The sequence below is a fragment of the Halomonas flagellata genome (assembly GCF_022487945.1).
GTDB lineage: Bacteria > Pseudomonadota > Gammaproteobacteria > Pseudomonadales > Halomonadaceae > Halomonas > Halomonas flagellata.
Window position 1 is genome coordinate 1 of record NZ_JAKVPY010000028.1, and the last position, 56,305, is coordinate 56,305.

The window sequence follows — 56,305 nt, forward strand, 5'->3', positions numbered from 1 at the left end:
GGTCGTTAGGGTTTCACCCATGGCGGTTGGTCCTCCTGAATCAGGTTCTGCCAGGAACTCTCTGATTTATCAGTAGGATACCAACCGCCATCTTCATTTCCAGGGCTGCCCGGTGAATATCAGGGGAGAAGGAGTGCCAGATCGTGGAGGGCCACCTGATGCGTGACCATGTCCATATGTGCATCAGCATTCCACCAAAGCATTCTGTGTCACACGTTGTTGGCTATATCAAAGGGAAAAGCGCAATTTCGATAGCCAGGAACTTTATGGGTAGGGCGAAAAACTTCACAGGCGAGAGCTTCTGGGCAAGAGGTTACTTTGTTTCGACAGTCGGGCTTGATGAAGATATGGTCCGTGCCTACATCCGTAACCAAGAAAAGTCCGATGAGGATTATGATCAGCTCAAGTTCGGCATGTGAAAATAGCCGCCTTCAGGCGGCTCAGGTTCTTGCCCCTTTGAGGGGCTAACAATATAAAGCCCCCGGCTTTGCCGGGGGATACTTACTTTGCTACTTCATGACATTAAAATCCGGCCTCCTGGACAGCTTTCTCTAGAATCTTTTTCTTTGTATCAGCCGAACCAGTAGGTATAACTACATAACGGTCTATTATCGACTTTATATCAACAAATCCATTAAAATCTGTAAATCTATGTGCACACTCAACGGCATTTTGGTCAACCCACCACTGGGCAGGCCCGGATACCAAAACTCCTGAAAGAAAATTAACCACTATCTCCAAGAAGTAGAAAGAATCTCTTTTGGGCATAAAAACAGAAAAACCAGCAGTAATATACTCCCACGGCATTACTAATTTTTTATTAAGCAACCTAAGACCAGCGGCACTGCCAGCCAGACCACTAATCAACCCTTCTAACCCATGCGACTTAAATGCACAATCAAAATCACTAACCACCACTGGAACATGATATTTATCTAACAGCTGATAAGCACTCAAGAACCTAAGAGCGGAGGATATTGGGCCAACATTTTCGCCCAGGCCCTCCATGCCAAGCTCCTTGATATAAAACCTATCATCATCCACTTCTGGGCACCACCCCAAAGAATCAGTCACTACAACCCGGCAATAAAAGTTATCTCCTGTGGACCTTAAGCTTGTATAAAAATAATCCCAATAAATATCGAAATATTTACTATCGCAAGAAACCGTAATGCAGTAACTAACATCTTTATCCTCTAAATCACAAACAGATTCATCTAAGCGGCTCAATATCCCGTTGAATACACGACGCGGTCTCTCATCACCTAAATACACAGTGGAGCAAGGTATTGAGACATAGGGATTGAAATCCTTCTCCTTAGCTTCAAGAAAGCCTTTTATCCCATCACGGTAAGATTGGAAGTCACTTTTCCTCCATGACAAAGTCGCAAGATATATCTCAACAATAAGCTTGTTATTATCATCAGAAAGAATATGCGAAAGCTCCCTTAGCTTTTCCATCGCATATGCTTCCTCCTTATTGGAAATCAAAGAACTACAATAATAAACAACAGCATCCGCCTGCTCTTTATTCTCTAGCGCCTCAAATGAATATTTAACAATGTCAGGATGATTTCTTTTATACCTCCTCTTATACAACGAACATATCTTATAGATATATGAATTGATTTTTGTTATTTTGAACTGGAAATAAAAATAAGCTACCACCAAGTCGAAGACGATAACTTCCTCATCGCTGGTGAAGCCGACATTCTTAAAATACGCCTCAAAACTATTTTTTAAACAATCACTCGACAAGATGTCATATAGTGGCTCTTCAATTCTTTTATGAGTCATGCCGCCCCCTTGCAAAACCAAACAAACCAACCTCTTTAGAAATTATCAAATCCATCCCCCTACCTTCTTTAACATATGAACTTGACGTTAATGAAAGATCACTGTACACACTCGGATTTTCCATTAATAGTTTAATAGAATCCCTCAACCCCAAGTAGCTCTCAGGCTCAGCTAAATCCAAACCAATACCATCCACAAACTCTGCCACAGCCCCAACATCGTTAGTAACTGGAACCAAACCTGAGCTCATCGCCTCATCCCTAGAAACCCCTTGAGTATCCATTCTTGATGGACACAGAAATACTCCATATTGCTTGTGTAAATCAGCAATTCCTTGCTGGCTCAAAAACTTCTTTTCAATGATGACATTATCGAAATCACGCAATGGATCGACAGTTTCATCAAATAACTTTCCATCACCAATGATTCTGAATTCGAGCTCATCAAAAAAGGGTTCTTTTGAAAGCTCAAGAATGCATTTTACCGCAAGATCATTAGCATATACACGTGATGAATAAGGCCGGATAGAGAGGATTTTCTTGCGCAGCTCTGGATCTTTTCCTTTATACTTAAAGAGGTCTGTGTTGATTGGATTATGAATAATATGGTACTGATTTTCAGGCAGCGTGAACCCAAGATCCTCCATTACCTCTTCAGAAAAATAGTTGGAAACAAACACCAAATGAAGATTCTTGTGCATAGGCGAGAGAATGCTCCGCCAAAATGCCATCCGCTCTTCGCTGCGCCCCTTGGCCACTCTCTCCTGCTCAGGGGTTTCGATATTGAATTTGCGGCGATACCACGGCTGAATATCAGCCCCATGCACCCATACAGTCATTTTAATATCATTAATAAACTCACCCAACACCCCCCACATGTCTGCATCAAGGAAGTGAACAAGTACATGTCGATACTTCCCAGTCTCCAGCATGCGGCGCAGTGCGAGAGGTGAGCCAGTAATCACGTCTACATCCTGAAACTCATGCCAACTGACTGCCTGATCCTTACGGAAACGAAAAATATCGACTTCAACACCGCGCTCTTTGTACGCCTTCACTCGACTATGCACGAACCCATTGCGATACAGGTCGTCATAACTTGGGTAGTGATTGGTTACCAGCAGTACATCGGAGCGGCCCATGACATTTTCTGGCGAGAGATCCTTCTCACCTACCAACAAGCGCTTCACTACACACTCGCCACCCTGATACACACGGAAGCCTAATCGAACAATGTCTGCTCCCTCTGGAACATCCAGCAGATTGTTCTTGTTGGCCTGAACAATGTAGTGATGGAGCCGCTTACCCTTGGCATCGAAGAAGATGATCACAAAGGTAAGATTTAGCCCTGGCGTCATCTCAAGGTGCAGCGGCAGCTTGCCATCCTTGATGTTGCCTTTCCCCAACTGCTCCAGTGTTAGATTATTGCCTTCCTTGACGTAGATATATTCATGCTTGCCGTCTCCCAGCATCGAGGTCACCTCCAGCCCCTCTTCGGTCAGCGCCATCTTGCTGCTGGCCGTTCCCGGGTTGGAAAAGATCTCTTTCAGTTCAGCGGGGGAAAAGCTTGGAATCTTCTCGGCACTATTGGTGGCTGGCCCGGTGTTTTCTGCCTGCTGTTCGAGCTCTGCCAGCGGAATGCCGGTATCAAACTTGGCATCGTCTACCCTGGCCTGCAGCGCCTCCTGTGCCTCCTGTGCCTCCTGTGCCTCCTGTGCCTCCTGTGCCTCCTGTGCCTCCTGTGCCTCCTGTGCCTCCTGTGCCTCCTGTGCCTCCTGTGCCTCCTGTGCCTCCTGTGCCTCCTGTGCCTCGCTACAGTTTCCGGCCTGCCCCCTCAGACAGTCACGGCAGTAGTTGAAGGCATCGATCGCCTGCTGGTTGGCTCCAGTATAGGTCGCCGATTCAATTCCCTTGACCCAGGCGCTGGCCTGGCCAAGCTGCATGCTGGATGCCAGCACAGCGGCCCGCAACGGCAGTTCGCTACCGGCTCGGTAGGCCTGATCCGCGTGCTGTTGCTGAATGCCCTGAGTGCCGGTCTGGTAATAGGCCGCCTTGCCAATCATCGGCGCCTCGGTAAAGCGTGTCGCCAGGGCCATATCCACTAGGTAGTTGGGCCCGTAGTAGTCATTCGGGCTGAATGCCGCCAGCCAGGTACCGGGCTTGGCGAGGCGCTTCAGCGCCCAGCCTTCCAAGCTTGCCAAGGGTAGGCACTCCATGCCGATGCCCTCCGGCAGCTGGCCGAGTTGCGCCTCGGCGTCGGCCGTAGTGATTCCCGCCCCCGTGACGACTACCAGCTTGGCCGGGAGGTGACGCTGACGTGACACGTTGTCCAGGATGTTGCTTAGCTCCTGAACGCTATTGACCAGGCTGACCACGGTATATTCGGGCAGCGGGTGCTCATGGCGCTTGCCGGTCACCTTGCTGAGGATGTAATCGAAACGGGCCTGATAGGTGTGCTCGCTGAGGATCTTGCGCAGTCCAGCCAGGCGGAACTTGTCAGCATGTTCGGCGCTGCTTTCCAGGTCCTGCAGCCGGCGAACGATCTCGCCGCCACTGTCCGAAGTCAACACCAGCTCACCGAACAGCAGGCGAACTCCCCGTGAGAAGTTGCTGACGGTAATGGTATTGCTGCCCAGCAGCTCGTACACCCGGCGTGCAAACATGGTCTGCGACTGCTTGATGGAGTTCAGGTTGATCGCGTAACGGTAGCCCTTGTAGGCCTTGTCGATCTCGCTGAACGGCAGGGTGCCTACGATATAGGGCTGGTAGTTCTCCGGGAACTGGTAGTTGGGGTCGTCCTTGCCGTAGTTGCGGTCGTAGATTTCCAGCGGCTTGAACTTGGGGAACTCCTCGACGAAGGTTTCGAGGTCCTTGGTGCGATCCGGGTAGCGCACGTAGTAGGCGCCGGCGAAGCAGAAGGCCTCCTTGCGCAAGTAGGTTTCCACTGGGTTGGTGAGGGCCGGCTGGCAGGCGAAGGGCAGGAAGTAGACGTTGTCGTGTCCCAGCGCCGCCTTGTAGCGGTGGATACAGTCCAGATCGGTAGTGAACACGAAGTCGAACAGCTTGGCCGTGTTCAGGAAGGTCTCGAAGTGAATCGGATCTTCCTTGTTCCAGAACACCGTGGGGATGCCGTGCTGATTGCACCAGGCCACAATGCCCTGCACTTCCTGGCTCTTGTGGCCTACCTTGCTGCCCCACAGTTCGTCCTTGCCGCGCCATGCGGATTCGATGAACAGCAGCTCCGGCTTGAACTCCTCCAGCTCCTGCTGCCAGTGTTCCGGCGTCAGCTGGAAGAAGTTGGCCTCTGGGCTGTAGGAGCTGTAGGTGAAGTTATCCATGATGCAGGCCACTCTGGGGCCCTTGGTTGCCAGGGGCTCGCCCTTCAGCCCCTTCACCATCGGCCGGACCCCCTGGTGCCATAGGTAGTGGCGCTTGATGGCTTCGCGACCCTTGCGCACCTTTACCTGGCGCGCCTCGGGGGAGGCGTTGCGAACTGCCTGGATGGTGTTTGCCAGGGCATCAGCATTCCCCTTGGCAAAAAGCCAGCCCAGTTCCCCATGCTCCAGCAGCTCGGCCTGCGGGGCGACATCGGAGGCGATGACCGGCTTGCCCCAGGCCAGGTACTCCAGCGGCTTGATGGCGCTGACCAGCTCACATACCGGTAGCGGTCTGCGAGGAATCACCGTGGCATCGATCAGCCCGAAATAGTCGCCCAGCGCCTCATGCGGAACCCGGCCGGTAAAGGTAACGCGCTCGGCCACGCCGAGGCGTTTGGCGAGTGAGGCGAGCTGCTCGATGATAGGCTCACTCCTGCTCTGGCCAGGCTGGCTAACAGGGCTGTAGCCGCCGACAATCAGCGCATGGACGGACTGGCACTGACGCTTTGCCAGCGCCTCCAGCATCAACTCCAGGCCCTCGTACTCGGCCAAGGCACCGATATAGCCCACCACGAAAGCATCTTCAGGAATCCCCAGTGACGCTTTCAGCTGCTGATTTGCTGCCGACTGGGGTGTCGGTAGCTCAGTCACGCTGTTGGGCACCAGCATGATTCGCTGTGCCGCGACACCTCGCCTCACCAGCTCTTCGCACATGAATCGGTTGAGGGTATAGAGCCTGTCGGCGTGGTTGCATACCCAGCTTTCATGGTTGTGGTGGCGCATGAAGTCAGGCGTGTCGTGCCAGTCCGGATCTCGCGAGGTACGCGATATTTCCCAGAACCCCCGCACTTCATAGTGGAACGGAAGCCCCAGCCTGCGCGCTGCGATCAGCGCCGGTAGCGCAATCTCATGGTTGGAGGCGGCCAGCACCACCTGGGGGCGGTAGACACGAAACAGCTCGATAAAGCGCTCCGCCATGGCAACGATGCGTTCGCGCACCCCCTGGGGGGCGTTGCCGCGCGGCCATGGGCTGTGAATATAGCGCACGCCCTTCACCACGCTCTCCGGCCCTACGCTGCCGGGGGCCACGCCCAGCTCCCAGGGGCGGCCGGGGCGCACGAAGCACAGGGTTTCCAGGCCGTGCTGGTTGAGCGCCTGGGCGATGCCCTGGGTACGCACGGCGTAGCCGTTGCTGGCGTAGCTCTGGCCGTGGCTGACCACATACGCAACACGCCCCTGAATCGGGGCGATCAGGGGCGTGGAGGGTTGGTTGGCTAACTGAGTAGCGAGATGGAGAAGGTCGTCCATGGGGTTCCGATGTGCTGTGCTGGTGGAGGCTGGGGGGAAGCCGCTGATCGCCGATAAATCGGGCTCCCACCATAGTCGGGATCATGCAGGAAAGCGCCAGGCGATCTACCCGAGAAGGCCGACGGCGTCGATAACGGTTTCCTTGGCGCGAACGGCGTCGGCTTCCTTGATAAAGGGCTTATGCTTGACAAGTACGCAGATCACGTCGGCCTGGGCGAGGGCTTCGTCGAGGGTGGCGAGTTCGACGTTGGGTCCGCGGAGCGCTTCCGGCAGGGCTTCGACGTTGGGCTCTACCACCTGCAGGCGGCAGCCGAGTTCGGCGACCTGCTGGGCGATGCCGAGGGCGGGGCTTTCACGCAGGTCGTCGATGTCCGGCTTGAAGGCGATGCCCAGGCAGGCCACGGTGAGGTCGCTACGACGGGCCTGGGGGTGGGCCTGGTGATAGTAGGCCAGGGAGTCGTTGACCCGCTGCAACACCCACTGGGGCTTGGCGTCGTTCACCTCACGGGCGGCGCGGATGATCTTGGCCTGTTGTGGGCAGGCATCGACGATGAACCAGGGGTCCACGGCGATGCAGTGGCCACCCACGCCGGCACCGGGGGTGAGGATATTGACCCGCGGGTGGCGGTTGGCCAGGGCGATCAACTCCCACACGTTGATATCCAGCTCGTGGCAGATGGTGGAGAGCTCGTTGGCGAAGGCGATGTTCACATCACGGAAGCTGTTCTCGGTGAGCTTGGCCATTTCGGCGGTGCGCGCGGTGGTGGCCACGCACTCCCCTTCCACCACGATCTCATAGAGCTTGCAGGCCACCTCGGCGCAGCGCGGGGTCATGCCGCCGATCACCCGGTCGTTCTCCACCAGCTCGCGGATAACGTGGCCAGGCAGTACTCGCTCGGGGCAGTGGGCGATGCGGATATCCGAGGCCTCGCCGTGGGTCTGCGGAAAGGTGAGGTCCGGGCGCGCCTCGGCCAGCCAGGCGGCCATCTGCTCGGTGGCGCCCACCGGGCTGGTGGATTCCAGCACCACCAGGTTGCCGGGCTGAAGCACCGGGGCGATGGAGCGCGCCGCGGCCTGGATGTAGCTGAGGTCGGCCTTGTGGTTCTGGCTGTTCTCGTCGGTATGGAAGGGGGTCGGCACGGCCACCATGAAGGCATCGGCGGGCTCGGGCGTGGTGGTGGCCCGCAGGTAGCCCTCCTTCACCGCGGCGTGGACGACCATATCGAGCTCGGGCTCGACAATATGGATCTCGCCGCGGTTGATGGTGTCGACGGCCTTCGGGTTGATGTCCACGCCGATGACCTTCTTGCGGCGGGAGGCGAAAACGGCGGCGGTGGGCAGGCCGATGTAGCCTAGGCCGATCATGGAGATGGTGTTGAATTGCATGGATTCTTCCGTGAGGTGTAAGGGGTGCGGCTGCGCCGGTGAGGCGCGAGGCGTGAGGTGTTAGCGCGCTTCGCGCTTGTGATGAGTAGGCCCGGCTTCGCCAGGTGAGGAGTTAACCCTCACCCCTCACTCCTCACACCTTCCCCTCACTCAAGACATCGCGGATGCGCTGACAGGCCTTGCCGTCGCCGTAGGGGTTGTGGGCGTAGCTCATGACGTCGTAGGCGGCCTGGTCGGTGAGCAGGCGGGTGAGCTCGCCGGTGATGGTGCTCACGTCGGTGCCGACCAGCTTGACAGTGCCAGCGGCCACGGCTTCGGGGCGTTCGGTGGTGTCGCGCATTACCAGCACCGGCTTGCCGAGCGACGGGGCCTCTTCCTGGATGCCGCCGGAGTCGGTGAGGATGATGTGGGCGCGTTTCATCAGGTAGACAAAGGGCAGGTAGTCCTGGGGTGCAATCAGGTGCACGTTGTCGATGCCGGCGAGCAGGCGGTTGACCGGTCCGCGCACGTTGGGGTTGAGGTGCACCGGGTATAGGATCTGGGTCTCGGGGTGGGCCTGGGCGGTGTCCGCCAGGGCCTGGCAGATGCGCTCGAAGCCGCCGCCGAAGCTTTCGCGGCGGTGGCCGGTCACCAGCACCAAGTGCTTGTCGTCCTCCAGCATGGGAAAGCGGGCGGCCTGCTCGGCGGCGAGCTCATGATTGCTCTCGAGCTTGCTGGCCACCTCGAGCAGGGCATCGATCACGGTGTTGCCGGTAACGTGAACCGTGGCGGGGTCGACCCCCTCTTCCAGCAGGTTGCCGCGGGAGGTAGCGGTGGGGGCGAAGTGCACGGCGGCGAGCGCCCCGGTGAGCTTGCGGTTGCCCTCCTCCGGCCACGGCGAGTAGAGGTTGCCGGTGCGCAGGCCGGCCTCCACGTGGCCCACCGGGATCTGCTGGTAGTAGCAGACCAGGGTGGTGGCGAAGGTGGTGGCGGTGTCGCCATGAACCAGCACGATATCGGGCTGGAACTCGCCCAGCACGCCCTTCATGCCCTGCAGGATGCCGGTGGTGACATCGTTGAGGTCCTGGCCCGGCTTCATCAGGTTGAGGTCGTACTCGGGGACGAGTTCAAACAGGCCGAGCACCTGGTCGAGCATCTCGCGGTGCTGGGCGGTAACACAGACGCGGGCGTCGAAGCGCTCGTCGGCGGCGAGCTGCAGGGCGAGCGGCGCCATCTTGATGGCTTCGGGGCGGGTACCGAAAACGGTGAGGACTTTCATGATCTTCCCTGGGGTGGTCAAGCGTTGCGATGAGGGTTCGGGTCACAGGCCCTGCAGGCGGAATTCCAGTTCTCGGCTGCGGTTGTAATAGTGTTCAAGCAGCTGCTGAGTGTGAGCGAGTTGACGCTCGGTGCGCTGGGCTGGGTCGGCGGGCACGGCATCGGCCGGGGGTTCAGGGGGCGTATCCGCGGGCAATGATGCCAGCGGTGCCGCGACTGCCGCGCCGGGCTCGCTTACCGGCTGGGCCTGTCGGCCTTCCTCCTCCCCCTGCTCGATGAAGTGCAGTAGCGGATTGACACGCGCCTTGCGGATATCCGGATACTTGTCCAGATAAGCCGGCACGGAAAACTGCGGCCCCGGGTTGCGCCCCAGCCACCAGCCATATTTCAGGAAATGCTGTTCAGGCGTGAGATCCAGCGCCTGAACGTCGGGGTAGCGTTCCTGGTACCACTGTGGGTCAAACAGCGGCGAGAATTGCAGAAGCTCTACGTCAGTCATGGGCCTGTGTATGAAGTGAGGGGTGAACGGTAGGAGTCATGGAAGTGCGCTCTCAATCCCGATGGTCGCGGATGATGAGCACCAGCATACTGAGGATGAATGCCAGAAAGATGACCACGATGGCGAATACCGTGGCGTTGTAGAGCCGATCCGGCTTGGTGGCGTATTCCGGGAACAGCGGGCTCTGCAGTACGCTGACCTGCTTGAGCTTGCGGGCGGCTTCCAGGCGGGTGTTCTCCAGGGCGGCCAGGGCGCTGGAGTAGGTTTCCTGGGCGAACTGGGCCTTGAGCTCGAGGGTTTCGTACTGGGATGAGATGCGGTTGAGTGACTCTCCCGTGGCCTGGGCCAGGCGATCGCGCTGCATCTCGATCTGCTCGCGCAGGGCTTCGATCTCGGACTGCACCCGGCGCATATCGGCGGATTGCGCACTCTGGTAGCTGGAGAGCGCCTTGCGCTGGGCCTGAATACGGGCCAGTTCGCCTTCCAGGGTGGCCACCACCTGGTTAATGCTCTCCACGGTGCTGGTGGGCGAGACCAGCCCCTCCTTGTTCTGGAAAGCCAGCAGTGCGGCACGGGCTTCGTCCAGGCGGCCTTCCAGGCGGCGCAGCTGCTGCTCCAGAAAGGCCACCTGCTCTTCGGCGAGACGCTTCCCCATATCATTCATGTGGGCCTCACCCGCTTCCAGCAGCAACTGCACCATGCGGTGGGCGAATTCAGGGGTATAGGCCTGCACGGCGATCTTGAGCACCCCGGCGTACTCATCCATTTCCACCGTGACGCGGCGCAGGTAGTACTGGTGCAAGTCCTCGATGGGGCCCTCGGTGTCGCGCAGACGGGCGAAGATGTCGCCGTGCTCACTGTAGTGGCCACGGAAGTCGAGTTCCTCCTGAACGCGCTTGAGCATGTCCACCGAGAGCAGGTGCTCGCGCAGCAGCAGCAGGTCCTTGTCGCCGGTCGCGCCGGTCAGGATCGAGGAGAAGCTCACCTCCGGCTGGGCGATCTGCGGACTCTCCAGCACCACGGTGGCGCGGGAGAGATAACGATCCTCGGCCCAGAGGAACCAGTAGAGGCTGACTAGCACAATAGCCAGAAGGGCCAGAGCCCAGTGTGGCTGGGACTTGATGAATCCTTTCATGGGAAAAGGGCTCGGATTGGTGAATAGGCGGGTGAATGGAAAAGCGAGGGCTACGAGCTGAGCTCAATCATCATCCGGCGTGGGTTGCAGCAGCTGAACTTGGCGACGGGCGGTATACAGATGTTCGCGCGCAACGCGCACGGCCTCTTCCCGGCTACTGATCTCCTGAGCGGGCGCATCAGTGCCCCGGGATTGCTCCAGTTCCGCCTTGGCGGTGTCGAACTTCGCCTTGCACTGGCGTAGCTGCGCCAGTCCCTCGGGGAGAGTCGGCTCGCTGCTCGGCTTGTCAGCGGCTTTCGCCGCGTTGGGCGCAGGGCTGGGCTTGGCTGGCCCCCCGGTTTCCTCGTGATAGGCGGCGATGGCATCGTTGATATCGTCGTACCAGGTGGCTTGGCCATTCTTGAGATACACCCCCGCCTGGCAGAGGTCCTTGAGGATGCCTTCGCTGTGGCTGACCATGATCAGGCTGGCCTGCCCTACCCTCTCTTTGAAGGCCTTGGTCGCTTTCTGCTTGAACCCGCGATCCCCCGTCGAGGTAGCCTCGTCGGAGAGATAGACGTCGAAGTCGAACGCCAGCGAAAGGCCGAAGTTGAGACGTGAACGCATACCGCTGGAGTAGGTGCGAACGGGACGATCGAAGGCCTTGCCGATCTCGGCAAACTCCTGCACGCGCCGAATGATCCCCTCTTCGTTCTGTCGCCCACCGTGAACCCGTGCCACGAACTTGACGTTCTGGCGGCCGGTCATGGAGCCCTGCAAGCCCCCCGAGAGGCCAATCGGCCAGGACACCCGGCACCGGCGCTGAATTTCTCCCCGGTTCGGGGCATCCATCCCGGCGATCAGGCGCAGCAGGGTCGACTTGCCGGCACCGTTGCGCCCCAGCAGGCCCACGCTGACCCCTCTGGGAATGGTCAGGTTGATGTCCTTGAGCACCCAGGCACTGGCACGATGATTGAGGTAGCGCTTGTAGAGACCCCGTATCTCGATCATTTCGCCTTCAGCCTTTCCTTGAAGCGCACATGCATCAGCAGCCCTATCGCGAGCGAGGCTAAGGTGAACATCCAGAAGTAGGTGGCGCTGGTGCCATTCACCACCTGATAGCCCTCGAAGAAGCTCGCCCGCAGCAGCTCCAGCCCGTGGACGATAGGGTTGACCATCAGGTACTCGAGCAGCCAGTGCGGCAGGTTGTTGAGCGGGAAGACCACCCCAGAAATAATCAGCAAAGGCATAGTAATCATGCGCAATACCGTGCCGACCTCCGGCACCAGGGTGCCGGCCACCGAGGTAATCAGCCCCACCCCCAGGCCCAGCCCCCACAGGCTAAGCCACCAGAACATGGCGCGAATACCGTTGTCGGGCACCATATCGGTGCCCAGCATCAGCGCGCCGACGATAAACAGCAGGAAGATGAAGGTACGCAGCAGGCCTTCCAGCACGTTGCGCACCAGCACGGGGTCGACCGGCTGCACCTGGCGGTAGGCAAACAGGGCACTGTTGGCATTCACCGCCCCCAGGGCGCGCATCATGCCCTCGCGGATCAGGAAGAAGCCCATCAGGCCGGTGATCATCCAGGGAATGAATTCGGCGTTGACAACGAGCCGATCTCCACTGAGAAATGAGCGGATACCCACCATCAACAGGGTGAACGCCATGGGCTCGGCGATCATCCAGAACCAGCCCATGCGGTCGGCCATGGTGCGCGAGATGGCCTCACGCATGAACATGGCGTACCACACGCTGCGGGTGACCTGCCAGGGAGTGCGGGAAGCGGAGGTACCGGGGTTTGTTGGCTGAGTCATTACGGCACGCGGTGAGGGGTGAAGAGTGAGTAGTGAATGGTGAGTGGTGAGTGGTGAGTGGTGAGTGGTGAGTGGTGAGTGGTGAGTGGTGAGTGGTGAGTGGTGAGTGGTTAGCGGGTCTGGAGGTGTCGGATGAGGCCACCTAATTGAGCAGATACTCGGTGGATAAGGTCTGTTAGTGGTGCGCTTTCGATGAGGTAGCCGAGACGTTGGGCGATAAGAAGCTGGGTTTCCAATTCGCTCAAGGAGCCGCGGGCGATCATCAAGAAGCGGATGAAGTAATTGGTGCTGCCCCCCTGCCAGCACCTTCTGCAATGTTACTTGGCACCCAGACAGCAGCTCTACGCATCTAGCTAGTCAGACCATAGCGCTCGTCGTCAGGGAAAGCTCTGGTTTCGCGATATACCTGCTCGACCAGATCCATCGCCTGTTTCCAGGCTCTGAGTTCCTGATGCTTCCGCATCACCGCTTCCCCTCTTATCACTCACTATTTACTACTCACCAACGCGCGGCGCGCTGGCCAGCCAAGCGCTCACCCCTTACAAGTCAACGGCGACCTTGGTGGCCACGGCGATCTGGTAGAGGATCTGCGTGAGGCTGGTGGCCAGTTGCAGGTTCTTGGTGGGCACTTCGGGCATCACCAGGATCTCGTCGCCGGGACGCAGGGCCACGTCGTCGGCATTGCGCACGGCGCCGTTCTGGCGCACCACCAGAATATGGTCGTCATCGCCGCGCTGGGTGACGCCGCCGGCGCCTTCGATGTAATCCATGGCGGACATGCCGGGGCGGTAGACCACGGCCTGGGGCACCACCACCTCGCCGCTGATCAAGATGGAGTCGCTGACCTCGGGGATGGTGATGACGTCGCCGTCCTGCAGGCGGATGTCGCTCACCGGGCCGTCATGGGCCACCACCAGGCGGCCGCTGGGCTCCAGGTCGCGGGCGCGCTCCACGAACTGCTGGATCATCTCGGCTTCGCGGACGCGGATCTGGGCTTCCTCGTTGGTGGCCGAGGAGGCGCCGAGGTAGGTGGTCTCCAGGCGGCGTAGGCTCTCCTGCAGCGACTGGCGTTGCTGCTTGGCCACGCTTTCGCGCTTGAGCGAGATGCTTTCCACGGCCGTCATCTCCTTCGGCACAGCGATGGCATCGAGCAGCTCGCCCAGGCGCGCGTCGCGCGGCAGGGCATAGCGGGAGGGGCCGTAGTAGCTGCCTTCCAGCTCGACGACGATGGTCTCGTCGCGCTGGTCGACGCTGAACAGCACCTCGTCACCGCTGCGCACCGTCTGGCCGCTGAAGGCGTTGAGCGGGAAGTAACGCGCGATGGGGCCCTCGTCGCGGGAGCCGCGCAGCAGCACGTGGGAAACACCGCTTTGCAGGCGCGCCAGGCGGATCACTTCGCCACCGGTAAGCTTGTCGCCCCGCAGTTCATAGCGGTATTCACGCTGCACGTCGCCCACCACGGCGATCGCCGGGCCGCGTTCTTCCACCACGATGGTGTCGCCGTCGCGGAACTGCGGCCGGGGCAGCTGGCCGTCGAGCAGAAAATCGTAGAGGTCCAGAGTGTCGAGGGTGCGGCCGTCACGCACCACCCGGATCCGGCGGTAGCTGCCCAGCGCCTGGTCGATGCCGCCGGCCTGGTCGAGGAAGTAGAGCGCCGAGTCGCTGGGGGTACCGGCATAGCGGCCGGGGTTCTCCACGTAGCCGGTTACGAACACGCCCACCGGCTGCACGCCCTGCAGGTTGGTGTAGACCTCTACATCCTCGGGGTAGACCTGCTTGATGGCCTGACGCACCTTGGCATCAAGCTGCTGGCTGGTGCTGCCCTGCACACGCAGTGGGCCGATGGCGGGAATGAAGATGTTGCCCTGGGCGTCCACCGGCATCACGCGGTCGATCTCCGCGGCGCCCCAGGCGCGCAGGGTGACCTCGTCGCCGGGCTTGATGGTGTAGCCGGGATTGAGGCCATCGGCACGGGTGCCGCGGAAGCCGCCCTCGAAGAGGTTGGCGCCGAACGGCGGCAGGGCCTCGGTGGCAGAATCCAGCTGCTGTTGGGGCACCGGGCCATAGTTGGCACTGCGCCAGTCCGCGCGGGGCCCCTCCTGCACCTGGTCCGGGGTGCCCTGGCTCTGCTGCTCGTCGGGCAGGATATTGCCGGGCAAGCTGATCGACTGGGCGCTGGCCAGCGTGGGTAGGCCCAGCAGGATCAGCGCCATGGTCAGGCGGGAGAGGGTTCGAGGCATGGCGATCATCATCGAGCGCCTCCTTGGGTCAGTGCCTGGGTCACCTGCCGACGCACGACCCAGGCGCCGGTGGCGGTCTCGCAGGCGATGGCGCCCTGCTCGGCCTGGCGGCCCGCGTGGCGAACGGTGAGCTCACGGCAGGGGCGTCCACTGGCCGCGAAATAGCTCGTATCGGCCACCACTTCGACATCCCGCCCCCAGGGGCTTTCGGCCAGCTGAATGGCCGCCCCGCCGCTGGACTGCGCAAGAAAGTCGCTGAGGTTGGCACCCAGCCGTTTGCCACGCTCACCGCCGGCCACGACCGAGCCGGCATCCTTGGACTGCGGGGCGGGCTGCAGGGCGCAACCGCCCAGCACGGCAACTAGAGCGAGCGTTACCGCCAGGCGCGCGCCATCCCGCACTTTCTTATGAGCGTCTTGGGTCCTCATGGATAGCCTCTCAGGTGTTGGAGCTGATGCGGCACCGGCCCGCCAGAAAAAAGGATGAGACAGCCGCAAGGCACAGGAAACGGCCAGACACGCTACCGCCCAGGGATTGTCGCCGGGCTTTTCCCTTGCCCTTAAAAAACAATAGCTTGCCCCGCCACACCCTGTAGCGAGGAATTTCATCCGACGGAAACGGGGGACCATTCTATGCGCTGAGCCTGCTAGCGACCACCCGCGATTCCGGGGTCAGCCCCCTCAGCAGATTTTGGAGTCAGACACCAACGTAAATCTCGGAAAGTAACTTAGGGCGATGTCGTACACATGTACGCCTTCTCTTACATGAACCATGCAGTATTAGCGCAGCCATACTTTAGGGATGGCAGAAGTAAACAGCGTTTCTCATACCGTGCTTGCTGATGGATTGCCCACATCCTCGGCCTGATATACCGGGCCGGGCTCCCAGGAGGACTCTCATGCGCAAGCTGACACTCCTTACCGCCGTTGCCGTCGCCGGCGTGACCTTCACCGGCCAGGCGATGGCTTACCAGGCGGGCGATCTCTATGTTCGCGGCAGCTTCGAAAAAGCTGATGTCACCACCGACAACATCTCCGACGAGAGCGGCTTCTCCTTGGCAGGCGGCTACCTGTTCCACGACAAGGTGGGGATGGAGTAGGGCCTCGGTGAGCCCGTGGATCACGGCTTCGGCCTGGCCGGCAACGACCTGGGCAGCGTCGACCGCATGCCCGTCAACCTGCTGGTGAACTACTACCCGCTGGGCGGCATCGAGGAAGCTCGCGTGCATCCGTTCGTTGGCCTGGGCGTGAACTACTCCAGCATCGACGAGGTTGACCCGTACAACATCGATATCGATGACGACTACGGCGTCGTGGGCCAGGCAGGCGTTGACCTGACCCTGACCGATAACCTCAGCGCCACCGGCTACGCCCGCTGGGCCGACGTGGACGCCGAGGTGGAGAACAACGGTGAGAGCATCGGCACCACCAAGCTCGACCCCGTTATCATCGGTGCCGGCCTGACCTACTGGTTCTATTAACGGGGACATCCCCTCCCCGTCGACTAGCTTCTGCCTCATTGATTGCCGGGCCCTTCAGGGGCCCGGCATTTTAGGGTTGAGCCTAACGCCTTGCTGACAGCGAGTGACGACACGCTGAGACTCCGAGCAGCGGACAGGCAGAGAGAGGCTCCCCTAACGGGGCGACCATGGGGAACTGACTAGGCGGGAGTGGGCGGCCATCACGACACACGACATCACCAGCACATAGCGCGCGGGATCGCCACTCAGCGATGCCTTTTCCTCATTGACCACATACAACCTCTCCTCCCTTGGCGCTTTTGCGTTTCACCCGATTCATGCACCCCCGGGCCTGTTGAGGTTCGTCCGTTCTTCATTTTCGATTAGCGCTTTGCTCGTGACTGATGAGCCTGGGCTTCCTCGCCAAGTGCGATGAAGCAAAAAAATGAGAGACCAGCTACGCCGGTGCTGCCCCACAGGGGCAGCACCGGCGTTATGTCGTAACATGAACTCACAGGTAGCCCAGCTCAGCGAATGATTTACATCCTTCGCTCCCGACCACGATGTGATCGATGACGCGGATGTCGAACAGGCCGAGCGCTTCTTTCAGGCGCTGGGTAATGCGTCGGTCGGCATCGCTGGGCTCGGGGTCACCGCTTGGGTGGTTGTGCACCAGTATGACAGCAGCGCTGTTACAGGCTAACGCCTGCTTCACGACCTCGCGGGGGTAGACGCTGGCCGAGTCGATGGTGCCGCGGAACAGTTCCTCGAAGCGGATTACCCGGTGCTGGCTGTCGAGGAACACGGCACTGAATACCTCGTGCTCGACCTCCTGCAGCAGCACCTGCAAGTACTCGAAGACGAGTGCCGGCTGGGTGAGCTTGCGGCCTCGGGCCAGTCGGCGCCTGGCAAGCCGCTGGGCGATCTGCAGCAGCTCTGCTTCTGTCACCTCATCAATGACGTGATAGGTGCCGGCGACCTCGCCGGCCACCAGCTTGCGATGGGTCATGGTTGTTCTCCTCAGGCCGCCATCACCAGCGCCATGCGGCGCTCCAGTTCCGCGTAGAAGGCCTCGACCCGCTCGGCGATGGTGCGGATCATCGCCTCGTCCCGGTAGGCCCGCTTCACGAACAGCGGCATCCCCGGCCAGTAGCTGACGAAGTCGATCCACTCCCGTTCGCTGACCCACAGGCCGCCCTGGCACTGGGCGATATGCTCCTGGGGTAGCGCTCCCTCGAGCAGCAGCTCGATCTGGTACTTGGGCAGCTTGGTCTTGATCTCCACCAGGCCGTTGCTGTCCACCAGACAGTCGGGCGAGTAGCCCACCCCATGGTTGAGGATGATGCCGACCTGTTCCAGGCGGGGCAGCCCGGTGGCCTCCTGGTAGAGCTCACGGGCCACGGGCTCCAGTTCGTGGCCGCGCTGGGTGTGGACATTGCCCGGGAAGGCATCGGAGGGCTCGCCGGTGATGCGCTCGCCGATCAGCTGATGCATATAGCTCAACGCACCGGCACCGAAGCCGGCCGGCCCCTTGCCCTTGACCAGCAGGGTCTTCAGCTCGGACATGGTGATGATGCCGAGGCGGGCGGCATGCCACTCGGGCGTGCCCTGTTCCAGTGTCAGGATCTGCATGACGATCTCCTTTTCGATGACGCGGCATAGGCGGCGAGGGGCTGCCCCCTCGCTGGCCGGTCAGTGACGTTGGCGGTTGGGCTGGGCCCGCTTCTGCAGGGAGGCGCGCAGCTTGTCGAAGTCGTTGCGCGGTACCCGCTCGGCCTCGCCGTACTTGCCGACGAACCATTCCTGGGTGGCGGGAGGACAGATGGCGATCAGCTGCCGGAGCTGGCCCGCCTGGAAGGGCGTGACCAGCTTCACCGGGGCGGCGGCATGGCCGTTGTCGTCCTGGCCGCGGGTGGTGATGTTGAGCAGGGCGCACAGCACGTAGCGCTTGCCGTAGCTGGTCGAGGAGCCGAAGGCCTGCACGGCGTTCTTGCTGCCGCTGGTATCGGCTGGCAGCAGCATGCTGGTTTCCTCGCGGTGACCGTCCTGGTGCATCAGCACCCCGGTGACCTGAATGCCGCGCTCCTGGGTCTGGATCCGGAAACTCACCGCGAAGCCGTGCTTCTGCATGATCGGGCGCACGGTGTCGACGATGTCCTCCAGGGTGGCGTAGGCGCCGTTGTTGCCCTGGCCGCGCTCGGCGATGCTCGGCAGCTCCGTCTGCATGGCCGCCATGGCGGCGCTGTAGGCCATCAGTGCCTGCCGATCGAGCACGCGCTCCTGCATCTGCAGCAGGCGCTCCATCTTGTCGATGTCGACCTCGGGGTTGAGGGCGGCCCGCTCGATCACCTGGATGATCGCGGTGCTCTCCTGAAGGGGCTGGGTGACGGGTGCCTTGGTGTTGGCATCGGGGTGGATGGGAGTGGCCATGGGGATCTCCTTACTGGTAGCGGTTGATGACGTCCTGGAGCTGGTCGGCGGGGACCGGCTCCAGCGACACGACGACGCGATAGACCTGGCCCTTGGCCAGCACGTGGGTCTGGGCTTGGTGCTCCTTGGCCTCGAGCAGTTGACGCGTCAGCTGGGTCAGGGCGCGGCAGATCTCGAATGTCATGGGCGGTTGCATCGGAACCTCCAGAAATAGAAACGCCCGGCCGCGGTGGGCCGGGCGCTATGCCGTGGTGTGGGAACGTGGATTAAGACGGTGAGAAAGGGAGCGAGTCGTGACGAAAGGCTCCCTGAGGATCAGCCGACCAACGCCATGGCAGACGTCAGCGCCTTGTCCTTGAGGCTCGCCCCCTGGCCGAACCAGGCGGAATCCATGCGGTAGTCGTTGCTGCGTGCGCGCTTGTCGTGGTCGACGTACTCGGTGATGGCGTTGAGCAGGCCCCAGGCAGTGCCCTGCGCGGTGCACAGCCGGGCGCCACGTCCTTCGCCATGGAACAGCTTCTGCACGCGGTTGAGCGCCCGCACGTTGGGCAGCCTGGAGGGATCGTCCAGCGGCTCTTCGGCGTTGCAGATCACCGACTGGAAGTAGGTCTTTATCTCTTCCTGGCTCACCTTGCGCTCGGCCAGGGTCTTCATGCGGTACATGAAGTCGTCCCACTGCGCGACCGAGATGCCCAGCTGCTGCTTGACGAGCTGCGGGTTGAACTCGGTGCTGTGCGGCACCTTCACCCCCTGGGTCATGCCGTCCACGGCGATGGTCAGGGTGTTGTTGCACACCACCCGTACCGAGGTCGGGGTCGCCACGGTCGCCAGCGACCCATCACAGGACGTGGCCAGCAGCAGGTAGGCGTTGACCTGATCCTGACCCTTCAGGGCGGTGCCAAGGCCGCTCCGTGCCAGTGCCCAGAACTTGCGCCCGCCCTTGAGCACCCCGGCGGTCTCCAACTCATAGCCGGCGTACTCGGTCAGATCCCGGTAGAACTCCAGCACCTCCTCCGGCTGCACCACCTTGTAGCGCTGGGAGACCACCGACAGCGGGGCCCGGGTATCCGAGCGGTAGAGCACCTTCTGTTCCGGGAAGGAGTGGATGCTGCCCAGGTGACCGGCCCCATCGGCGATAAAGCGCACCGGTGACTCCTCGATGTGCCAGTCCATGCCGGCCTGCTGCCGCCACACCTCCAGCGGTTGATGACGCGACAGCTGCTGCCCCAGGCCATGCCAGGGGATATCGCCGACGTAAGCCATGTGTTCGATCTGATGTGCCATGAGAAACCTCCAAGACGAAAAAAAGCCGGCAGGTCGCCGGCAGTGAGGGAGAAAGTGCGGTGATGGGATCAGTCCAGCACCCGGAAGGCATGGCCGCAGCCCAGGCAGAGCCAGGGTGCGCCTTCTCCGGGCGGAAACAGGTGCTGGACCATCTGATGGCCGGCGGCTGCCCCGGCGATACCGCTCGATGCGGCGGCCATCACGGCGACAGCGAGTCGGCTGAGGGGAAAGTGAGCAGAGGAAGCCGGTATCCGGCCGGGAGCGTAGAGCGCTGCATAGGCGCCCTTGAGGGAGCCAACCAACGCACCGGTAGCCGTCCCAAATTTGCGGGCGGTCTCGAGGTTGATCACGCGCTGCGAGACACAGCGCGAGCAGGGTGGGGGCATGTCATGTCTCCTGTGCCGGTGAAACAAGCCCGTCGTAGGCTCAGCTCACAGGAGTGATATAGATCTGAAAAAAAGTACAAACGTGGCATATGTTGTGAGCGTATGCCGAGCCTTCTAGGTTCGTCGTTTTCTCATTGATAAAAATGGAATTATTTTCTAGCGACCAGGACAAATGGGAAATGGGGCTCTGAACGAAACAATGCCTCATGGTGAGCGGAATGCTTCTGAGATTTTCCATCGGTCAGTCCGCAGAGTGACTGACGGTACTTAGTAGTATGCATACGCAGAACACCACAGGAGTAACACTATGGAGGAGGCCTACAGAGCCGACGTCCGCTCCCTGTAGAACCACAGGAGATACCCCGTAGGGGAAAGCAACAGTCACCCCTAGGAGGTCGCTAGGATAAGCGACCCTCTCAGAGACATATCCCGACTGTGACACCAGTAACGGACCATTCCAGAGAACCAGGAGAGCAGACCCCGTCAGTGACGCTGACTTCACTATCACAGCTTTAAAATAGCTGAGTGACTGACATGTGGCGTGGGGCCGAAGGCCATGACCACGCGCGTGTCATACCCCGCCAGAGTTTATCCCCTTCCTGCACTGGACGATGACGGCGCGTTGTAACGCGCCATCGCCTTGGTGTGGGCTAATCCTTCACCCCTTCCACGATGACACCACCTCGTTGGGCACGGCCTCAGTGCCGTGGGCATCCGCTTGGCTGTGTACCAGGAGATAGATGACCATGGATTTTATGCCAACCGTCGGACAGCGCTTCCGTAAACGCCACCCGGACAATCCCCACCTACGCCTGTGGTTCGATCTGTACTACCACGGGATGCAGGTCCAGACCTCACGGGGACCCTTGATCGATAATTACCTGTATACCCTTCTCCGGGTGATGAACCAGGCACGCCATGCCAATAGCCGAACCTATGCGATCCGCATAGATCTGCGCTTCCCCGAGGCCATGCCGGTCAGTTCCCTGTTGGCCAGTAATGCCGCGATCAGCCAATTCTTTAAGAACCTGTGTTGGGAACTCGATCTGATCAATCTCAAGTACCCACATGACATGCGCTACGTGTGGGCTCGGGAGCAGGACATCAGCGACAAGCCCCATTACCACGTTTTGCTGCTGTTCAACGGCAATGCCCTGCAAAGCCTCGGGCCATTAAGCGCCTACGCCGAGAAGAGCGCTACAGACGCGTATGCAGGGGACATTCTCTACCACCGTATTGTGCGCGCGTGGGAAGGGGTCATTGGCTGGCCCGCGGAGCAGATGGGGGGACTGGTCAACGTCTCCAAGAATAAGCTCACCAAAGAACTCATCACCTTTCACTTCCATCATGACGACCAGGCCACGTTCGAGGAGCTCTTCTACGCGGCGAGCTATCTGTGCAAGGCGCACACCAAACCCATCGCTCAAGGGATGCATTGCTGCGATGGGAGTCGGAGGTGACAGATCGAGTCCGCCAAATTCAATAGCATGCTAATAAAAAAGCTCTCTTCATTTTTAACTTTTCTTAATACATCAGCACTGAATTCGTGCTATTTTTGCAACTAATAGCGAAAATAGCATGGTTTTGGACAAACAATGACACAATTTTATCAAGATGAAGGACCCTCCAACTCGCCGTTTGCTCAGGAAAATGGCTTCGAAGGGGATTGGCCTGCTTATGATGAGCACTCTCGCTTCGAGTCGATGACTCAGGAAGTCGCACAGCATGTCGAGGTGGCACCAGAGATGGCTCGAACTGCAGCGCTTTCCGCCATGGCGATGGCCTGCCAAGGCGTCGTGGATGCTGCCTATCCAAACAATCATGTAGTCCCCACGTCACTCTATGTGCTCACGATTGCAGAAACTGGAGAACGGAAGACAGCCCTAGAAAACTGGATGTTTAAGCCTATCAGGGACTATCAAAAAGCCAAGAAAATGGAGAGCCAAAATGAGCTAGAAGAATACAATAGGCAGCTGAAAAATTGGCAGAGCGACGATAGGGCTCTAACCAAACTGCGTACCAAGGCCTTCGTGGATGGAGAATCCACCGAAGAAATTGAGCTGCGCCAGGCAGGGTTGCATAAAAACAAGCCAAAGCCACCCAAAAACCATCAGATGCTTTATGAAAACATCACCCCCATCGCACTAGCCTACGGCCTCTATGAAAACATTCCTATGGCATGTCTATTATCGAGTGAAGCTGGCAATATAATGGAAGGAAAAGCAATGGAAGACCTTCCCATGCTCAACTCGTTGTGGAGCGGGTCACCCCTTGATGTCACTCGCCGCACATCGCCCAGCTTTACACTGGATGATCCTCGGTTAACCGTAGCCCTGATGGCGCAACCCAAGGTGATCAACCGGTTCTTGGAGAAGCGCGGGGAAGAGGCGATGGATAACGGCTTTTTGTCACGCTTTTTGGTGATCAAGCCCCGGTCCATGGTTGGTATCCGAGAAGGAAAAGGTCGCGCCGTCAATCCCGGCGTTATGGAGCGCTTTCACAGCCGTGCAACGGAGCTTCTTGAAGAATCCTTCGAAATCCTCGAGAAGAGCGACCGTCAACGAAAGGTGCTAGAGTTTACACCATCAGCCAAAGAACTCTGGAATGAGATCCATTCCGGCATCGAGAAGGCAATGGCTGAGCATGGCCATTACGAACATGCTCGTGGTCATGGCAACAAGCTCATGGACAACATTACACGTGTAGCTGCCATCATACATACCTTTGAAGGCTATGAGGGTGAAATTGACACTCCTCTGTTAGAATATTCATGGCATCTTTGCAAGCGGCACTCTTATCATTTCATGCAACATATTGCGGGTGATCCAGAGATCGTGATCAACACGAACCAGCTGGTTCGAGAAATCCGTCGCCTAGGGGATGAGAGTATAGATGAAACATATCATATTAAAAAATCCCACCTCCGCAGGAATGTTCGCAGCAAAGAACTTCGAGAGAGCGAGCACTTAGATGCGGCAATCAATCTACTAAAACAACTAGGCCATATAGAAGAAAAAAGAAAAGGAAACCTGAGCTTCTCAGAGACCATAATCGGTATAACAGACCCAAAGTTCAAAAATGGAATAGACTACTATGTAAAGGAAGTTGCTAGATTTGATAGCCAGGAAAAATTCATCGAAGGAAGAGGAGCGTATATGGGCTTTATACTCAATAATGACCATGACAAAAAATAGTCGTATCAGCAGAAAAAGATTATATTGGCGAAGTTTATCTCAACTGGCGTGCGGCATCCCGCACGCCTTTATCCCTACTCTTCTTCCTTAAGCAAGCCAAATTTCAGGACTGCTTTCCTCGTCTTGATTGGCTCTTTGAGCGGTTCTTTTGCCGACTCATTATAGGCTTTCCTGAGTCTCGGCTCTTTCCAGATCATCAACTGAACTTTTTCAGAAAGCTCGTCTTCATCCGTGATGATAGGAAGAGAGTAGGATTCGGCCATTGACGAAAGGTCCTTGGCAATAACCTGACCAGCCAGGATGTGACTGCGCCATCCACCAGTAGGCCCAGCAGGCCGCAGCCGATCCAGGGATGTTTCAATCAGGCAACGTAGCAACAACTCTCTCTCTTTCTTTCTCTCAGCCCTGGTCTGGTTCGCACTCTGAGACCTTGTTTCATAACTCTTATCGCGAACCTCCTTCAGCAAGCGCCAGGCTGTCGCATGCTGCTGAGCACAGGCAAAGGCAGAAAGCATTTCTTCACCTACTTTCATCAGCGCTCCAGGCTGCGAGCTCTCAGCGTAATTTTCTTTGATTTTTTCCATGTGGTATTCGAACAGAACACGTACAAAAACTGTCTGACGCAGCGCTATATGGAAGTGGCTCTCAATCTTTTCATCAAGCTTATTTTCTTTATTTACTGGCCGCATAATTACCGACCAATCATCTCGAGGGTTAATTCTCCCACCAGAAATTTCTTTAATCATGCCAATTACTTGGCTTTCATAATCAATCAGATCAAATTTACTTTTTGGCTGCTCACGCAATATCGCATCACCAAGCTCACCTGCACGATCAAAGATCATCTGCCAAGGGTCTGTAGTCGTCACGTCACTCATGCCTCCCAGCTCAATCCAATGACATTTATATAACACCCGCTTCTGGCTGCGGCCACCTCGACCCACCCCAAATCATATCCATGCAGCGATGTCAATGGCGGTCCCTAAAATTCCGAGAAACTTAAGGAGTGCCGATTCGCAGGCGACGGCGGGTCGCCAAGATTGGGCCATCAAGCCAGCGAATTAGGGAAACTGCAATGGCCGAAGCACTACTACGACCCGAGCAGGTTGCTGAATGGCTGGGCATGAGTCCGAGCTGGGTGTACGGCAATAAGCACCGCATCGGCTTCGTTCAGATCGGCAGCGCGGTTCGCTTTGAGCGGAGCGCAGTGGAGGGGTACGCTGAGAACTGCAAGCGCGGACCTCAGCCTGAGGAACGCGACACATGGGAATCACAGTCAGATACAGGGAAAAGAGGAACCGGTGGGTGGTCACGGAAACGTACCACGGTCACCGACATCAACGATCGTTTGCGGGGGATCGAGAGGGGGAGCGGCAGGCGCGGGAATACGCAGCGAAGCGCCAAGCCGAACTGAACGAAGCTGCTTTCCAGGGTGAGGCCATGGGACGCCAGCCGCGACGAACATTCATCGAGGGTCTTGAACGATGGATCGACGAATACGACGTGGCCAGCCAGGTGAAGGCCATCCGCCCGGTGGCCCACTACATGGGCGACCGGGTGCTGCTCGGCATGGACAGCGTCGACAAGGCCCGCGAGATGGCTCGAGACCTTCGCAAGCAAGGACGTGCGCAGAGCACCATCAACAACCATCTGCAGGTGGTAAAGCGGGTGTTGAACCTTGCCTATCGGGAATGGGGGTGGCTGGACCGCCCCTTGGGCGACAAGATCCGCAAAAAAATGCCGAAGAACGAACGGCACGTGTACCTGACTATCGAACAGGTAAGTCAGCTACTACAAGCCATCCCCGATCAGTCGATTGTCGAGAAGCGGCTGATCGCCCTGGCGGCGCTCACCGGGCTGCGGCAAGGCGAACTGCTGGCTCTAGATCCGCAGAACGTCCAGGCTGGTCGCATCCTGCTGCGACCAGACCAGACGAAGAGCGGCAAGGCCCGAGTGGTGCCGGTACCGGAGGACGCCCGGGCATGGTTGGAGGATCTACCGTTCGCTACGACCTACTCTCGCCTGCGAACGGTGTGGGAGCATGCCCGCCAGACTGTAGGGCGGCCCGACCTGCGCTTCCACGACCTGCGCCACAGCTATGCCAGCATGCTGGCCCAGGCCGGCGAGAGCATGACCACGGTGCGCGACCTGCTGGGGCATTCCAGCCTGATCGTCACCAGCCGCTACTCGCACATGTTCGATGCGGGCCTGGACGATATTGGCTCACGTCTGCCGAGCTTGAGCGCGGCCTTCTGCGACCAAACTGCGACCAAGCACTAGAAACAGGGAGGGCAGAAACGCAAACAGCCGCTCGTAAGCGACTGTTTTCTAAGTGGTACCGGCGGTCGGACTCGAACCGACAAGGGCTTGCACCCGGCGGATTTTGAATCCGCTGCGTCTACCAATTCCGCCACGCCGGCAGCGCGTGGCATTATACGTGGCGGTGCGAACAGGTCAATCGGGACGCCTGACTTCGCGCGCATGAGACGGTATCCTAGGCGGCTTGCCCAGACGGTCCAGTCGCCGTCGCCTCGTCAACCTCCGCCATTCCCGAGTCCCCGATCCGCATGCAGCGTGCCGATTTCCACTACGAGCTTCCCGACGAGCTGATCGCCCGTTACCCCTCCGAGCAGCGCAGCGACTGCCGCCTGCTGTGCGTCGACGGCGCCAGCGGCGCGCGGGCCCACCGCCGCTTCCCCGACCTGCTGGAACTGCTCGAGCCCGGCGACCTGCTGGTGTTCAACGACACCCGGGTGATCCCGGCACGGCTGCACGGCCACAAGGCCAGCGGAGGCAGGGTGGAGATGCTGCTCGAGCGCCCGCTGGACGTCCACCGCGGGCTGGCGCACCTGCGCTCGAGCAAGTCGCCGAAGCCGGGCACCGAGCTGATCTTCGAGGGCGACATCCACGCCGTGGTGGAAGGCCGCCGCGACGCCCTGTTCGAGCTGCGCTTCCTGGGCGATACCCCCCTGGTCCAGTTGCTGGAGAAGCACGGCCATATGCCGCTGCCGCACTATATCGACCGCTCCGACGAACTCGCCGACCGGGAGCGCTACCAGACCGTCTACGCCCGCCGCGACGGGGCCGTGGCCGCCCCCACCGCCGGGCTGCACTTCGACGAGCCGCTGATCGAAGCCCTGGCCGCCAAGGGCGTGGAGAGCGCCTTCGTCACCCTGCACGTGGGCGCCGGCACCTTCCAGCCGGTGCGCGCCGACGACATCCGCGAGCACCGCATGCACAGCGAGTGGATCGAGGTGAGCGAGGCCGTCTGCGAGCAGGTACGGACGACCCGCGCCCGGGGCAATCGGGTGGTTGCGGTGGGCACCACCAGCGTGCGCTGCCTGGAGAGTGCTTGCCTGAAGAGCGCCGACGGCGAGATCGCCCCCTGCAGCGGCGAGACCGACATCTTCATCTACCCGGGCTATGAATGGCGCTGCGTCGATGCCTTGATCACCAACTTCCACCTGCCGGAGTCGACCCTGCTGATGCTGGTGTCGTCCTTCGCCGGTTTCGATCACGTGATGGCCGCCTACCGCGAGGCGGTGCGCGAGCGCTATGCCTTCTTCAGCTACGGCGATGCGATGTTTTTAACCCGCAAGGGTTCCTGACCGGCAAGACGCCCTGAACGCCTCAGTGCACCTGGTTTCTATTATCGAGAGTCACATGCGTAACGAATGCTTCATGAGCTTCGAGCACCTGGCCAGCGATGGCCGGGCCCGCCGTGGCCGCCTGGCCTTCCCCCGGGGAACGGTGGAAACACCGGCCTTCATGCCGGTGGGTACCTACGGCACCGTCAAGGGCATGACCCCGAGCTCGGTGGAAGAGATCGGCGCCGAGATCATCCTCGGCAACACCTTCCACCTGTGGCTGCGCCCCGGCATGGAGGTGATCGAGGCCCACGGCGACCTGCACGACTTCGCCCAGTGGGACAAGCCGATCCTCACCGACTCCGGCGGCTTCCAGGTCTTCTCGCTGGGTGCCATGCGCAAGATCACCGAGCAGGGCGTGCACTTCCGCTCGCCGGTGGACGGCGCCAAGGTGTTCATGGGCCCCGAGGAGTCCATGGTGGTGCAGCGCTCGCTGGGGTCCGACGTGGTGATGATCTTCGACGAGTGCACCCCCTACCCGGCCACCGAGAAGGAGGCCGAGCTTTCCATGCAGCGCTCGCTGCGCTGGGCCGAGCGCTCCCGCGAGGCCCACGGCGCCTCGCCTTCGGCGCTGTTCGGCATCATCCAGGGCGGCATGTACCCGGCCCTGCGCGAGCGCTCGCTCGCGGGGCTGCTGGAGATCGGCTTCGACGGCCTGGCCATCGGCGGTCTCTCGGTGGGCGAGCCCAAGGAGGAGATGATCCGGGTGCTCGACTACCTGCCCCCCTGGATGCCCGAGGACAAGCCGCGCTACCTGATGGGGGTCGGCAAGCCCGAGGACCTGGTGGAAGGCGTGCGTCGCGGGGTCGACATGTTCGACTGCGTGATGCCCACCCGCAACGCCCGCAACGGCCATCTCTTCACCGCCGAGGGCACGGTCAAGATCCGCAACGCCAGGCACCGCCACGACACCCGCCCGCTGGAGGAAGGCTGCGACTGCTACACCTGCCGGCACTTCTCCCGGGCCTACCTGCACCACCTCGATCGCTGCGGCGAGATGCTCGGTTCGATGCTCAACACCCTCCACAACCTGCGCCACTATCAACGCCTGATGGCCGGTTTGCGCGGTGCCATCGAAGCGGGTACATTGGCGAACTTCGTGGAAGGCTTCTATGCGCAGCGCGGGCTGCCGGTACCTCCCGCTCCGAATTGATCCACGGTCGGCACCCGCGGGCATGATGCCCGGCGCCGGCCATGGACCCGTTTCAGACGACTCGCTTCCTACATTCCGTTTCTGACAACCCAGGAGACACATCCAGATGCTGGACTTCTTCATTTCGCCGGCCATGGCCCAGGACGCCGGCGCCGCCGGTGGCGGCATCGCCCAGATCGTCATGCTGGTCGGCTTCGTGCTCATCTTCTACTTCCTGCTGTGGCGCCCCCAGGCCAAGCGGGCCAAGCAGCACAAGCAGCTGATCGGTAGCCTCTCCAAGGGTGACGAGATCGTCATCGGTGGCGGCATGCTGGGCCGCATCACCAAGGTCAGCGACGACAGCGAATTCATCCGCATCGAAGTCGCGGACGGCACCGAGGTCAACGTGCAGAAGAGCGCCGTGGCCGCCGTGCTGCCCAAGGGCACCATCAAGTCCATCTGACCCGGGCCCTCCCCGGCCTGGTCGGGCGCCCCTCCCCCGCGCCCGGCCAGGCCGCCCTTCGGCCACCGCAACGAAACTCGCCGGTGGCCAGGACGTCATCACGTCAGCCTCCTATTGTCAGCAACCAAGGGCAGGGCTCGCATGCTCAACCGTTACCCCCTGTGGAAGTATCTGCTGATACTTGCCGTACTCATTGGCGGCCTGGTCTATTCGCTGCCCAACCTCTTCCCCGAAGACCCGGCGGTGCAGGTCAGCAGCGAGCGGGGCGATGCCTCCGTCGACGCGCGCCAGCTCGAGCGCATCCGGGAGTCCCTGCGCGAGACCGGCATCGAGATCAAGGCCGTCGAGGACGAGGACAACCGGTTACTGATCCGCCTCCTCGATGCCGATGACCAGATCAAGGCCCGCGACCGCATCGCCGCCCTGCTCGGCGACGAGTATGTGGTGGCCCTCAACCTGGCCGAGTCCACCCCGGCCTGGCTGCAGTCGCTCTCCGCCTCGCCGATGACCCTGGGGCTTGACCTGCGGGGCGGCGTGCACTTCCTGCTGGAAGTGGACATGGACGCGGCCCTCGAGCAGCGCCTCGAAGTGAATGCCAGCGCCATGCGCGATCTGCTGCGCGGCGAGCGCATCCGCTACCGCGACACCGAGGTCGACGGCCGCACCGTCTCCATCGCCTTCGCCAGTGACGAGGACCGCGACGAGGCGCGCCGCCTGATCAGCCGCGAGTTCCCCGATTTCGACTACGCAAGCGAAGGTGAGGACCGTGGCGCTCGCCTGGTCATGACCATGACCGACCAGGCGGTGAATGAGCTCCAGGACTACGCCATCAACCAGAACCTCACGACCCTGCGCAACCGCGTCAACGAGTTGGGCGTGGCCGAGCCCATGGTCCAGCGCCAGGGACCGGCTCGCATCGTGGTCGAGCTGCCCGGGGTACAGGACACCGTGGCCGCCAAGCGCGTGGTGGGCGCCACCGCCAACCTGGAGTTCCGCCTCGAGGCCCGCCCGGACACCCCGGATGCCGAGGTCGAGACCTTCAGCTTCCGCAACGACGAGTCACGCACCGCCGACCTGATGCGTGACGTCATCATCACCGGTGACAGCGTCTCCAGCGCCAGCCGCAGCTTCGACGAGAACGGCCGCCCCCAGGTCAACATCAACCTGGACGGGACCGGCGGCACCCTGATGAACCGGGCGACCCGCACCAACATCGGCCGCAACATGGCGGTGCTGTTCATCGAGCACAAGACCCGCGACCGCGTGGTAATCGAGGATGGCGAAGAGGTGACGGTGCGCGACCCCTATACCGAGCGGGGTCTGATCAGCCTGGCCACCATCCAGAGCGCCCTGGGCAACAGCTTCCGCATCACCGGCCTCGACTCGCCCACCGAGGCCGCCGAGCTGGCCCTGCTGCTGCGTTCCGGCTCCCTGGCGGCACCGATCTACTTCGTGCAGGAACGCACCATCGGCCCGAGCCTGGGCGCCGAGAACATCGAGCGCGGCGTGATGTCGGTGCAGATCGGCCTGCTGCTGGTGGTGCTGTTCATGCTGGTGCGCTACAAGGTGTTCGGGGTCTTCGCCAACGTGGCGCTGGCGCTCAACCTGACCCTGGTGGTGGCCGCCATGTCGCTGCTCGGGGCCACCCTGACCCTGCCGGGCATCGCCGGCATTGTGCTGACGCTGGGCATGGCGGTGGACGCCAACGTGCTGATCTTCGAGCGCATACGCGAGGAGCTGCGTGGCGGGCTCTCGGTGCAGCAGGCGATCCACGCCGGCTACGAGCGCGCCTTCACCTCGATCATCGATGCCAATATCACCACCCTGCTGGTGGCGGTGATCCTGTTCTCGATCGGCACCGGGCCGGTCAAGGGCTTCGCCGTGACGCTTTCGCTGGGGATCATGACCTCGCTGTTCACCGCCCTGCTGGTGACCCGCGCGATGGTCAACCTCATCTACGGCGGCAAGCCGGTCAAGAAGCTCTGGATATAAGAGGTGGACATGAAGACCCTCATCAATCGACAGTTCGACTTCATGGGCAAGCGCCGGATCGCCTTCGCGGTCTCCGGCCTGATGATCCTGGCGTCGATCGTCTCGCTGCTGTTCCAGCAGCTCAACCTGGGGCTGGACTTCACCGGCGGCACCCTGGTGGAGGTCCGCTACGCCGTGGCCCCCTCGCTCGACGCCGTGCGCCAGGTCCTCGAGGCCGCCGAGTTCCGCGACGTTTCGGTGCAGAGCTTCGGCGCCTCCACCGAGGTGCTGATCCGCCTGCAGCAGGCCTTCGACCCCGACGTGGGTGACCGGGTGGTGTCGCTGCTGCGCGAGGGCGGCGACCGGGTGGAGCTGGTGCGTGCCGAGTTCGTCGGCGCCCAGGTCGGCGAGCAGTTGCGCGACCAGAGCGGGCTCGGCCTGCTGGTAGCGTTGGGCATCGTGATGCTCTACGTCGCCTTCCGCTTCCAGTACAAGTTCGCCATCGGCGCCCTGCTGGCGCTGATGCACGACGTGATCGTCGTGGTCGGCGTGTTCTCGCTGTTCCAGCTCGACTTCGATCTCACCGTGCTGGCGGCACTGCTGGCGGTGATCGGCTACTCGCTCAACGACACCATCGTGGTCTACGACCGCGTCCGCGAGACGATCCGCAAGTCGCGCATCAACGACATGCCGGCGATCTTCAACGAGGCGATCAACATGACCCTGTCGCGCACCCTGGCGACGTCGGGTACCACCCTGCTGGTGCTGTTCGCCCTCTACTTCCTGGGCGGCGACATGATCGAGGGCTTCGCGATGGCCTTGATCATCGGCGTCGTTGTCGGCACCTTCTCCTCCATCTATGTGGCCTCGGCCCTGCTGCTGCCGCTCAAGCTCCAGCGCGAGGACCTGATCCCGCCGCCGAAGGAGGCGGACGAGGAGGAAGAGCAGCTGCCCTGAAAGCTGGAAGCTGGAAGCTGGAAGCTGGAAGCTGGAAGCTGGAAGCTGGAAGCTGGAAGCTGGAAAGCAGCCTGAAACGAAACCGCCCCCGCAGCAATGCTGTGGGGGCGGTTTTTCTTCAAGCTTAAGGCTTAAGGCTTCCAGCTTGAGTTAGAAGTGCGGCTTGAGCTGCTGCACCAGGGCCTTGTAGAGGCGCGGGCCGGCGGCCATCAGCTGGCCCTCGGCCTCCACCGAGGGCTTGCCGTCGGGGCTGCCCATCAGCGCGCCGGCTTCCTTGAGCAGCAGCGAACCGACCTGCAGGTCCTGCTCCTCGAGGCCGAGCACGAAGGCGGCATCGGCACGCCCGGCGGCCAGGTCGGCCAGGTCGAGCAGGCCGCTGCCGGAGGCACGCTGCACCTCGATCTGCGGGCCGAGTTGCTGTATCAGGGTCAGGTAGGCCGGCAGATGGCGCGGACGCAGCCAGGTCTCCGGCAGGCCCATGGCGATACGCGTCCCGGCCACGGCAGACGCCTTCGGCACGCGGATGCGCTTGCCGTTGAGCTGGGCACCGCGACCACGGCTGGCCAGGTATTCGTCATCGCTGAAGGGGCAGATCACCACCGCATGCTCCGCACGGCCCTTGACCAGGCAGACCACCGACAGGGCGAAGCCGGGCGCGGCAACGGTCAGGTTGGAATAGCCGTGAAAGGGTTCGATCTTCCAGAGGGTGTCGCTGCCCTCGCCTTCGCCGGCGCGGTGGGGCGTGAAACGGCCGCTGACGCCGTGCTGCGGATAGCCGCGGCTGAGCTGGCGGACGATGAGCGTCTCGGCGTTGCGGGCGGCATCCTCGAGCAGGCGGTCGAGGTTGTGCTCTTCGTGGGCATTCTCGATTCGCTCGCGAATGCGCAGGAACTGTTCGCCGGCGCTGCGCGCGGCGCGCAACGCGAATTGGACCATCGGATGCATGATCGGGCCTTGAGGAGTCGGTGGTGTTAAAGAACGCGGCCGGTTCGGTGGAACGGGTCGGCGCGCATCCTAGCAGACCCAGGACGATTGCGCCACGCACTCGAAGCTCGAAGCTCGAAGCTCGAAGCTCGAAGCTCGAAGCTCGAAGCTCGAAGCTCGAAGGCAGCATGTTAGACTTCTCTCCCCGATTTCCAGCCGTCCCAAGGGTTCTCCATATGCTCGAGCGCATCCGCATCGTCCTGATCGGCACCAGCCACCCCGGCAACATCGGCGGCACCGCCCGCGCCATGCACAACATGGGGCTTTCCGACCTGGCCCTGGTGGCGCCGCGCTGCGAGCCGCTCACCGCGGAGACGGTCTCGCGGGCCTCGGGGGCCGACCATATCGTCCACGCGGCCCGCACGGCCGAGACCCTGGAACAGGCGGTCGCCGACTGCACCCTGGTGGTGGGCGCCAGCGCCCGGTCGCGCACCCTGCCCTGGCCGATGATCACCCCTCGCGAGCTGGGCGGCCGGCTGGCCGGTGAACTGGCCGGGCCCGGGACTCGCCTCGCCCTGGTCTTCGGCCGCGAGGACAGCGGCCTCTCCAATGCCGAGCTACAGCGCTGCCACGCCCATGTGCACATCCCCGCCAACCCGGACTTCAGCTCCCTGAACCTGGCCACCGCAGTGCAGGTGCTGGCCTACGAGTGTCGCCTGGCCTGGCTGGACGGCCTGGAGACGAGCGACGAGAGCGACGCGGAACCGCCCCAGCCACTGGCCACCCACGAGGAGCTGGAGCACTACTTTGCCCACCTGGAACGCACCCTGATCGCCATCGGCTTCCACGATCCGGCCATGCCACGCCAGTTGATGGCGCGGCTGCGGCGCCTGACCCTGCGCAGCCGTCCCGAGCGCATGGAACTCAATATCCTGCGCGGGATTCTCTCCGCCACCGAGAAACAGGCGAGCGGCGAGACGCCGGCCGACAGCGGCGAGCCAGACCCGCCGGCTTGAAGCCGCCAGCCGGCGCCCCCAGTATGAGAGGAACCTCCGGCGATTGCCCCCTCGAGCATCGCCCCTCCGCCACCCAAGGACCGCTGCATGTTTCAACATCTGCGTGAGGACATCAACAGTGTATTCGCCCGCGACCCCGCGGCGCGCAACTTCCTGGAAGTGCTGACCAACTATCCCGGCTTGCACGCCCTGTTGATCCACCGTTTCAGCCACTGGCTGTGGCGGAAGAACCTCAAGTGGCTCGCCCGCAGCCTCTCGACCTTCTCCCGCTGGCTGACCGGCGTCGAGATCCATCCCGGGGCCTCCATCGGCCGGCGTTTCTTCATCGACCACGGCATGGGCGTGGTGATCGGCGAGACCGCCGAGGTCGGCGACGACGTCACCCTCTACCAGGGCGTGACCCTGGGCGGCACCAGCTGGAACAAGGGCAAGCGCCACCCGACCCTCGAGGATGGTGTGATCGTCGGCGCCGGAGCCAAGATACTGGGCCCCTTCACCGTGGGCACCGGCGCCAAGATCGGCTCCAACGCCGTGGTCACCAAGGAGGTGCCCGCCGGCGCCACCGTGGTAGGCATCCCCGGCAAGGTCGTCCATCGCCTCGAGCCGGACGCCGAGGAGGTCCTCGAGGTCGACCCGGCCCGGCGCGAGGCGATGCACCGCAAGTTCGGCTTCGACGCCTACGGCATCAGCCAGGACATGCCCGACCCCGTGGCCCGTTCGATCCAGGCCATGCTCGACCACATGCACGCCGTGGACGAGCGCATCGAGCGCATGTGCGGCACCCTGCGCAAGCTAGATGCCAGCTATCGCGACGGCCGGCTGCCCGAGCTGCGTGACGAGGACTTCGCCGACATCCTCGCCGACGTGGACAGTTGCTGCCCGCCCGTCGACCGGGAGGAACCGGAGAGCGAGAAAGAGCCTCAGGGCGATGCCGCCGACGATGCCCGACCCGAGAAGCGCCGGGAGAATGGTTGACCACGGCACTCGGTCTTTACCATAATGCCCTTTCGTCCGTGACGTTTCCCCTGGGGAGACGCACCCGATCCATCGAACCCCGACCCCAGCGTCGGCGCCGAGGTGTCGATCCGCATGCGCCTGACCACCAAGGGACGCTACGCTGTTACCGCCATGCTCGACCTGGCGATGAACGCCGACGAGGGTCCCATCTGCCTGGCCGACATCTCGCGGCGACAGGAGATCTCGCTCTCCTACCTCGAACAGCTGTTCGCCCGCCTGCGCCGCGCCCGGCTGGTGGAGAGCGTACGCGGCCCCGGCGGCGGCTACCTGCTGGCGCTGCCGCCGGCGGCTATCTCGGTGGCTCGGGTGATCGACGCGGTCGACGAGTCGGTGGACGCCACCCGCTGCGGCGGGCTATCCGACTGCCAGCAGGGCGATACCTGCCTGACCCACCATTTGTGGTGCGAGCTGTCGGAGCATATCCACGGCTTCCTCGACGGCATCACCCTGGGACAACTGGCGCAGCGCCAGGAGATACGGGGCATCGCCAGTCGCCAGCGTCGCCGGCAGGGCAACGACGGCATCCTCGCGTCGTCGCCCTGAACCGCCGGGCATACCCTTTCCGAACATCCGCCACCACTGCGAGCCCATGACCACACCCGTCTACCTCGATTATGCCGCCACCACCCCGGTCGATCCGCGGGTCGCCGAGGCGATGAGCCGTCACCTGACCCCGGACGGCCTCTTCGCCAACCCGGCGTCGCGTAGCCACATGCTCGGCTGGCAGGCGGAGCAGGCCGTGGAGGGTGCTCGTCGCCAGGTCGCCGACCCGATCGGTGCCGACCCCCGCGAGATCGTCTGGACCAGCGGCGCCACCGAGGCCGACAACCTGGCGCTGACCGGCTTCATGCGGGCCAACCGGGCACGGGGCCGTCACCTGGTGACCTCCTGTATCGAGCACAAGGCGGTGGTGGATACCGCCAAGGCGCTGGAGGCCGAGGGCTTCGAGGTCACCTGGCTCACGCCCGGCCACGACGGGCGGGTGACGCCCGACCAACTGCGCGCGGCCATGCGCCCGGACACCGTGCTGGTCTCGCTGATGGCGGTGAACAACGAGCTCGGCAGCATCCACGACCTGGCGGCGCTCGCCGAGGTCGTCCATGCCGGCGGTGCGGTCTTCCATGTGGACGCCGCCCAGGCGGTGGGGCGCATCCCGCTGGATGTCGCCCGGCAGGGCATCGACCTGATGTCGCTGTCGGGCCACAAGGTCTACGGGCCCAAGGGCATCGGCGCCCTCTACGTGAAGCGCAGCCCGGACATCCGCCTGGAGGCCCTGATCCACGGCGGCGGCCACGAGCGCGGCATGCGTTCGGGGACGCTCGCCACCCACCAGATCGTCGGCATGGGCGAGGCCTTCGCCCTGGCCGCCGCCGAGGGGGACGCCGACCAGGCACGCATCACGGCGCTGCGCGACCGGCTGCTCGCTGGCCTGGCCGGCTTCGAGGGCGTCCACCGCAACACCGATATCGGCGTCGCGGTCCCCAACATCCTCAACCTGGCCTTCGAGGGCGTCGACGGCGAATCGCTGCTGATGGCGTTGCGCGACATCGCCCTCTCCACCGGTTCGGCCTGCAACTCGGCGAGCGTCGAGCCATCCTATGTACTGAAGGGCATTGGCGTGCCGCGCCCCCTGGCACTGGCGTCGCTGCGGTTCAGTTTCGGCCGCTTCACCACCGAGGCCGATATCGACCGAACGCTGCACGCCCTTACACACGCCCTCGAGGGCCTTCGCCGCCAGGCGATCTGACCATTCAACCCGTGCAGGAGAAAGACCATGGCGCACCTTTCGATCACCACCGCTGCCGCCGACCAGATCCGCCGGGTCCTCGACGAGCGCGGCCACGGCCTGGGCCTGCGGGTCTCGGTCAAGCCGAGCGGCTGCTCCGGCTACAGTTACGTGCTCGATTTCGCCGACGAGGCGGCCAATGACGACGTGACCTTCGAGGAGCACGGCGTGACCGTCTATGTCGCGCCCGACGCCCTGGAGATGCTCGACGGCAGCGAGGTCGACTACGTCAACGAGGGGCTCAACCGCTTCTTCCGCTTCAACAACCCCAACGTCAAGGACGAGTGCGGCTGCGGCGAGAGCTTCAGCGTCTAGGCGCTCAGCGCCCGAACGGGGCGGGAACGGCTCGACGATTGTTCAACGAGCCCCCCAGCCGTTATAATCCCCGCCCAGTCGGCGAACTCGCCGAGCCGCATCACCCGATTCGCCGCGCCGCCCCCTGCTCTCGACCCAGGAGCTTCCGGGGCGGCGCGGCGCTATCCATCGACCCCCATGTCAATCACCCTGCTCAACTGGAGACACGCCCCATGGCCACCCAGCGTACCCTGTCCATCATCAAGCCCGATGCCGTCGCCAAGAACGTCATCGGCGAGATCACTTCCCGCTTCGAGAAAGCCGGCCTGAAGGTCGTCGCCGCCAAGATGCTGCACCTCTCCGAGGAGAAGGCCGGCGGCTTCTACGCCGAGCACAAGGAACGCCCCTTCTTCAAGGACCTGGTCGGTTTCATGACCTCCGGGCCGGTGGTCGTGCAGGTGCTGGAGGGTGAGGACGCCATCGCCAGGAACCGCGACCTGATGGGGGCCACCAATCCCAAGGACGCCGCGCCGGGCACCATCCGCGCCGACTTCGCCGAGACCATCGACGCCAACGCCGTCCACGGCTCCGACTCGCCGGAATCCGCCGAGCGCGAAGTGGCCTACTTCTTTGCGGCCGATGAGATCTGCCCGCGCTGAGGGGCCCCATCCCCACGGCGCTTCAAGCGGGGGTGACCCCACCCCCGCCCTCTCTCTGCCCCCTCGACGCCCTGATGCCATGACCACCACAACCGCTCCCCAACGCACCAACCTGCTCGGTCTCTCTCGCGAGGAGATGGAGCACTTCTTCCTCTCCATCGGCGAGAAGAAGTTCCGTGCCGCCCAGGTGATGAAGTGGATCCACCACGAGGGCTGCGACGACTTCGCGGCCATGACCAACCTGTCCAAGGCACTGCGAACGCGCCTGGCCGAGGTGGCCGAGATCCGCGGTCCCGGTGTGGTCTACGAGGGCTCCTCCAGCGACGGCACCCGCAAGTGGGTGCTCGAGGTCGAGGACGGCAGCTACGTGGAGACGGTGCTGATCCCGGCCGACAACGGCAAGCGCCGCACCCTCTGCGTCTCCTCCCAGGTCGGCTGCTCGCTGGACTGCAGCTTCTGCTCCACCGGCAAGCAGGGCTTCCAGCGCAACCTCACCGCCGCCGAGATCATCGGCCAGGTGTGGGTGGCCCAGCGCAGCGTCGGCCCGCGCAAGGACACCGCCAATCGTCCGGTCACCAATGTGGTGATGATGGGCATGGGCGAGCCACTGATGAACTACGACAATGTCGTGCCGGCGATGAAGCTGATGCTCGACGACGACGGCTATGGCCTCTCCAAGCGTCGCGTCACCCTTTCCACCTCCGGGGTGGTGCCGATGCTCGACCGGCTCGGCGACGAACTCGACGTGAGCCTGGCCATCTCGCTGCATGCGGCCACCGACGAGCTGCGCAACGAGCTGGTGCCGCTCAACCGCAAGTACAACATCCGCACCCTGCTGGATGCCTGCAAGCGCTACCTCGCCAAGTGCCAGGACACGCGGATGGTCACCATCGAGTACACCCTGATCAAGGACGTCAACGACCAGCAGGAGCACGCCGAGCAGCTCGCCGCCCTGCTCGAGGAATTGCCGTGCAAGATCAACCTGATTCCGTTCAACCCCTTCCCTCACTCGGGCTACGAGAAACCGTCACGCAACCAGACGATGCGTTTCCAGCAGTGGCTCTATGAGCTGGGCTACACGGCGCCGATCCGCACCACTCGCGGCGATGACATCGATGCCGCCTGCGGCCAACTGGTGGGACGCGTCAAGGATCGCACCAAGCGTCACGAACGCTATATCCGGTCGATCCAGATCGACGCCGACTGACCCGGGGGTCACCTTGACTTCAACCGGGCTCGGCGCTTTGATGGACTGGCCTTTTCCCCTACCGGTGACGGTTCGCTCGCGAAACGCCACCGGTGGTGTCGTGCCCACTATCGAGAGGACGCCATGACTCGCTGCCCACGCACGCCCGGACTCACGCAGGCCCCTGCCGTCGCCGTCCTGCTGGGGGCGCTGTGGCTGGCCGGCTGCGCCTCCCAGGTGGGCCCGTTCAACGGCAATGAGGACAACCCCGGCGACGCCTATACCCGACTGGGCATCGCCTACCTCGAGCGTGGCAACCTGCAGCGGGCCATGAGCTCCCTCGATCGAGCCCTGCAGATGGCGCCCGGCGATGCCGAGGCCCTGCAGGCCATGGCCATGGTCTACCAGCGCCAGGGAGAGGATGAGCTCGCCGACGAGACCTTCCGGCGTGCCCTCGACGCCGACTCCGACTTCACCCGGGTACGCAACAATTATGCGGCCTTCCTGTATGATCGTGGGCGCATCCGCGAGGCCTGCGACCAGCTCGAGCTAGCCAGCCGGGATAGCCAGTACGCCAACCGTGCCCAGCTGTTCGCCAACCTGGGGCAGTGCCAGCGTGAACTCGGCGACCTCGACGCCGCCCGGGCCAGCCTCGCCCGCGCCCAGGCGATCGACCCGCGAAGCGCGCGCAGCTATTTCACGCTGGCCGAACTCGAGCATGCCCAGGGCAATCATGCTCGCGCCCGGAACCAGCTCGAAGGGTTCATGCGCTTGGCCGGCGCCAGCCCCGGGGCGCTCCGCCTGGCCCGCGACATCGCCCGGGCCGAGGGCGATCGCGCCGCTGCCGCCTTCTACACCGAACAACTGGACGCTGCCGATGACGCTCCCTGACAACCGATTCTTGACGAAGGATGCTCAGCCATGAGCGACACCCACATCACCGATGCCACCGATGTCGCCCTCACGGCCTCACCGGGCGAACAGCTCAAGCGTGAGCGCGAGTCGCAGAGCCTTTCCCGAGAAGAGGTCGCCGAGTCCCTGAACCTGCGCCCGGCGGTGATCCAGGGGCTCGAGGAGGACAACTACGAGGAAGTCCCCGTCGCCGCCTATCGTCGAGGCTACCTGCGCTCCTATGCCCACCTGCTGGGCATCGACGACCGCCCGGTACTGGAAGCCTACCGGGCGCGCTTCGGCGGTGAGGAGCACGAGCGCAAGGTGACGCCGGTGCATGTCACCCGCCCGCCGTCGCGCATCGGGGCCTGGCTGTTCCGGCTGGTCACCCTGCTGGTGATCGCCGGCCTGGTCGGGCTGACGCTCATGTGGTGGCAGAGCCGCGGCGGCAACGAGCCCCCCGGCGTCAGCGACAGCGGCCCGGTCTCGGTGGACAGCCTCGACGGCAGTCCCACCATCACCGAGAGCGACGAACCGATGGCCGAGGAGGCCGCCGGCGCCGCCGAGCTGCCGCCGCTGCCCGACGCGCAGAGCGACCTCGGCCTGGTCGAGGATCCCGAAGCCGCCGGCGAGGCCTCGGCCGGCGTGGTGGATTCCGGCCCGGCCCATATCATCGCCGCCGACCGCGGCGCCTCCGACGAGGCCGAGCCGGTAACGCCGGTCGAGGGGGCCACCGAAGCCGAGCCGGAGCCCCAGGCGGCCCCGGCGACAACCGCCGACCCGCGGGTACTGGAGCTGACCTTCAACGAACAGTCCTGGACCGAGATCTTCGACGCCGACAACCAGCGCGTCTTCGTCGGTCTCCAGGAACCCGGCACCACGGCGAGCGTCGAAGGCGAACCACCGTTCCGCCTGACCGTGGGCAACGCCACCGGCGTCGAGCTCGTCTGGCGCGGCGAGTCCGTTGACCTCGGCGCTCGCGCCGGCGCCAACAACGTCGCCCGCTTCACCCTGGGAGAGTGATCCGTCACCATGCATGCACAATCCCCCATCAAGAGACGCCAGTCACGCCAGATCCACGTCGGCAGGGTAGCGGTCGGCGGCGATGCCCCCATCTCCGTGCAGAGCATGACCAACACCGACACCCTGGACGTGGCCGCCACCGTCGGCCAGATCCGTCAGCTCGAGACCGCCGGGGCCGATATCGTGCGCGTCTCGGTACCGACCATGGACGCCGCCGAGGCCTTCGGCCGTATCAAGCGCGAGGTCGAGGTGCCGCTGGTGGCCGACATCCACTTCGACTACAAGATCGCCCTGCGCGTCGCCGAACTCGGCGTCGACTGCCTGCGCATCAATCCTGGCAATATCGGCCGGGAAGACCGGGTCAGAGCCGTCGTATCGGCTGCGCGCGACAACGGCATCCCGATCCGCATCGGCGTCAACGCCGGTTCGCTGGAGAAGGAGCTGCAGAGGAAGTACGGCGAGCCGACGCCCGAGGCGCTGGTGGAGTCCGCCATGCGCCATATCGACCACCTCGACCGCCTCGACTTCCATGAGTACAAGGTCAGCGTCAAGGCCTCCGACGTCTTCATGGCCGTGGCCGCCTATCGCCGGCTGGCCACCCTGATCGAGCAGCCGCTGCACCTCGGCATCACCGAGGCGGGCGGGCTGCGCTCGGGCACCGTCAAGTCGTCGATCGGCTTAGGGCTACTGCTGATGGACGGCATCGGCGACACCATCCGGGTCTCGCTGGCCGCCGACCCGGTCGAGGAGATCAAGGTCGGCTATGACATGCTCAAGAGCCTGCGCCTGCGCAGCAAGGGCATCAACTTCATCGCCTGCCCCAGTTGCTCGCGCCAGAACTTCGACGTCATCGGCACCATGAACGCCCTCGAGGAGCGCCTCGAGGACGTCATGACGCCGCTGGACGTCTCGGTCATCGGCTGCGTGGTCAACGGCCCCGGCGAGGCCAAGGAGAGCGATATCGGCCTCACCGGCGGCAGCCCCGCCAACCTCGTCTACATCGACGGCAAGCCCGCCAGCAAGCTGCGCAACGACCACCTGGTCGACGACCTGGAGCGGCTGATCCGCGACAAGGTCCGCGAAAAGCAGCAGGCCGAACAGGACGTGATCGCCCGCGGCCAGTGAGCCGGGCGAAGAACCAAGGAGCCAGTGTTGAGCAAGCCCCAATCAAGTCATCAAGAGCCGAGCAAGAAAAAAATCCAGGCCATTCGTGGCATGAACGACCTGCTGCCCGGCCAGTCGGCGCTGTGGCAGTACTTCGAGGGACAGGTGCGCGCGCTGATGCAGCGCTACGGCTATGACGAGATCCGCACCCCCATAGTCGAGCAGACCGCGTTGTTCGCCCGCTCCATCGGCGAGGTCACCGACATCGTCGAGAAGGAGATGTACACCTTCGAGGACCGCAACGGCGACAGCCTCACCCTGCGCCCCGAGGGCACGGCGAGCTGCGTGCGCGCCGCCATGGAGCATGGCCTGCTGCACAACCAGACCCAGCGGCTCTGGTACCAGGGCCCGATGTTCCGCCACGAGCGTCCCCAGAAGGGCCGCTACCGGCAGTTCCACCAGGTCGGCGTGGAGGCCTTCGGCCTCGACGGCCCCGACATCGACGCCGAGGTGATCCTGCTCTCGGCCCGCCTGTGGCAGCAGCTGGGGCTCTTCGAGCACGTCACCCTGGAGCTCAACTCGCTGGGCTCCGCCGAGGCCCGGGCCGCCTACCGCGATCTGCTGGTGGCCTACTTCGAGCGGCACCACGCGCTGCTCGACGAGGACTCCCGCCGGCGCCTGACCAGCAACCCGCTGCGCATCCTCGATTCCAAGAACCCCGACATGGCCGAGATGCTCGCCGGGGCGCCGCAGCTGATGGATCACCTCGACGACGCTTCCCGCGAGCACTTCGAGCAGCTCACCGCCCTGCTCGACGCCGCCGGCATCGACTACGTGATCAACCCGCGCCTGGTGCGCGGGCTCGACTACTACGGCCGCACCGTCTTCGAGTGGACCACCACGGCGCTGGGCAGCCAGGGCACCGTCTGTGCCGGTGGCCGCTACGACGGCCTGGTGGAGCAGCTCGGCGGCAAGCCGACCCCGGCGGTGGGCTTCGCCATGGGCATCGAGCGCCTCATCCTGCTGCTCGAGACCCTCGAGCTGGTGCCCGACGGCGCCCGCGGCGAACTCGACCTCTACCTGCTGCCCATGGACGACGCCGCCACCCGCCAGGCCCTGCTCCTCGGCGAGCGCCTGCGCAGCGAGCTGCCCGGCCTGCGCGCCCAGCTGCACTGCGGCGGCGGCAGCTTCAAGAGCCGCATCAAGAAGGCCGACCGCAGCGGCGCCCGCCTGGCGCTGCTGCTGGGCGAGGACGAACTGACCAACGGCAGGGCGACGCTGAAGTTCCTGCGCGAGGAGCGCGAGCAACTGAGCCTGCCCCAGGCGGAGCTCAATGCCACCCTGGCAGCCCTGCTGGCCGACGAGCACGCCTGAGCCCCCGTATCAGGATCCCGACGCCGATCCACCCCGGATCCCGAAAGCGATCCGCACAGGATCCCGCGCCGGATCCTCCAGGACAGAAGGAGACCGCCTGTGGCGGAGCTGAGAACCGAAGAAGAGCAGCTTGACGCGATCAAGCGCTGGTGGAAGGAGAACGGCACCTCGCTGATCGCCGGCGTCGCCATCGCCGCGGCCGGCGTGTTCGGCTGGAACGCCTGGCAGACCTACCAGGAGAACCAGGCCCAGGCCGCCTCCATGCGCTACCAGCAGCTGATCAACCTGACCGCCGGCGGCGAGCTCGACGAGGCCAGCCTCCACGAGGCCCGCGAGCTGGTGGTGGAGATCACCGACAGCCACGGCAGCACGCTCTATGCCGACCTGGCGCGTCTGGTCGATGCCCGGCTGGCGGTGGCCCAGGGCGACCAGGCCGCGGCCCGTGACGCCCTGGAAGGCGTGATCGACACCACCAAGCGCGACTATGTGCAGGGCCTGGCGCGGCTGCGCCTGGCCCGGCTGCAGGTCGCCGACGGCGCTGCCGAGGCCGCGCTGGCCACCCTGGATGCCGGCGTGCCGGAGGCCCTGGCCGCCCAGCGCGCCGACGTGCGCGGCGACGCCTATCACGCCCTGGGCCGCGAGGACGAGGCCCGCGAGGCATGGAAGGAGGCACTGGCGCGTGCCGAGGAGCGCGATCAACCGCTCTACGGCGTCCAGCTCAAGCTCGACAACCTGGGTTTTGACGAGGCCACGCTATGAAACCGACCCTCCTGATCGCCGCCGTCGCGAGCCTCGCCCTGCTGGCCGGCTGCGCCGGCAAGGTGGAGCCGCAGCACCCGCCCAAGGAGCTCGAACGCTTCGAAGAGAGCGTCAGCCTGGATACCGCCTGGCGCGAGCGGGTCGGGCAGGGCCTCGGCCGCGCGACCTATCCCATCGCCCCGGCCCGCGACGGCGACACCGTCTTCGCCGCCGACGAGCGCGGCCGGCTGATGGCGCTGGACGCCGATGACGGCGATACCCGCTGGGAAGTCGACCTCGAGGTGCCCGTTTCCAGTGGCCTCACCGCCGTGGCGAACCGGGTCTACCTGGGCACCCGCAGCGGCGAGGTGCTGGCCATCGACCAGCGCGATGGCGAGGTCCGCTGGCGCACCCGGGTCCCCAGCGAGGTGCTGGCCGCGCCCCAACCCAGCCAGCAGCTGCTGGTGGTGCAGAGCGTCGACGGCAGCGTCACCGCCCTGGACCGGGCCAGCGGCGAGGAGCGTTGGACCTACAGCGCCACGCGGCCGGCGCTGACCCTGCGCGGCACCGGCACCCCCATGGTGATCGACCCCGTCACCTTCACCGGCCTCCCCAACGGCCGCCTGGTGACCCTGGACAACCGCAGCGGCCAGCCGCTGTGGGACATGCGCATCGCCGTGCCCCGGGGTCGCAGCGACATCGAGAGGCTGGTCGACCTCGCCGCCCAGCCGGTACTGACTCCCGACGGCCGCCTCTTCGTGACCAGCTACAACGGCCGCCTGGTCGCCCTCGAGGCCACCCGGGGCGAGGTGCTGTGGGAGCGCGAGCACTCCAGCTACCTGACCCCGATCCTGGTCGGCGACTTCCTGTTCACCGTCAACGAGGCCAGCCACATCCTCGCCCTGGACGCCAACAGCGGCGACGAGATCTGGCGCAACGACTCCCTGGAGGGACGCCGCATCACCGCCCCGGCCTTTGCCGACGGCCGCCTGGTGTTCGGCGACTTCGAGGGCTACCTGCACCTGATCGATGCCCGCAGCGGCGAGCTGGCCGGCCGCACCCGCATCGACCGCTCGGGCATCAGCGTGCGCCCCCTCACCGAGGGCCGTCGCATCCACGTGCTGGCCAACGACGGCAGCCTAGAGACCCTGGACATCCAATGACCCCCGTGATCGCCCTGGTCGGCCGCCCCAACGTGGGCAAGTCGACCCTGTTCAACCGCCTGACCCGCTCCCGGGACGCCCTAGTGGCGGATTTCCCGGGACTCACCCGCGACCGCAAGTACGGCAACGGCGTGCTCGGCGGCAAGGCCTACACGGTGATCGACACCGGCGGCATCAGCGGTGACGAGGCAGGCATCGATGCGGCCATGGCCGAGCAGTCGCTGCAGGCCATCGACGAGGCCGACATCGTGCTGTTCATGGTCGACGCCCGCGCCGGGCTCAACGTCGCCGACGAGGCCATCGCCAACCACCTGCGGGTCAACCAGAAGAAGACCTGGCTGGTGGTCAACAAGACCGACGGCCTGGAAGAGCATGCCGCCATGGCCGACTTCTGGCAGCTGGGGCTCGGCGACCCCCACCCCATCGCCGCCGCCCACGGCCGCAACGTCACCTCGCTGATCGAGGAGGTGCTCTCGCCCTTCCCCGAACGCGACGAGAACATCCCGGCCGATACCGGCACCAAGGGCATCCGCATCGGCGTGATCGGCCGTCCCAACGTGGGCAAGTCGACCCTGGTCAACCGCCTGCTCGGCGAGGAGCGGGTGGTGGTCTTCGACGAGGCCGGCACCACCCGTGACGCCATCGAGATCCCCTTCGAGCGCCGCGGCAAGCCCTACGTGCTGGTGGACACCGCCGGTGTGCGGCGACGCAAGAACGTCCGCGAGATCGCCGAGAAGTTCTCGATCATCAAGACCCTGGAAGCGATCAAGGAGTGCCATGTCGCGGTCACGGTGCTGGATGCGCGCAGCGGCCTGGTGGAGCAGGACCTGCACCTGCTCGACTATGTGCTGACCAGCGGCCGCGCCCTGGTGCTGGCGGTCAACAAGTGGGACGGCATGGAGCACGAGGCCAAGGACAGGATGCGTGCCGAGATCAAGCGCCGCCTGGGCTTCGCCGACTATGCCGAGCTGCACTTCATCTCGGCGCTGCACGGCACCGGGGTCGGCGACCTCTATCCCTCCATCGAGCGCGCCTTCGCCTCGGCCAACAGCCACTGGTCGACCAACCGCCTGACCAGCATCCTCCAGGACGCGGTGGAACAGCACCAGCCACCGCTGGTCAACGGCCGGCGCATCAAGCTGCGCATGGCCCACCAGGGCGGCAGCAACCCGCCGATCATCGTGGTCCACGGCAACCAGACCGCCTCGCTGCCCGAGGCCTATCGCCGCTACCTGACCAATACCTTCCGCAAGGTGCTCAAGGTGCGCGGCACCCCGCTGCGCTTCGAGTTCCGCTCGGGCAAGAACCCCTTCGACAGCATGGCCGGGGCCAGCGACAAGGAGAAGGCCAAGAAGCGCGAACTGGGCCGGACCCGCGAGGCGCGCAAGAGCCGCCGCTGAGTCACTTCCGCCTCACCCCCATACCGCCCGCCCGGCCCGTCGTCCACGACTGGCCGGGCTTTGTCGTTCCGGGCCGACAGGTTCGCTTTCCCGGCGAGCCGACAGGGCACACGACGCCTTGACAGGGAAGCCCGGCAGCCCTGAAATACGCCTCTCGCTGCAATGCAGCACCGACCCTGTCCCCGGAGGACCTCATGATGCTCACCCGTCTCTTGCCGCGCCGCTGGCGCCTGCTCGCCCCGCTCTGCCTGGCGGCGCTGCTCGGCGGCTGCCTGGCGATCCCCCAGACCGGCCTGTTCGCCTTTCGCCTGGCGATCACCTCGCTGGGGGTGGAGGACGTGCGCATCGGCCCCTACTCGATCCAGGCCGGCCTCGATACCAGCGACATCACCTCGCTGATCGCCTCGAGCCTGGGCATGGGCAGCCTGCCGGTTCAGGCCACCCTGGCCATGGGCCTGGCGTTGCCCGTCGGCATGCCGGCGGTGGAGATGTCGGGCTTCCGCTGGACCCTGGATGTGCCCGGCGCCGAGGTGGTCAGCGGCAACTACCAGGAGGAGGTCACCCTGACCTCGGCCGACGACACCAAGCTACGCCTGCCGGTGGCCTTCGACCTGCTGGGCGCCGACCGCAGCCGCCTGGCCCCGATGGTGGAGCTGGCCAGCCAGATGGCCAGCCAGGGGGAGCTACCCGCCGGCAGCGAGCTGGCCATCACGCCGGGGGATCTGCGCGGGCTGGGCATGACCCTGCCCGCCGGCCTGTTGACACCGACCCTGCGCTTCGCGGTGGGCGAGGACGGCGGGTTGACGCCCCAGCGCTGATCCGCCGGCGCCGCCTCCACATGATTCAAGGGGCAGGCATCACACGCAACACCCGCCCCTCGGCGCTGTCGGTCAACAGGTAGAGGGCGCCATCCGGCCCGCTGCGGACGTCACGGATCCGCTCGCCGAGTTCCGTGAACAGGGCTTCCTGGCCCACGATCTCGCCATCCTCGCGGATCAGGCGGCGCACCTGGCGAGCGGCCAGCGCCGAGACGAACAGGTCGCCGCGCCACTCGGGAAATCGCTCCCCGTCATACAGGGTCATGCCCGAGGGAGCGATGGATGGTGTCCAGTGCAGCAAGGGCGGCTCGAACCCCGGCAGCTCGGTGAAGGGCGTGACGCGCGCCCCGGTATAGTCGACGCCATGAGTGACCAGTGGCCAGCCATAGTTGGCGCCGGGAAGGATACGATTGAGTTCGTCACCGCCCCGGGGGCCATGCTCGTGAATGAGCAGCTCACTTCGTGTCTCGTCGAAGACGACCCCCTGGATATTGCGGTGGCCGATGCTGTAGAGCTCCGCTCGCGCTTCGCTGACAGCGACGAAGGGGTTGTCGCCGGGCACCGAGCCAGCGAGGGTCAAGCGGACCAGGCTGCCCAGGTGGTTGCCCGGATTCTGGGCCTGTTCACGGTAGTCGAAGCCATCGCCGAGCCCCAATACCAGGGTATCGTCCGGCAGGAAGGTCAGACGGCCGCCGTAGTGGGAGCGTCCCTGCTTGTCCGGCTCGGCGCGAAACAGCGTCTCCCGTGCGACCAGCCGCTGGCCGTCGAAGCGGGCGCGATCCAGGCAGGTCGTGTTGGCGGCCAGCGTGCCACAGGCATAGCTCAAGTACACCCAGCCACTGTCGGGATGATCCGGCGCCAGCGCCACCTCGAACAATCCCGCCTGGCCACCGACGAAGACCTCGGGCACCCCATCGATGGGCGCCTCGCGCAGCCTGCCATCGGCCTCGATCAGGCGCAGCCGCCCGACGCGTTCGGTGACCAGCATGCCGCCCCCGGGCAGGAAGGCCAGCGACCAGGGATGGTCGAGCCCCTCGGCCAGCGTCTCGAACCGGTAGTCCACGGCGAGCGCCGTGGTACACACCGACAGACCGACGATGGTCAGCAGAACACGACCGAATCGACGCATGTTTCACTCCCCTGCCGGGTCACCCGGAAGCCCCGTCCCAGTCGAAATACGCCAGAATGGCATAGCCCCAGCCACCCAGGGCGGCGGTCGCCATCATCGCCAGGGTTCCCTCCAGGCTGCGAGTGGCCGCGATCAGGGTCGGCATCGGCGCCAAAGCATCGACAATCGACAGCATGACCCATAGCCCGAGCGCCGCCGCCAGCGCATGAATCGGCCATGCCCCGAAGCCCAGCCAGCGTGTCACCACGCTGGCCACTGGCATGGCCCCCAGCATCATGATGGCGACGAGGCTGCCGTACAGCGGTGTGAACCCCAGCAGATCGTGAGCCGTGGTCGCCAGGCGCGTGGAGAACGAGATATCGGCACCCAACGCCGACAGCGCCGCCAGGTTGAATTGGGTCTGCACGATCGATCCCAGCAGTGTGGCGTCGAGCACGGCAGCGACATAAGCCACCAGCGTTTGCCATCGCCTCGTCATGATGGCCTCTCATGAGGACTTCGATAGCAGCGCCACGCCTTCCAGACGGCAAAGTTGCCAGCAGTGCACAGGCCCTTCACGTGGTTGCATGCTCTCACTGGCCACCCTGCACTCGGAAGCGGTCCCCCAAGCGCCGCTGGCCGACCCACTGGCAGGCGAACTGCCAGGCGACCCGGCCACTGCGTCCGCCGCGCAGGGTGGCGAAACGGATCGCCTCGGCGCGCGCCTCGCGGTTCCAGTCATCGGCCGTGCCGAGCTGGCCGACCCAGTGGCAGCACGCCTCCAGGTAGACGTCCTGGTTGAAGGGGTGGAAGCCGAGCCACAGGCCGAAGCGATCCGACAGCGAGATCTTCTCCTCCACGGCGTCGCCGTGGTGGAGCTCGTCGCCCACCAGCCGCGAGCCCTCGTTGTCGCTCATCGACTCGGGCAGCAGGTGGCGACGATTGGAGGTGGCGTAGAGCAGCACGTTCTCCGGCGGGCCGGTGAGGGCACCGTCGAGCACGCTCTTGAGCGCCTTGTAGGCGTCGTCGTGGCCCTCGAAGGAGAGGTCGTCGCAGTAGACCACGAAGCGATGGGCCTGCTCGCGGAGCTGGGCCACCAGCAGCGGCAGGCCGGCGAGGTCGTGGCGGTCGACCTGTACCAGGCGCAGCCCCTCCGGCGCCAGGGCATTGAGCAGGGCACGGATCAGCGACGACTTGCCGCTGCCCCGCGAGCCCCACAGCAGGGCGTGGTTGGCCGGCAGCCCCTGGAGGAAGGCGCGGGTGTTGTCGACCAGCGCCAGCTTCTGGCGCTCGATGCCGAGCAGGTCGTCCAGGCCCAGGGCATCCCGGGGCGGCACCGGCAGCAGCCGCCCGCCCAGGATATGGCGCTGCCAGAGGGCGGCGATGTCGCGTTCCCAGTCGACCGCCTCGGGCGGCGGCGGCAGCCAGTGTTCGACGTGATCCAGCAGGTGCAGCAGGCGGCGCGACAGCTCCGCATCCATGGCGCTCTCTCCTCGGCTCGTGATATGGCAGGCCAGTGTTGACCTGGCAGGCGTTACGGGTATCTTGTGGCGAACCGTCACGCCCCGTCCAGGGTCATAGAAGCCTGGACACAGGAGCTTGGTCACAGGAGACCTCCCATGCGCTGGATGCACTGCCTCGCCATCGGTACCCTCGGTATCGCCCTGACCGCCTGTACCACCTCGCCCACCGGGCGCTCGCAGCTGACGTTGATGTCCGACGACCAGCTCGATCAGATGGGCGCCCAGGCCTTCGCCCAGTATCAGGAAGAGCTGCCCACCGTCGGCGGTGCCCCGCTGCGCTACGTGGAGTGCGTGACCGATGCCGTGGTCCGCGCCCTACCGGCCGGCGAGCGTGACCAGAACTGGCAGGTCAAGGTCTTCGAGTCCGAGCAGGCCAACGCCTTCGCCCTGCCCGGCGGCTACGTGGGCATCAACACCGGCCTGCTCGAGATCGCCGAGAACCAGGACCAGCTCGCCGCGGTGATCGGCCACGAGATTGGCCACGTGATGGCCCGTCACGCCAATGAGCGCGCCTCCACACAAAGCGCCACCCAACTGGGCCTGTCGGTGATCTCCTCCGCCTCGGGCCTGCAGGGGCCCGGCGGCGAGCAGATGATGGCCGCGCTGGGCCTGGGTGCCCAGTACGGCATCCTGCTGCCCTTCTCGCGCCGCCACGAGAGCGAGGCCGACACCATTGGGCTGAACCTGATGGCGGATGCCGGCTTCGATCCGCGGGCGAGCATTGCCCTGTGGGGGAACATGGGGGCCACCGGCGGCGGCCGGCCGCCGGCCTGGATGTCCACCCACCCCAGCCACGGCCAGCGCATCGGCGGCCTGGAGGCCGGCCTGGGCGAGGCCATGGCACGCTACGAGCAAGCCCGCCAGGCCGGCCGCCAGCCCAACTGCCCGCGGCCCTGAATGGCCCAACGCCAGCACCTCACCCCCTCCCCCTGAACCGGAAAGCGAATGCTGAGACTCGGACTGTTGCTGTTGAGCGTGCCTATCCTGGTGCTGATGGGCGTCTACTTCTGGGAGTTGGGCGACGTGCGCGAGTGCACCCTGTCCGGCGGCTACTGGGACTACCTCGAGGGCGTCTGCCGCGACACGCCGCAGCCCTTCGCCTCCTGGCTCGACCGCCATCCCTGGCTGGTCAACGGCGGCATGCTGCTGTCGGTGGCCGGCATGGCGCTGTGCATGGTGGGGCTCTACGTCAAGAGACGCTGAATGCCCCTCGGGGCTGATCCGGCGGCAGGCCTGCGAGGAGGCGCTGTAAACCCGTCCCTGGGAGCTGACGCCACATCAAGTGACGTTGATCACAGCGCCCGGCGCAGCGCCTCGAGCACTGGAGTGGTATCGGGGCGCCTGCCGCGCCACTGGAAGAAGGACTCCGCCGCCTGCTCCACCAGCATGCCCAGGCCATCGACGCCGCGGGCGCCACGCTCGCCGGCCCACTGCAGGAACACCGTGGGCTCGGCACCGTACATCATGTCGTAGGCCGTGGCCCCCGCGGCGAAGAGGTCGTCGGGCAGCGGCGGCAGCTCATTGGCCAGGCTGGCGCTGGTGCCGTTGATCACCACGTCGAAGGGCCCCGTGACCTCATCGAAACCACCACCGCGGATCTCGCCCAGGTCGCGGAAGTCGGCGGCCAGGCGCTCGGCCTTCTCGGCGGTGCGGTTGGCGACGACCAGGCTGGCCGGGGCCGCCGTAAGCAGCGGCTCCAGCACCCCGCGCACCGCCCCGCCGGCGCCCAGCACCAGGAGACGCGCACCGGCGAGCGTGACGCCGTGGCGCTCGAGATCGCGCACCAGGCCCACCCCGTCGGTGGTGTCGCCGTAGGTCTGGCCGTTGCCGCCGAGGATCAGGGTGTTCACCGCCCCGGCCCGCCGGGCGCGCGGACTCAGCACCTCGCACAGGCGGAAGGCATCCTCCTTGAACGGCACGGTGACGTTGGCGCCACGGCCACCCGCCGCGACGAAGTCATGCCAGGCACCGGCAAAGTCGTCGAGCGGCGCCTCGATGGCGGTGTAGTCGATGGCCTCACCGAGCTCGGCCGCGAAGGCCGCGTGAATGGCCGGTGACTTCGAGTGGCCAATGGGATGGCCGAAGACACAGTAGCGGTCGGTCATGGCGTAGACGCCTCCTCGTTCAACCAATCCCTTGGATGCAGATAGTCGCGATAGAGCAGCGCCTCGGGGCTGCCGGGTTCGGGGTGCCAGTCGTACTCCCAGCGCGCCAGGGGCGGCATCGACATCAGGATCGCCTCGGTGCGTCCGCCGCTCTGTAGCCCGAACAGGGTGCCGCGGTCCCACACCAGGTTGAACTCCACGTAGCGCCCGCGGCGGTAGAGCTGGAAATCGCGCTCGCGCTCGCCCCAGGGCGTGTCGCGACGGCGGCGCACGATGGGCAAGTAGGCCTCCAGGAAGGCGTCGCCCACGGCCCGCTGGAAGGCGAAGCACTTCTCGAAGCCCCAGGCATTGAGATCGTCGAAGAACAGGCCACCGACGCCGCGGGTCTCGTCGCGGTGCTTGAGGGTGAAGTAGTCGTCGCACCACGCCTTGTAGCGGGGGTAGACGTCGTCACCGAAGGGCGCGCACGCATCCCGGGCGACCCGGTGCCAGTGCACCACGTCCTCGAGTACTGGGTAGAAGGGCGTCAGGTCGAAGCCGCCACCGAACCACCACACCGGCGCCTCCCCTGCCTTCTCGGCGATGAAGAAGCGCACGTTGCCGTGGCTGGTGGGCACATGGGGGTTCTCGGGGTGCAGCACCCAGGAGACCCCCACCGCGTGGAAGCTGCGCCCGGCCAGCTCCGGCCGGGCCGCGGTGGCGGACGGCGGTAGCCGCTCGCCGAAGACATGGGAGAAGTTGACGCCGCCCTTCTCGAACAGCGCCCCATGTTCGAGCACCCGGGAGCGGCCACCGCCACCCTCCTCCCGCACCCAGGCATCCTCGCGGAAACCGGGGCCGCCATCCTCCGCGGCCAGGCCGGCACAGAGGCGATCCTGGAGGTCGAGCAGGTAGCGCTTGACGTCATCGAGATAGGCGTGGGCCACGGGGCCTCCTGGAAGCAGGGAACGGATGGGCTCCCGGGTCAGGAGCGCAATATACGGCCGGAAATCAGGTCGCGGATGGTACTGGGGCGCTCCAGGCCACCGAGTTCCCCCTCGATGAGGGCGTCCAACTGGTCGCCGAAGATGGCACGCACCGCGTCGGCACTCATCGCCGGCGGCTCGCCGGCCTGGTTGGCCGAGGTCGAGACGATCGGCTTGCCGAAGGCCGTGCAGAGCTTCACCACCAGGGGATGGGCACTGACCCGCAGCGCTACCCGGTCGTGGTCGCCACGCAGCAGCGCATGGGAGCGACCGTTGTCGGGCACCAGCCAGGTATGGGGTCCGGGCCAGCTGGCCACCAGCGGAGCGTGGCGTTCGAGCGGCAGCCCCTCGAGCCAGGGCGCGAACTGCGCAATGCTCGCCGCCACCAGGATCATGCCCTTGGCCGGGTCGCGCTGCTTGAGGCGCAGCAGGCGGGCCAGCGCCTCGTCATTGTCGGGGTCGCAGCCGAGTCCCCAGACCGCTTCGGTGGGGTAGGCGATGACACCGCCGGCGTGCAGCGCGGCAACGGTGGTCTCGAGCGTGCAGGCTTCGGTCATGGAACTCCTCGGATGGAAACGATCGACATGGCGACGACGCCCCGGTGCCGGGGCCCTATGCTATCACGCTCCCGGTGGCGACGGCAGGCGCACCCAGCCACCGACCGCCTGGGTGGCGAGGCCCTCCAGCTCGAGCTCGAGCAGTCGGCGCTGGCATTCGGCGATACCCAGACCGGATAGCCCCACCAGGGCATCCACCGGGGTGGGAGAACCACTCAGCCAGCGCAGCAGGGGATCGGCCGACGGCGGCGACGCCGACTCCGCCGACACTGGTGACGCCGACCCGGCATCGGGCAATGCCCGCCACTGGGTGAGTTCGGCGAGGATATCGTCGATCTCGCGGACCAGCACGGCGCCGTCGCGGATCAGCTGCAGACAACCCCGGGCCTGGGGGTTGTGGATCGAGCCGGGCAGCACGAAGACCTCGCGCCCCTGTTCGGTGGCCAGGCGGGCACTGACCAGCGAGCCGCTCTTCTCGGCGGCCTCCACCACCAGCACGCCCAGCGAGAGCCCGGTGACGATACGGTTGCGGCGCGGGAAGAAGCCGGGACGCGCCCGGGTCGCGGGGGGATGCTCGGAGAGCAGCAGCCCGCCGGGGGCCTGCAGACGGCGGTAGAGACGATGATGGCGCGGCGGATAGACCAGGTCGACGCCGCAACCGAGCACCGCCACGCTGCGCCCCCCGGCCTCCAGGGCAGCCTGCTGGGCGGCACCGTCGATGCCCAGCGCCATGCCACTGACCAGGCACCAGCCGCGGCTGGCCAGCTCCCTGGCGAAGGCCGCGGCGTTGCCGAGGCCTTCCCGGGTCGGGCGGCGGGTGCCGACCACGGCGAGCCGCGGGGGCGACAGCGCCTCGAGGTCACCCAGCGCCCAGAGCACCGGCGGCGGATCGGCGATCTGGCCGAGCAGGTCTGGCCAGGCAGGGTGACCGACATGCAGGAGATGACGGGCGGAATCGGCGGCGAGCCAGGCCTGGTCGGCCTCGAGGGTCGTAGTGACAGGGCTGCGGGCGGGGTGGTCGAGCCACAGCCGCAAGGCGGTGGCCGCCTCACCGGGCAGCGCGGCCAGCCACCCCTGGGGCCAGGCCGGCGAGCGCTCGGCGATCGCCGCCAGTTCCCGACTGCCGACACCCGGCAGACGGGACAGCACCAGCCACTCCCTGGCCTGCATCGTCGCCGTCCCTCAGCGCTGGGCGGTGCCCAGGGCGCGCTGCGGGCTGCGCACCCGGTCGCCCACGGCCAGGGTACGGCTGGCCTTCATCACCAGGCCGTAGCTCATCTTCTCGTAGGGCCGGAAGACCATCACCAGGCCGGCCTCCTCGCCCGGCAGGCGCAACGCCTCGCTGGTGCGCGGGTCGCTGACCAGTTCGCCCTGCTGCTCGACCAGCAGCACATGGCCCGGCTCCAGGCCATCGCGACGACCGCGGTCCAGCGCCACCACCTGCAGGTGGCCGATGAAGCGCACGCCGCCGGGCACTGCCAGGATGCGGCCATCGACCTCACCCTCGGGCGGCCGGGGATAGAACTGGGTGGTCAGCTCGCGGCTCTCCAGCGGCAGCACGATGTCGTCGTTGCGCACTTCCTGGCGGGACGAGGTGACCTCCAGCACCACGATATCGTCCTCGCTACGCTGGCGCCGGGCCTGGCCCACGTGCTCGAGTTCGAGGCCCAGCAGCTCGCCGGAGGCAGAATCCAGGTAACGCTCGCCGATGCGGTAGAGGCCGACCCGGCCACCGCCCGCCACGCGGCCCCGGGCATAGAGGCGATCGCCTGCACCGCTGACCAGCCGGTGGTCGTCGGCACCGACCACATAGGCCAGCTCGTCGAGGTCTTCCGGGTCGTCGATGACGCGGTGCTCGCGCAGGAAGTGCTGGACCGCCTCGAGGGGAATCGGCTCGATCGCCTCGCGATGCGGCGTGGTGCGGACGCCCGGTGACAACCGCACCTCACCCTGGCCGCGCTCCAGGCCGAGGCAGGGGCGACCGTTGCAGTCGTAGAGATAGACGACGTCACCGGGGTAGATCAGGTGCGGATTGCGAATCTGCGGATTGACCTGCCACACCTCGGGCCACTGCCAGGGGTGGCGCAGGAAGCGGCCGGAGATGTCCCAGAGGGTGTCGCCCCGCACCACCGTATAGCGATCCGGCGCATCGTGCTGCAGGCCCTCCTCCCAGGTCAGCCCCTGGGCCTGCGCGCCCCCCACTGGCACCATCACCATGGCCAGGCTCAGGGCCGCTGCCCGCCCCAGGCGGCCCAGCCGGCGCCGCCTGCCATCCCTCGTCGTCTGCCTCATCCCTGCTGCCCCCTGCGTTGCCCGCGTCACGCCTGCCACCATGGAACGATGACGGCATGATATAGTCATATTTTATCGATGCGATGCGCGGCGAGCGGTTTCGCCACCGCTCGCCCGCTTCTAGAATAGTGGCATCCCCTGAATGACAGCATAACGGTGGTTCCAACGCCATGGCCAAATTACCCATCCTCGAATTTCCCGACGAGCGCCTGCGCACGAAGGCCGCGCCGGTCGAGGCGGTAGACGACGAGGTGCGCCAACTGGTCGACGACATGCTCGAGACCATGTACGACGCCCGCGGCATCGGGCTCGCCGCCACCCAGGTGGACGTCCACCGCCGGGTGATCGTCATGGATGTCAGCGACACCCAGACCAGCCCGCTGGTGCTGATCAACCCGACCTACACGCCCATCGGCGACGAGCGCGACCTGATGCAGGAGGGCTGCCTGTCGATCCCCGAGTACTACGCCGAGGTGCCCCGCTCCCTGAAGGTCCACCTCGAGGCGCTCGACCGCGACGGCACCCCCTACGAACTCGAGGCCGAGGGCCTGCTGGCCCACTGCATCCAGCACGAGCATGACCATCTCGAGGGCGTGCTGTTCGTCGACTACCTCTCGCCGCTCAAGCGCGACCGGGTGCTGA

The 56,305-nt window shown here is 64.2% G+C and carries 55 protein-coding genes, 1 tRNA gene and 2 pseudogenes (1 of these 58 cut by a window edge); 30 read left to right on the plus strand and 28 right to left on the minus strand.

The features are described from left to right. Nucleotides 1-128 precede the first annotated feature (128 nt). Nucleotides 129-419, plus strand: a pseudogene (tnpA, locus tag MKP05_RS18220) (IS200/IS605 family transposase); the annotation flags it as partial. Between the two features lie 103 nt (nt 420-522). Here the strand turns inward: tnpA and MKP05_RS18225 are convergent. The 11 genes from MKP05_RS18225 to MKP05_RS18275 all read right to left on the minus strand — a co-directional run bounded on the left by MKP05_RS18225 (nt 523) and on the right by MKP05_RS18275 (nt 15,225). Further along, nucleotides 523-1,797 (minus strand): hypothetical protein, encoded by a 1,275-nt coding sequence (locus tag MKP05_RS18225; RefSeq protein ID WP_240569572.1) that lies wholly within the window; start codon nt 1,795-1,797, stop codon nt 523-525. After that, nucleotides 1,787-6,481 (minus strand): glycosyltransferase, encoded by a 4,695-nt coding sequence (locus MKP05_RS18230; RefSeq protein WP_240569573.1) that lies wholly within the window; start codon nt 6,479-6,481, stop codon nt 1,787-1,789. The genes MKP05_RS18225 and MKP05_RS18230 overlap by 11 nt, the downstream gene beginning before the upstream one ends. Before the next feature lie 105 nt (nt 6,482-6,586). Next, on the minus strand, nt 6,587-7,867 hold the full coding sequence (gene wecC / locus MKP05_RS18235; protein ID WP_240569574.1) for a UDP-N-acetyl-D-mannosamine dehydrogenase: 1,281 nt from the start codon (nt 7,865-7,867) through the stop codon (nt 6,587-6,589). Nucleotides 7,868-8,000: 133 nt separating this feature from the next. Then, nucleotides 8,001-9,125, minus strand: a complete 1,125-nt coding sequence (wecB, locus tag MKP05_RS18240; RefSeq protein WP_240569575.1) for a non-hydrolyzing UDP-N-acetylglucosamine 2-epimerase — start codon at nt 9,123-9,125, stop codon at nt 8,001-8,003. Nucleotides 9,126-9,167: 42 nt separating this feature from the next. After that, a complete protein-coding gene (locus tag MKP05_RS18245) occupies nt 9,168-9,623 on the minus strand; it encodes a hypothetical protein (protein WP_240569576.1) in 456 nt (151 codons plus the stop codon). A gap of 52 nt (nt 9,624-9,675) precedes the next feature. Then, nucleotides 9,676-10,758, minus strand: a complete 1,083-nt coding sequence (locus MKP05_RS18250) for a KpsE/RkpR family capsule polysaccharide export protein (RefSeq protein WP_240569577.1) — start codon at nt 10,756-10,758, stop codon at nt 9,676-9,678. Nucleotides 10,759-10,821: 63 nt separating this feature from the next. Further along, nucleotides 10,822-11,748, minus strand: coding sequence for an ABC transporter ATP-binding protein (locus MKP05_RS18255; protein WP_240569578.1), 927 nt, complete (start codon nt 11,746-11,748; stop codon nt 10,822-10,824). Further along, a complete protein-coding gene (locus tag MKP05_RS18260) occupies nt 11,745-12,557 on the minus strand; it encodes an ABC transporter permease (protein WP_240569579.1) in 813 nt (270 codons plus the stop codon). The genes MKP05_RS18255 and MKP05_RS18260 overlap by 4 nt, the downstream gene beginning before the upstream one ends. Nucleotides 12,558-12,667: 110 nt before the next feature. Beyond that, nucleotides 12,668-12,820, minus strand: coding sequence for a four helix bundle protein (locus tag MKP05_RS18265; protein ID WP_240569622.1), 153 nt, complete (start codon nt 12,818-12,820; stop codon nt 12,668-12,670). A gap of 276 nt (nt 12,821-13,096) precedes the next feature. Beyond that, entirely contained in the window at nt 13,097-14,809 is a 1,713-nt protein-coding gene (locus tag MKP05_RS18270) for a polysaccharide biosynthesis/export family protein (RefSeq protein ID WP_240569580.1), read from the minus strand. Further along, complete coding sequence (locus MKP05_RS18275; RefSeq protein WP_240569581.1) at nt 14,806-15,225, minus strand: RT0821/Lpp0805 family surface protein; 420 nt, start codon at nt 15,223-15,225, stop codon at nt 14,806-14,808. Before MKP05_RS18275 ends, MKP05_RS18270 begins: the two co-directional genes overlap by 4 nt. A 470-nt stretch (nt 15,226-15,695) precedes the next feature. On the opposite strand from MKP05_RS18275, the gene MKP05_RS18280 reads away from it, so the two are divergent. Then, nucleotides 15,696-15,896 carry a hypothetical protein gene (locus MKP05_RS18280; RefSeq protein WP_240569582.1) on the plus strand — a complete coding sequence of 67 codons (201 nt, stop codon included), beginning with the start codon at nt 15,696-15,698 and terminating at the stop codon, nt 15,894-15,896. Between the two features lie 15 nt (nt 15,897-15,911). Continuing rightward, nucleotides 15,912-16,277, plus strand: a complete 366-nt coding sequence (locus MKP05_RS18285) for an OmpW/AlkL family protein (RefSeq protein WP_240569583.1) — start codon at nt 15,912-15,914, stop codon at nt 16,275-16,277. Between the two features lie 490 nt (nt 16,278-16,767). Here MKP05_RS18285 and radC read toward each other — a convergent pair whose 3' ends face one another. From radC to MKP05_RS18315, 6 genes are all read right to left on the minus strand, one after another. Continuing rightward, entirely contained in the window at nt 16,768-17,265 is a 498-nt protein-coding gene (radC, locus tag MKP05_RS18290) for a RadC family protein (RefSeq protein ID WP_240569584.1), read from the minus strand. An 11-nt stretch (nt 17,266-17,276) separates the two neighbouring features. After that, the gene (locus tag MKP05_RS18295) at nt 17,277-17,888 is read right to left on the minus strand and encodes a lambda exonuclease family protein (RefSeq protein WP_240569585.1); all 612 of its coding nucleotides are present in this window, start codon (nt 17,886-17,888) and stop codon (nt 17,277-17,279) included. Between the two features lie 60 nt (nt 17,889-17,948). Further along, on the minus strand, nt 17,949-18,686 hold the full coding sequence (locus tag MKP05_RS18300) for an ERF family protein (protein WP_240569586.1): 738 nt from the start codon (nt 18,684-18,686) through the stop codon (nt 17,949-17,951). Between the two features lie 10 nt (nt 18,687-18,696). Continuing rightward, nucleotides 18,697-18,882, minus strand: coding sequence for a hypothetical protein (locus tag MKP05_RS18305; RefSeq protein ID WP_240569587.1), 186 nt, complete (start codon nt 18,880-18,882; stop codon nt 18,697-18,699). 119 nt (nt 18,883-19,001) lie between these two features. After that, entirely contained in the window at nt 19,002-19,970 is a 969-nt protein-coding gene (locus MKP05_RS18310) for a DUF932 domain-containing protein (RefSeq protein WP_240569588.1), read from the minus strand. Nucleotides 19,971-20,038: 68 nt separating this feature from the next. After that, complete coding sequence (locus MKP05_RS18315; protein WP_240569589.1) at nt 20,039-20,356, minus strand: hypothetical protein; 318 nt, start codon at nt 20,354-20,356, stop codon at nt 20,039-20,041. 740 nt (nt 20,357-21,096) lie between these two features. Here MKP05_RS18315 and MKP05_RS18320 point away from each other — a divergent pair. Together MKP05_RS18320 and MKP05_RS18325 are read left to right on the plus strand one after the other, a co-directional pair. Next, nucleotides 21,097-21,816, plus strand: coding sequence for a YagK/YfjJ domain-containing protein (locus MKP05_RS18320; RefSeq protein ID WP_240569590.1), 720 nt, complete (start codon nt 21,097-21,099; stop codon nt 21,814-21,816). 135 nt (nt 21,817-21,951) lie between these two features. Continuing rightward, complete coding sequence (locus MKP05_RS18325) at nt 21,952-23,550, plus strand: YfjI family protein (RefSeq protein ID WP_240569591.1); 1,599 nt, start codon at nt 21,952-21,954, stop codon at nt 23,548-23,550. A gap of 74 nt (nt 23,551-23,624) precedes the next feature. Here the strand turns inward: MKP05_RS18325 and MKP05_RS18330 are convergent, their stop codons facing one another. Then, nucleotides 23,625-24,428, minus strand: coding sequence for a hypothetical protein (locus MKP05_RS18330; protein WP_240569592.1), 804 nt, complete (start codon nt 24,426-24,428; stop codon nt 23,625-23,627). Between the two features lie 197 nt (nt 24,429-24,625). On the opposite strand from MKP05_RS18330, the pseudogene MKP05_RS21975 reads away from it, so the two are divergent. Continuing rightward, a pseudogene (locus tag MKP05_RS21975) lies at nt 24,626-24,769 on the plus strand (helix-turn-helix domain-containing protein); the annotation flags it as partial. 44 nt (nt 24,770-24,813) lie between these two features. Then, nucleotides 24,814-25,830 (plus strand): tyrosine-type recombinase/integrase, encoded by a 1,017-nt coding sequence (locus MKP05_RS18335; protein ID WP_240569593.1) that lies wholly within the window; start codon nt 24,814-24,816, stop codon nt 25,828-25,830. 53 nt (nt 25,831-25,883) lie between these two features. Here the strand turns inward: MKP05_RS18335 and MKP05_RS18340 are convergent. Continuing rightward, a tRNA-Leu gene (locus MKP05_RS18340) sits at nt 25,884-25,970 on the minus strand. 147 nt (nt 25,971-26,117) lie between these two features. On the opposite strand from MKP05_RS18340, the gene queA reads away from it, so the two are divergent. The 5 genes from queA (at nt 26,118) to secF (ending at nt 31,720) form a co-directional block, all read left to right on the plus strand. Continuing rightward, a complete protein-coding gene (gene queA / locus MKP05_RS18345; protein ID WP_240569594.1) occupies nt 26,118-27,158 on the plus strand; it encodes a tRNA preQ1(34) S-adenosylmethionine ribosyltransferase-isomerase QueA in 1,041 nt (346 codons plus the stop codon). Nucleotides 27,159-27,231: 73 nt separating this feature from the next. Next, nucleotides 27,232-28,350: a tRNA guanosine(34) transglycosylase Tgt gene (gene tgt / locus MKP05_RS18350; RefSeq protein WP_439109004.1), complete on the plus strand. Its 1,119-nt coding sequence runs from the start codon at nt 27,232-27,234 to the stop codon at nt 28,348-28,350. A 106-nt stretch (nt 28,351-28,456) separates the two neighbouring features. After that, nucleotides 28,457-28,792, plus strand: a complete 336-nt coding sequence (gene yajC / locus MKP05_RS18355) for a preprotein translocase subunit YajC (protein WP_240569596.1) — start codon at nt 28,457-28,459, stop codon at nt 28,790-28,792. Between the two features lie 141 nt (nt 28,793-28,933). Continuing rightward, nucleotides 28,934-30,784 (plus strand): protein translocase subunit SecD, encoded by a 1,851-nt coding sequence (gene secD / locus MKP05_RS18360; RefSeq protein WP_240569597.1) that lies wholly within the window; start codon nt 28,934-28,936, stop codon nt 30,782-30,784. Between the two features lie 9 nt (nt 30,785-30,793). Then, nucleotides 30,794-31,720 carry a protein translocase subunit SecF gene (gene secF, locus MKP05_RS18365; protein WP_240569598.1) on the plus strand — a complete coding sequence of 309 codons (927 nt, stop codon included), beginning with the start codon at nt 30,794-30,796 and terminating at the stop codon, nt 31,718-31,720. 150 nt (nt 31,721-31,870) lie between these two features. Here secF and MKP05_RS18370 read toward each other — a convergent pair whose 3' ends face one another. Continuing rightward, nucleotides 31,871-32,665, minus strand: coding sequence for an inositol monophosphatase family protein (locus MKP05_RS18370; RefSeq protein ID WP_240569599.1), 795 nt, complete (start codon nt 32,663-32,665; stop codon nt 31,871-31,873). 215 nt (nt 32,666-32,880) lie between these two features. On the opposite strand from MKP05_RS18370, the gene trmJ reads away from it, so the two are divergent. The 15 genes from trmJ (at nt 32,881) to MKP05_RS18445 (ending at nt 47,113) form a co-directional block, all read left to right on the plus strand. Further along, the gene (gene trmJ, locus MKP05_RS18375; protein WP_240569600.1) at nt 32,881-33,660 is read left to right on the plus strand and encodes a tRNA (cytosine(32)/uridine(32)-2'-O)-methyltransferase TrmJ; all 780 of its coding nucleotides are present in this window, start codon (nt 32,881-32,883) and stop codon (nt 33,658-33,660) included. An 87-nt stretch (nt 33,661-33,747) separates the two neighbouring features. Beyond that, on the plus strand, nt 33,748-34,635 hold the full coding sequence (cysE, locus tag MKP05_RS18380) for a serine O-acetyltransferase (RefSeq protein WP_240569601.1): 888 nt from the start codon (nt 33,748-33,750) through the stop codon (nt 34,633-34,635). Nucleotides 34,636-34,749: 114 nt separating this feature from the next. Further along, entirely contained in the window at nt 34,750-35,220 is a 471-nt protein-coding gene (locus tag MKP05_RS18385) for a Fe-S cluster assembly transcription factor (RefSeq protein WP_110282659.1), read from the plus strand. A 46-nt stretch (nt 35,221-35,266) separates the two neighbouring features. Next, a complete protein-coding gene (locus tag MKP05_RS18390; RefSeq protein ID WP_240569602.1) occupies nt 35,267-36,424 on the plus strand; it encodes an aminotransferase class V-fold PLP-dependent enzyme in 1,158 nt (385 codons plus the stop codon). A gap of 27 nt (nt 36,425-36,451) precedes the next feature. Next, entirely contained in the window at nt 36,452-36,778 is a 327-nt protein-coding gene (locus MKP05_RS18395) for a HesB/IscA family protein (RefSeq protein WP_110282661.1), read from the plus strand. A 212-nt stretch (nt 36,779-36,990) separates the two neighbouring features. Further along, a complete protein-coding gene (gene ndk / locus MKP05_RS18400) occupies nt 36,991-37,416 on the plus strand; it encodes a nucleoside-diphosphate kinase (protein ID WP_240569603.1) in 426 nt (141 codons plus the stop codon). A 79-nt stretch (nt 37,417-37,495) separates the two neighbouring features. Beyond that, nucleotides 37,496-38,623, plus strand: a complete 1,128-nt coding sequence (gene rlmN / locus MKP05_RS18405) for a dual-specificity RNA methyltransferase RlmN (RefSeq protein WP_110282663.1) — start codon at nt 37,496-37,498, stop codon at nt 38,621-38,623. A gap of 123 nt (nt 38,624-38,746) precedes the next feature. Further along, nucleotides 38,747-39,493 (plus strand): type IV pilus biogenesis/stability protein PilW, encoded by a 747-nt coding sequence (gene pilW, locus MKP05_RS18410; RefSeq protein ID WP_110282664.1) that lies wholly within the window; start codon nt 38,747-38,749, stop codon nt 39,491-39,493. Between the two features lie 30 nt (nt 39,494-39,523). Further along, nucleotides 39,524-40,516 (plus strand): RodZ domain-containing protein, encoded by a 993-nt coding sequence (locus MKP05_RS18415; RefSeq protein ID WP_240569604.1) that lies wholly within the window; start codon nt 39,524-39,526, stop codon nt 40,514-40,516. A gap of 9 nt (nt 40,517-40,525) precedes the next feature. Then, on the plus strand, nt 40,526-41,641 hold the full coding sequence (ispG, locus tag MKP05_RS18420) for a flavodoxin-dependent (E)-4-hydroxy-3-methylbut-2-enyl-diphosphate synthase (RefSeq protein WP_240569605.1): 1,116 nt from the start codon (nt 40,526-40,528) through the stop codon (nt 41,639-41,641). 27 nt (nt 41,642-41,668) lie between these two features. Beyond that, nucleotides 41,669-42,994 carry a histidine--tRNA ligase gene (gene hisS / locus MKP05_RS18425; RefSeq protein ID WP_276316676.1) on the plus strand — a complete coding sequence of 442 codons (1,326 nt, stop codon included), beginning with the start codon at nt 41,669-41,671 and terminating at the stop codon, nt 42,992-42,994. A gap of 99 nt (nt 42,995-43,093) precedes the next feature. Beyond that, on the plus strand, nt 43,094-43,753 hold the full coding sequence (locus MKP05_RS18430; protein ID WP_110282668.1) for a YfgM family protein: 660 nt from the start codon (nt 43,094-43,096) through the stop codon (nt 43,751-43,753). Then, nucleotides 43,750-44,895 (plus strand): outer membrane protein assembly factor BamB, encoded by a 1,146-nt coding sequence (bamB, locus tag MKP05_RS18435; RefSeq protein WP_240569607.1) that lies wholly within the window; start codon nt 43,750-43,752, stop codon nt 44,893-44,895. The genes MKP05_RS18430 and bamB overlap by 4 nt, the downstream gene beginning before the upstream one ends. After that, complete coding sequence (gene der, locus MKP05_RS18440) at nt 44,892-46,295, plus strand: ribosome biogenesis GTPase Der (RefSeq protein WP_240569608.1); 1,404 nt, start codon at nt 44,892-44,894, stop codon at nt 46,293-46,295. The genes bamB and der overlap by 4 nt, the downstream gene beginning before the upstream one ends. A 194-nt stretch (nt 46,296-46,489) precedes the next feature. Then, nucleotides 46,490-47,113: a hypothetical protein gene (locus MKP05_RS18445; protein ID WP_240569609.1), complete on the plus strand. Its 624-nt coding sequence runs from the start codon at nt 46,490-46,492 to the stop codon at nt 47,111-47,113. Nucleotides 47,114-47,138: 25 nt separating this feature from the next. On the opposite strand, the gene MKP05_RS18450 is transcribed toward MKP05_RS18445, so the two are convergent. The 3 genes from MKP05_RS18450 to MKP05_RS18460 all read right to left on the minus strand — a co-directional run bounded on the left by MKP05_RS18450 (nt 47,139) and on the right by MKP05_RS18460 (nt 49,702). Further along, complete coding sequence (locus MKP05_RS18450; protein WP_240569610.1) at nt 47,139-48,242, minus strand: PQQ-dependent sugar dehydrogenase; 1,104 nt, start codon at nt 48,240-48,242, stop codon at nt 47,139-47,141. A 19-nt stretch (nt 48,243-48,261) separates the two neighbouring features. Next, nucleotides 48,262-48,720 (minus strand): hypothetical protein, encoded by a 459-nt coding sequence (locus tag MKP05_RS18455; protein WP_240569611.1) that lies wholly within the window; start codon nt 48,718-48,720, stop codon nt 48,262-48,264. 94 nt (nt 48,721-48,814) lie between these two features. Next, a complete protein-coding gene (locus MKP05_RS18460) occupies nt 48,815-49,702 on the minus strand; it encodes an ATP-binding protein (RefSeq protein ID WP_240569612.1) in 888 nt (295 codons plus the stop codon). A gap of 138 nt (nt 49,703-49,840) precedes the next feature. On the opposite strand from MKP05_RS18460, the gene MKP05_RS18465 reads away from it, so the two are divergent. After that, the gene (locus MKP05_RS18465) at nt 49,841-50,641 is read left to right on the plus strand and encodes a M48 family metallopeptidase (RefSeq protein WP_240569613.1); all 801 of its coding nucleotides are present in this window, start codon (nt 49,841-49,843) and stop codon (nt 50,639-50,641) included. A gap of 48 nt (nt 50,642-50,689) precedes the next feature. Next, nucleotides 50,690-50,947 carry a hypothetical protein gene (locus tag MKP05_RS18470; protein ID WP_240569614.1) on the plus strand — a complete coding sequence of 86 codons (258 nt, stop codon included), beginning with the start codon at nt 50,690-50,692 and terminating at the stop codon, nt 50,945-50,947. Between the two features lie 89 nt (nt 50,948-51,036). Here the strand turns inward: MKP05_RS18470 and aroE are convergent, their stop codons facing one another. The 5 genes from aroE to MKP05_RS18495 all read right to left on the minus strand — a co-directional run bounded on the left by aroE (nt 51,037) and on the right by MKP05_RS18495 (nt 55,588). Continuing rightward, nucleotides 51,037-51,849: a shikimate dehydrogenase gene (gene aroE / locus MKP05_RS18475; protein WP_240569615.1), complete on the minus strand. Its 813-nt coding sequence runs from the start codon at nt 51,847-51,849 to the stop codon at nt 51,037-51,039. Continuing rightward, nucleotides 51,846-52,775, minus strand: a complete 930-nt coding sequence (hemF, locus tag MKP05_RS18480; protein WP_240569616.1) for an oxygen-dependent coproporphyrinogen oxidase — start codon at nt 52,773-52,775, stop codon at nt 51,846-51,848. Before hemF ends, aroE begins: the two co-directional genes overlap by 4 nt. 38 nt (nt 52,776-52,813) lie before the next feature. Beyond that, the gene (gene tsaC, locus MKP05_RS18485; RefSeq protein WP_240569617.1) at nt 52,814-53,371 is read right to left on the minus strand and encodes an L-threonylcarbamoyladenylate synthase type 1 TsaC; all 558 of its coding nucleotides are present in this window, start codon (nt 53,369-53,371) and stop codon (nt 52,814-52,816) included. Nucleotides 53,372-53,434: 63 nt separating this feature from the next. Further along, nucleotides 53,435-54,541: a DNA-processing protein DprA gene (gene dprA / locus MKP05_RS18490; protein ID WP_240569618.1), complete on the minus strand. Its 1,107-nt coding sequence runs from the start codon at nt 54,539-54,541 to the stop codon at nt 53,435-53,437. Between the two features lie 12 nt (nt 54,542-54,553). After that, nucleotides 54,554-55,588, minus strand: a complete 1,035-nt coding sequence (locus MKP05_RS18495) for a LysM peptidoglycan-binding domain-containing protein (protein WP_240569623.1) — start codon at nt 55,586-55,588, stop codon at nt 54,554-54,556. Between the two features lie 245 nt (nt 55,589-55,833). Between MKP05_RS18495 and def the strand changes: the two genes are divergently transcribed. Further along, nucleotides 55,834-56,305, plus strand: partial view of a peptide deformylase gene (gene def / locus MKP05_RS18500; RefSeq protein ID WP_110282681.1) — the 5' portion only. 41 nt of this gene lie beyond the right edge of the window; the window shows 472 of its 513 coding nt (coding positions 1-472); its start codon is at nt 55,834-55,836; its stop codon lies beyond the right edge, outside the window.

Coding starts and splice junctions, on each gene's coding strand:
- MKP05_RS18295 (WP_240569585.1), bottom strand. CDS start 17,888: ATGCAGATCCTGACACTGGAACAGGGCACGCCCGAGTGGCATGCCGCC.
- MKP05_RS18225 (WP_240569572.1), bottom strand. CDS start 1,797: ATGACTCATAAAAGAATTGAAGAGCCACTATATGACATCTTGTCGAGT.
- MKP05_RS18320 (WP_240569590.1), top strand. CDS start 21,097: ATGACCATGGATTTTATGCCAACCGTCGGACAGCGCTTCCGTAAACGC.
- dprA (WP_240569618.1), bottom strand. CDS start 54,541: ATGCAGGCCAGGGAGTGGCTGGTGCTGTCCCGTCTGCCGGGTGTCGGC.
- MKP05_RS18445 (WP_240569609.1), top strand. CDS start 46,490: ATGATGCTCACCCGTCTCTTGCCGCGCCGCTGGCGCCTGCTCGCCCCG.
- MKP05_RS18315 (WP_240569589.1), bottom strand. CDS start 20,356: ATGCCCCCACCCTGCTCGCGCTGTGTCTCGCAGCGCGTGATCAACCTC.
- MKP05_RS18300 (WP_240569586.1), bottom strand. CDS start 18,686: ATGGCCACTCCCATCCACCCCGATGCCAACACCAAGGCACCCGTCACC.
- MKP05_RS18245 (WP_240569576.1), bottom strand. CDS start 9,623: ATGACTGACGTAGAGCTTCTGCAATTCTCGCCGCTGTTTGACCCACAG.
- MKP05_RS18415 (WP_240569604.1), top strand. CDS start 39,524: ATGAGCGACACCCACATCACCGATGCCACCGATGTCGCCCTCACGGCC.
- MKP05_RS18465 (WP_240569613.1), top strand. CDS start 49,841: ATGCGCTGGATGCACTGCCTCGCCATCGGTACCCTCGGTATCGCCCTG.
- MKP05_RS18250 (WP_240569577.1), bottom strand. CDS start 10,758: ATGAAAGGATTCATCAAGTCCCAGCCACACTGGGCTCTGGCCCTTCTG.
- MKP05_RS18310 (WP_240569588.1), bottom strand. CDS start 19,970: ATGGCACATCAGATCGAACACATGGCTTACGTCGGCGATATCCCCTGG.
- rlmN (WP_110282663.1), top strand. CDS start 37,496: ATGACCACCACAACCGCTCCCCAACGCACCAACCTGCTCGGTCTCTCT.
- ndk (WP_240569603.1), top strand. CDS start 36,991: ATGGCCACCCAGCGTACCCTGTCCATCATCAAGCCCGATGCCGTCGCC.
- MKP05_RS18455 (WP_240569611.1), bottom strand. CDS start 48,720: ATGACGAGGCGATGGCAAACGCTGGTGGCTTATGTCGCTGCCGTGCTC.
- MKP05_RS18450 (WP_240569610.1), bottom strand. CDS start 48,242: ATGCGTCGATTCGGTCGTGTTCTGCTGACCATCGTCGGTCTGTCGGTG.
- MKP05_RS18385 (WP_110282659.1), top strand. CDS start 34,750: ATGCGCCTGACCACCAAGGGACGCTACGCTGTTACCGCCATGCTCGAC.
- radC (WP_240569584.1), bottom strand. CDS start 17,265: ATGACCCATCGCAAGCTGGTGGCCGGCGAGGTCGCCGGCACCTATCAC.
- secF (WP_240569598.1), top strand. CDS start 30,794: ATGAAGACCCTCATCAATCGACAGTTCGACTTCATGGGCAAGCGCCGG.
- wecB (WP_240569575.1), bottom strand. CDS start 9,125: ATGAAAGTCCTCACCGTTTTCGGTACCCGCCCCGAAGCCATCAAGATG.
- der (WP_240569608.1), top strand. CDS start 44,892: ATGACCCCCGTGATCGCCCTGGTCGGCCGCCCCAACGTGGGCAAGTCG.
- MKP05_RS18260 (WP_240569579.1), bottom strand. CDS start 12,557: ATGACTCAGCCAACAAACCCCGGTACCTCCGCTTCCCGCACTCCCTGG.
- queA (WP_240569594.1), top strand. CDS start 26,118: ATGCAGCGTGCCGATTTCCACTACGAGCTTCCCGACGAGCTGATCGCC.
- MKP05_RS18470 (WP_240569614.1), top strand. CDS start 50,690: ATGCTGAGACTCGGACTGTTGCTGTTGAGCGTGCCTATCCTGGTGCTG.
- bamB (WP_240569607.1), top strand. CDS start 43,750: ATGAAACCGACCCTCCTGATCGCCGCCGTCGCGAGCCTCGCCCTGCTG.
- yajC (WP_240569596.1), top strand. CDS start 28,457: ATGCTGGACTTCTTCATTTCGCCGGCCATGGCCCAGGACGCCGGCGCC.
- secD (WP_240569597.1), top strand. CDS start 28,934: ATGCTCAACCGTTACCCCCTGTGGAAGTATCTGCTGATACTTGCCGTA.
- wecC (WP_240569574.1), bottom strand. CDS start 7,867: ATGCAATTCAACACCATCTCCATGATCGGCCTAGGCTACATCGGCCTG.
- tgt (WP_439109004.1), top strand. CDS start 27,232: ATGAGCTTCGAGCACCTGGCCAGCGATGGCCGGGCCCGCCGTGGCCGC.
- pilW (WP_110282664.1), top strand. CDS start 38,747: ATGACTCGCTGCCCACGCACGCCCGGACTCACGCAGGCCCCTGCCGTC.
- MKP05_RS18230 (WP_240569573.1), bottom strand. CDS start 6,481: ATGGACGACCTTCTCCATCTCGCTACTCAGTTAGCCAACCAACCCTCC.
- MKP05_RS18325 (WP_240569591.1), top strand. CDS start 21,952: ATGACACAATTTTATCAAGATGAAGGACCCTCCAACTCGCCGTTTGCT.
- MKP05_RS18495 (WP_240569623.1), bottom strand. CDS start 55,588: ATGGTGATGGTGCCAGTGGGGGGCGCGCAGGCCCAGGGGCTGACCTGG.
- MKP05_RS18270 (WP_240569580.1), bottom strand. CDS start 14,809: ATGATGATCGCCATGCCTCGAACCCTCTCCCGCCTGACCATGGCGCTG.
- MKP05_RS18305 (WP_240569587.1), bottom strand. CDS start 18,882: ATGCAACCGCCCATGACATTCGAGATCTGCCGCGCCCTGACCCAGCTG.
- MKP05_RS18335 (WP_240569593.1), top strand. CDS start 24,814: ATGGGAATCACAGTCAGATACAGGGAAAAGAGGAACCGGTGGGTGGTC.
- aroE (WP_240569615.1), bottom strand. CDS start 51,849: ATGACCGACCGCTACTGTGTCTTCGGCCATCCCATTGGCCACTCGAAG.
- MKP05_RS18275 (WP_240569581.1), bottom strand. CDS start 15,225: ATGAGGACCCAAGACGCTCATAAGAAAGTGCGGGATGGCGCGCGCCTG.
- MKP05_RS18265 (WP_240569622.1), bottom strand. CDS start 12,820: ATGATCGCCCGCGGCTCCTTGAGCGAATTGGAAACCCAGCTTCTTATC.
- MKP05_RS18370 (WP_240569599.1), bottom strand. CDS start 32,665: ATGCATCCGATGGTCCAATTCGCGTTGCGCGCCGCGCGCAGCGCCGGC.
- MKP05_RS18395 (WP_110282661.1), top strand. CDS start 36,452: ATGGCGCACCTTTCGATCACCACCGCTGCCGCCGACCAGATCCGCCGG.
- MKP05_RS18255 (WP_240569578.1), bottom strand. CDS start 11,748: ATGATCGAGATACGGGGTCTCTACAAGCGCTACCTCAATCATCGTGCC.
- tsaC (WP_240569617.1), bottom strand. CDS start 53,371: ATGACCGAAGCCTGCACGCTCGAGACCACCGTTGCCGCGCTGCACGCC.
- cysE (WP_240569601.1), top strand. CDS start 33,748: ATGTTTCAACATCTGCGTGAGGACATCAACAGTGTATTCGCCCGCGAC.
- MKP05_RS18330 (WP_240569592.1), bottom strand. CDS start 24,428: ATGAGTGACGTGACGACTACAGACCCTTGGCAGATGATCTTTGATCGT.
- ispG (WP_240569605.1), top strand. CDS start 40,526: ATGCATGCACAATCCCCCATCAAGAGACGCCAGTCACGCCAGATCCAC.
- MKP05_RS18460 (WP_240569612.1), bottom strand. CDS start 49,702: ATGGATGCGGAGCTGTCGCGCCGCCTGCTGCACCTGCTGGATCACGTC.
- MKP05_RS18390 (WP_240569602.1), top strand. CDS start 35,267: ATGACCACACCCGTCTACCTCGATTATGCCGCCACCACCCCGGTCGAT.
- MKP05_RS18280 (WP_240569582.1), top strand. CDS start 15,696: ATGCGCAAGCTGACACTCCTTACCGCCGTTGCCGTCGCCGGCGTGACC.
- trmJ (WP_240569600.1), top strand. CDS start 32,881: ATGCTCGAGCGCATCCGCATCGTCCTGATCGGCACCAGCCACCCCGGC.